The sequence below is a fragment of the Actinotalea soli genome, assembly GCF_017565425.1.
Taxonomy (GTDB): domain Bacteria; phylum Actinomycetota; class Actinomycetes; order Actinomycetales; family Cellulomonadaceae; genus Actinotalea; species Actinotalea soli.
The window spans coordinates 859,737-917,407 of record NZ_JAGEMK010000001.1; the positions used below are offsets into that span (position 1 = coordinate 859,737).

Consider the following 57,671-nt stretch of genomic DNA (forward strand, 5'->3'; position numbering starts at 1 on the left):
GACGGCGAGCCGAGCCGCCGGAGCGGGGACGAGGAGGCGCAGGACGCCACCCGCGAAAGCGACTATTCCCTCGATCGGGCATAAACAGGCCTCACCCTTGTCACGTTCACCCTGACTCGAGGGGTGGCAGCCTTGGCATACGCCCCGCGGGGTGTCATCGTCTGCCAGGACAGCCTGAGACACCGCGGAGGAACACCCATGTCCGTTCGACTCGTCGGAAGCACGGCGGCCCTCGCCCTCGTGGCGACCCTCGCCGTGCCTACGACAGCCATGGGCGCACCTCCCGCCGCGACCGACAGCATCGTGACCTCGCCGAGCGAGGTCACCGTCGAGGAGCTCGACCTCGGGGGCGTGGACGAGGCGAGCCTCGAGGAGATCGTCGAGGAGGCGACCGCACCCGAGTCCGCCCTCCGCAGCCTGCTGGAGGACGACGGGGCTCCCCCCTCCGACGGCGCTGCGCCCACCCCCGAGACCGAGGAGTCGGCGACCGCATCCCCGGCCCCGACCGAGGACGGCACCGAGGTCGAGGGCGCGACCCCCGAGCCCGGCGAGTCTGCCGCCCCCGCGGAGACGTCCGGGCCTACCGGGACGACCGCACCTGAGACCTCGGAGGCCGAGGAGAGCATCCCGACCGAGGGGGACGGCGTCGCCGGGCAGCAGGAGGAGGACCAGACCGCGACCAGCACCCCGGACTCCGGCGAGGCGCCCCCGTCCCCCGAGGGCCAGGAGAACGAGGCCGCCCCGGAGCCCACGCAGACCCCCGACCCCGCTGAGGAGCACGCCGAGGAGGTCGACCCTGATGTCCTGACCGCCGAGCTCGAGGTCGAACCGTTCGCCGTCATGGGCATCACCTGGGACCTCACCGAGGACCTGACCGACGTGGCCGTGCGCTTCCGCGTCCGGATGGAGGGCACCTGGACGGAGTGGGACGAGGTCGCGGTGGACGACGCGGTCCCCGACGCCGACACCGAGGACGGCAGCGCCCCGGTGACCCGCGGGGCGAGCGAGCCCGTGGTCGCCTTCGACGCCGACGGGATCCAGGTGTGGGCCGAGGCCGCGACCGGCACCGTCCAGGGCCTCAAGGTCGTCCTGGTCGACCCGGGTGAGGACCCGACCGGTATCCCCTCGGCCGCCCAGACCGCGGTGGGCAAGCCGGCGATCATCACCCGTGCCCAGTGGGGGGCCGTCGAGTCCCAGGTGACCTGCGACCCCGACTACTCCCGTGACGTGCGCAGCGCCGTCGTGCACCACACGGCCTCGACCAACACCTACGACGCCAACCAGGTGCCGGGCCTCCTGCGGGGCTTCATGGCGTACCACACACGCCCCGAGGCCAGCGGTGGCCGCGGCTGGTGCGACATCGGCTACAACTTCCTCGTCGACAAGTTCGGCCGCATCTTCGAGGGGCGCACCGGTGGGGTCGACAAGCCCGTGGTCGGCGTCCACGTCGGCGGGTTCAACAGCCGCACGATCGGTGTCTCCGCGATCGGCAACTACGACACCGCGCAGGCCCCGGCCGCGCTGACGGAGAGCATCAGCCGGATCATCGCCTGGAAGTTCTCGATCCAGCGGATCAGCGCAGGCACCTCGGTCTCGATGGTCTCGGGCGGTGGTGCGACGAGGTTCCCCGCGGGGACCAGCGTCTCCCTGCCGACGATCTTCGGGCACCGCGACACCCAGTCGACCGCGTGCCCCGGGCGATACCTCTACGCACAGCTCCCCGCGATCCGGTCACGGGTGGCGGCGATCGCCAACGCCACGGTGGCCGCCTCTCCCCTGGGCAACTGGGAGAACGTGTCCGCGACGGGCTCGGGCATCAACGTCAGCGGCTGGGCCCTCGAGGTCGGCAGCACCGCCACGGTCACCCTGCGGGTCTCGGTCGGCGGGCAGAACCACCTCATCGCGGCCAACCGCAACCGGGCCGACGTCGGCCGGGCGCACCCCGCCTCGGGGCCGCTGCACGGCTTCTCCGCCTCCGTGCCGGCCGGGAACGGACGCCACGCGGTGTGCGTGACCGCCATCAACCAGGGTGCCGGCAGCGACACCAACCTCGGGTGCCTCTGGGTGCGCGTGAGCAACGCGACCCCTGTCGGCAAGGTCGACACCATCCGGGCGACCGCCAACGGCGTGAACGTCTCGGGATGGGCCTTCGACCCCGACACGGCCAACCCGATCAACGTGCACATCCGGGTCGGCAGCACGCTCACCTCGATCCGTGCGGACCGCTCGCGACCCGACGTGGGCCGGGCCCACGGCCGGGGGGACAACCACGGCTTCAACGTCACGCTGCCGGCGGCCGAGGGCAGCCACCGTGTGTGCGTCAACGCCATCAACGTGCCCTCGGGCACCAACCCCGCCCTCGGCGCGTGCAAGACGGTCCAGATCGGCAACCCGCCGATCGGGCACCTCGACGCGGTGACCGTCTCCGGGAGCACGGTCAGCGTCCGCGGCTGGGCCCTGGACCCCGACACCACCGCCCCGAGCTCGGTGCACATCCAGGTCGACGGACGCTCGGTCCGCTCGGTCCGCGCCGACTCCCCGCGCGCAGACATCGGTCGGATCTACGGTCTCGGCGACAACCACGGCTTCCGTGGCAGCGTCGAGGTCCCCGACGGTGCGCGGCGCATCTGCGTCTTCGCGATCGACGCGACCGGCGGCCGCACCAACACCCTCCTGGGCTGCCGCAACGTGGTCGTGACGAACGCCGCACCCATCGGGCACGTCGATGCGGTCTCGGGCGGCTCCGGGACGGTCACCGTGCGGGGCTGGGCCCTGGACCCCGACACCACCGCGCCGATCCGCGTGCACGTCTACGTCGACGGCAGGGCGGTGCGCTCGGTCCTGGCCAGCGACCCCCGGGCCGACGTCGGGCGCATCTACGGGATGGGCAACAACCACGGCTACCGCACCACCGTCGCCGCTCCCCCCGGGCCGCGCACGGTCTGCGTCTTCGCGATCAACGCGACGCCCGGACGCAACACGCAGACCGGGTGCCGTCAGGCCACGGTCCGCGGGTGAATTCCGGTGGCCGCCGGCCACCAAAGACGGACAATCCGGGACCGAGCAGACGGCGGCACGGCCCGCGCCCAGGACACGCACGGGCCGTGCCGCCGAGCGCGGTGACCGCCGGGTTACCGTGACCTGACACCGAGGCCCACGCCTCCCGACCCCCTCGAGGACCACAGATGACGTCGCGCCGCCGTGCCCTGGTCGTGGCTGCTGCCGTCGTCGCCGTCCTCGTGATCGGTGGCGTCGCCGCTGCCGTCCTGATCGGCGGGGGGAACGACAGCAGCCCGGTCTCGACCCCGTCACCGAGCGAGAAGCCCGAGGCCTCCCCGACGCCGGACGAGGACGCGAGCCCGACCACCACGCCCACCCCCACGCCGACCGACGAGCCGGAGCCGGAGCCGACGCAGGAGCCGTCCCCGACGCCGACCAGTCCCGCCCCGCCCACCGTCGCCGAGACCAACGTGACGGTCACCATCTCCGGCTGGAACGACTCCCTGGGCGCCGCCGAGGTCGTCGGCTACGCCGACGTCGTCGAGCAGACAGGAACATGCACCCTGACGCTGACCCGTGACGGGGTCACCGCCTCCGCCTCGGGAGCGGCCCTCGCCGACGCGTCGACCACGAGCTGCGGCTCGGTCAGCGTGCCACGGTCCGAGCTGTCCGCAGGGACGTGGACGGCAACCCTGACCTACTCCTCCCCGACGTCCCGCGGCACGTCCGAGCCCGTGCAGATCGAGGTCCCCTGATGCGCACCCGCCCCGTCACCCGCGTGGTCTCCCTGATCCTCACCGTCGCGGTCGCGATGGTCGGAGCCGTCGCCGTCGTCGTCGCCCCGCCCGCGAGCGCCCCGGCCGAGGCCGCCGACCTGCGGCTCTTCGACCCCGGCATGATCATCAGCGACGCCGCATTCTACGACGCCTCGACCATGACTGCGGCGCAGGTCCAGAGCTTCCTCGTGTCCAAGGGGTCGCGCTGCACGAGCACGAGCAGCCTCGTCTGCATCAAGGACTTCCGCCAGACCACCCAGAACAAGCCCGCCACGGCCCAGTGCCAGGGGGCCTACACCGGTGCGGCGAACGAGACCGCGGCACAGATCATCGCGAAGGTCGCGCGGGCCTGCGGCATCAACCCCCAGGTCCTGCTGGTGACCCTGCAGAAGGAGCAGGGCTTCATCACCGCGACGGCCGGCAAGTCCGCTGCCACGTACAACAAGGCCATGGGCTTCGGGTGCCCCGACACCGCCGCGTGCAACACCGAGTACGCCGGGTTCTTCAACCAGGTCTACCGGGCTGCCTACCAGTTCAAGAACTACGCGCTCAACCCCAACAACTTCAACCACCGCGCCGGCATGACCAACAACGTGCGCTTCCACCCCAACGCCGCGTGCGGCAGCTCGCCGGTGTTCATCCGCAACCAGGCCACCGCCGGCCTGTACAACTACACGCCCTACCAGCCGAACCCCGCGGCCCTCGCCGCCGGCTACGGCTCGGGAGACAGCTGCTCGGCCTACGGCAACCGGAACTTCTGGAACTACTTCACGGACTGGTTCGGCTCGACCGACCAGCGCCAGCCGATCGGGACGGTCGACTCCGTCACGAGCACGGCAGGGAGCATCACCGTCCGCGGCTGGGCCCTGGACCCTGACACGACCGCGTCGATCCGGGTGCACGTCTACGTCGACGGCAAGGCGGTGCGCTCGGTCCTCGCGAACGGGACCCGGACGGACATCGGTCGGATCCACGGCAAGGGCGACCAGCACGGGTTCAGCACCTCGGTCCCTGCCGCGGACGGCCGGCGGAACGTGTGCGTCCACGCCATGGACGCCACCGGGGGCAGGGTGAACCCGCAGATCGGGTGCAAGACCGTCACCGTGGCCAACACCCGGCCTATCGGGTCCCTCGACTCGGTGACGGCCTCCGCCGGGTCCGCGACCGTCCGGGGCTGGGCCCTGGACCCCGACACCGACGCGTCGATCCGGGTCCACGTCCACGTCGACGGACGCGCGGTGCGCAGCGTGGTGGCCAACGGAAACCGCCCCGACGTGGGCCGCACCTACGGACGCGGCAACCTGCACGGGTACGCCGTCTCCGTGCCGGTGACCGACGGCCGGCGCACGGTCTGCGCCTTCGCGATCGACTCGACCGGCGGACCGAACCGACAGCTCGGCTGCCGGACCGTGACCGCGACCAACGCCGCTCCGATCGGCTCCCTGGACAGCGTCACCACCAGCATCGGTGGCTCCCTGCGGTTGCGCGGCTGGGCCCTGGACCCCGACACCGACGACTCGATCGACGTCCGGATCACGGTCGACGGGACCGTCATGAGCACGATGACCGCCGCCGCAGCCCGGGCCGACGTCGAGCGCGTGCACGGCCGCGGTCCCCTCCACGGCTTCACCTACGAGCAGGACGCCGCCCCCGGGGACTACCAGGTCTGCGCCGAGGCCCTCGACGCGACCACCAAGGTCGCACGTCAGCTCGGGTGCCGCACCGTCACGGTCAACGGCGCGCCCTTCGGCCACGTGGACTCGGTCACCGGTCTGACAGGCGAGATCCGGGCTCGGGGCTGGGCCATCGACCCGAACACCAACGACCCGATCCGCGTCCACGTCCACATCGACGGCTCGCCCGCACGGTCGGTCCTCGCGAACATCCGGCGCGACGACGTCGAGCGCGCCCACCAGCGAGGCCCCCTGCACGGCTACGACACCCGCGTCCCGGCAGCGCCAGGGTCGCGGAACGTGTGCCTCTACGGGATCGACGTGCAGCGCGAACGCAACACCCTGCTCGGCTGTCGGACGGTGACGGTCACCTGAGGGGTCGGCCGAGGCCGAGCACCCATCGCCTGCGGGTCGCGGAGAGCGCGGGGCAGGGGCCGTGGCGTCAGGCGCGCAGGGCCTGACGGTACGCCGCGACGTGCACGCTCGCGGCGGCGTCCCAGGTGAACTGCTGGGCGCGAGCGACGGCCGCAGCGGCCAGCTCCTCACGTCGTGCCGCGTCGTCGAGCAGCTGCCGCAGAGCGTCACCGATGCTCTGCTCGTCCGTCCCGCAGTAGGCCACCGCCTCACCACCGACCTCGGGGAGCGAGAGCTCACGGGAGGTGAGCACCGCGGCGCCGCAAGCCATCGCCTCGAGCACCGGGAGGCCGAAGCCCTCCCCCAGGCTCGGGTAGGCCACCACCTCGGCCCCCGACATGAGCCCGGCGAGGTCACCGAGCGGCAGATACCCGGTCCGCTGCACGTCGAGCCCGTCAGGGACAGCCTCGATCGCGGGCCCGACCGCGTCGTCCCAGCCTGGTCCCCCCGCCAGGACCAGACGCGGCGGGTCGCTGAGACCCGCGCTGGCGCGGACCCAGCCCCGGATGAGGGCAGGGACGTTCTTGCGGGGCTCGAGCGTCCCCAGGAACGCGACGTACGGCGCCGTCCCGAGGCCGAGAGAGGCGCGCACCCGGGCTTGCTCCTCGGCCGACGTCGGGTGGAAGACCGACCCGTCGACACCGTGGTAGGCGACGTGGAACAGCGGCTCGCCACCGCCCGCGAAGCGGCGGACCTCGTCCCGTGTGGCACGCGAGGGGACCACGACGGCTGCCGAGCGGCGGACGGCCGCACGGGTCGCGGCCCGGAAGAACCTCGCCTTGACCGGCGAGTGGAGCTGCGGGTGGCTGAAGAACGTCGCGTCGTGCAGCGTGGTCACCACGGGCACCGACGAGAAGCGGGGCATCGTGTAGTGCGGGCTGTGCAGGACGTCGGGGCGCAGCCGCCGGACCAGGGCCACGAGTCCGCTCTGCTCCCAGGCGAGTCGTGCCGCACGCCCGGACAGGGCCGCGGGTGCCGTCACGATCTCCGCCGCGGGGACGAGGTCGCTCGTCGCCTCCGCGTCGCGCTCCTGGCAGACGACCGCGAGGGCGACGTCCTGCCGGGCGAGGGCGGGCAGCAGGGCGTCGACGTACCGACCGACGCCACCGCGGTCGGCGGGGATCGCGGTGGCGTCGATCAGCACGCGTGGCGTCATGCGTTCGCGACGTCCTCGATCACGTCGATCTGGCGGAGTGCCTTGGCCTTGACCTGGGGCAGGGAGGCCTCGAGCTGCGAGCGCACCTGCTCCTCCTGGTCGATGAGCAGGCCGATCCGCTCGGCGAAGAGCTCGTCGGTGTAGGCGTCGTGGCCCACGGCCCACTCGGCGAGGCCGAACATGTCCAGGACCTCGCGGTACTTGTGGCTCCAGCCGATGACGAGGGTCGGGACCCCCATCGCCAGCGAGGACACCATCGCGTGGAACCGCGAGGCGACGAACACGTCGCACCGGCCGATGAGGTAGCGCAGGGCCTGCGAGGAGAGCTCCTCGTCGGGGAACAGCACGCGGTCGGGCGAGGAGAGCCCGGCGAAGACCTCGCGGCAGAGCGGGAGGTCGTTGTTGTGGGTCTTGTCCGTGGTGGACCGGGCGCTGTGCGCGACCAGCAGGACCTTCTTGCCCAGGGTGCCCGTCAGGTGGTCGATCATGCGCTGGACCTCGGCGACGTAGTCCTCCCCCGCCGCCTCGGCCGACTTGCGCAGCACCGCGCTGGGAGAGACCCCGACGACGTCGCCGCCCTCGAAGAAGGTCATGTCGACCGCGGCCTGCGCGAGGGCGGCGTCCCGGTCGGTCACCTCGAGGGTGAAGGCCAGGTCAGCACCCTCGTGCAGGTTGTCCAGCCCGAGGCCCGTGAGGTGCTCGTGGGTGACCGCGCCGCGGGAGACGATCGCCGCGACCCGCGGGAGCAGCGTCTTGGCCGCGAAGCGGTTCAGGGGGCTCGTGAAGGGACCCATCGCCTGAGCGCACTTGACCACCGGGGTGCCGACGAGGAGCGCCGGGAGGATGCTCGCCACGTTGTAGATGAGGAACTTGCCCCGACCGTCGACGAAGGTGATGCCACCCTGGTCGAGCAGGACGTCAGCCGTCGCGAGGGCTCCGACCTCCGGGACGGCCCGCTCGATGGTCTTGCGCAGCGGCGGCAGGAGGCGGTGCAGCAAGGCTGCCGAGTTGAGCAGCACCCCGAGCCGCAGAGGGGACGCGTCGAGGACCCGCAGGTTGGGGTACTCGTTCTGCTCGGCGTCCGACCGTGGGTACATGCTGAGCAGGATGAACCGCGTCTGCGCGTCACGGGCCGAGAGCTGCTGGACCCCGCTCTCGAGCATCGCGGCAGCCCCCTTGTTCCCGGAGAATGCCGAACCGATGACTGCGACCTTCATGACGCACTTCCTTCCCTGACGTCGCGGATCTTGAGGGCACCGTAGACGAGGGCCACGACGACGTCCCCGACGGTGCTGTAGAGGCGGGCGAGCAACGAGAGCACGATGGCCTGCTCGACGGGCATGTACCGCGAGGCGAGCAGGACGATCACGGACTCCCGGACGCCCAGGCCGCTGGGTACGAAGACGGCGAGGATACCAACAGCCCCGGCCAGCACGTATGTCGCCGCGAGCGGCAGGTAGGCCGTGGACGGGACGTCGAGGAACGACGCCACGATGAGCACGAACCCGAGCCCGTTCACGAGCCGGGGCAGGAGGAAGGCCAGCTGGTAGCCGATCGAGGCCCGGCCGCCGAGGAAGTACTCCTCGGGGACGTCACGCTTGAGCGCCCGGCGGGCCACCAGGTTGACGCCCCAGCGGAACACCCGACGGTTGGTCACCAGGAGCAGCGGCACGAGGGCGAGCAGGACGGGCAGGAGCATCCCGACGACGTCTGCCGAGTCCCCCACCAGGACGTCGTGCAGGAGCAGGATCACCGCGGTCGGGATGATCGAGCCGAGGAGGAGGAAGACGTTCTCGTAGACGAAGGTGATGACCACCAGGGTCCGCGAGATCCCCCGCTGCTGCGCCCACAGCACCTTGTTGGCCACCGAGCCCACCTGGCCGGGGACGTACTTGAGCAGCCACGAGGCGCACTGCACCCGGATCGCGTCAGCAGCGGTGACCCGCGTCGTCCCCAGATGGGTGACCATCGAGCCCCACAGCAGGCCCGAGACGATCACGGCGGCTCCGAAGAGCACGACCGCTCCGACCGACCAGGCGTTGACCTGGACCTCGATCTCGCGGACCGCGTCCCAGTTCGCGACCAGGGCCCGGCCGAAGAAGAAGACGACCAGGCCCAGGACCGCGACGGTGAGACCGACGCGGAGGAGGCGCCTACGACTCAAGAGAGTTGAAGCTACGCAGGACGTCGAGGTCCTTCTTCTGGGAGAAGGCCACCAGACCCGTGGGGTCCGCGTAGCCCACGGCGATGAGCATGATGACGCGCTCGTAGGGAGCCAGGCCCAGCGTCTTGGCCATCTTGGCCTCGAGGGGCTCGAAGTCCGGCCAGTTGATGACGCTCGAGCTCAGCCCCAGGGTCTCGAGGGCGTACATGAAGCCCATCGAGGCGAGGGCTGCGTCGATGTAGATCACGTGCCGGTCGCGCGGGGAGAAGTAGCTGTCCAGGCGTCCCTTGACCACGATGAGCGTGGGGATCTGGTGGGCGTACCCGGCCGCGCCGAAGGGGATCCCTGCGACCCGCTCGACCATGGCCGGGTCGTCGAAGACGAGGTACTCGTACGGCAGGCGGTTGCAGGCGGTGGGCGACTGACGACCGACCAGGAGGGCCTTGTCGAGCAGCTCGCGCTCGACCGGCTTGTCGAGGAACCAGCGGACCGACCGGCGCTGCATCGACAGTGCTGCGAGCTGCTCGTAGGTCACGTCGCTCTGCGGGATGTCGCCGTGCACGTAGGGCTTGACCGTGCCGTCCGTGGTGGAGTGCTCGAGGGAGGTGAAGACCGCCCTGGCGCGGTCGACCACCGGGTCGGCGACCGTGACCACCGCGAAGTACTCGGCGAGGACGTCGTGGGCCCAAGTCATCTCGCTGGCGTCCATGACCGGGTCCTGGGGGCCGCGGCGCAGGGCCGTGCGGTAGAAGTCGACGGTCTCGAGGATGTAGTCCTTCGCGAAGGCGTCCCGGCGCGGACGCATGAGGATGCCCTTCTCGAGCCGGTGGATGTTGCGCCTCAGCTCGACGTGGCTGCTGCGGCTCCGACGGAGGTTCTCGTAGTAGGCGCGCCGACCCGAGAGGACCGCGAACTGCTCGCGGTTGAAGGTCCCGAAGCCGGGGATCGAGTAGAGGGTCGCGCCGAGGCGCGTGGTCCCTGCCGCCGTGAGCACCCCACGGTTGGCGAGCTCGTAGGCCTTGCGGACTGCGGGGATCGCCAGGAGGTCCTTGGCGATGCGCTTCAGCTTCTTGATCACAGGAGTCCTCAGACGGGGGCGGCGGTGGCCGGACGCGGCACGAGCCCGTTGGTGGTGGTCGACGACCCGGCCCCAGGAGTGTACCCGGCGGGCCCGGGCGGCCGGGCGGGACCACGGGGTGGGACCCGTAGGCTCGCACCGTGAGCACAGCACGGGACGGCCTCGAGGTCACGATGACGGTCGAGCAGCTCTGGCAGCCGGCCCCGGGAGGCTCGGGCACCTACATCGTCGAGCTCGCCCGCGCCCTCGTCGAGGCCGGGGAGGTCGAGCTCACCGGGCTCGCAGCCCGCCGGTCCGGCGCGCCGTCGGCCGATCTCCCGACCGAGATGGCCGTGCACCACGCACCGCTCCCCCGCGCGCTGCTCTACGAGTCGTGGCTGCGGCGCAGGGGCCACGGACGACGCCGCGACGCGGCCTCTGCCGCGGTGCTGCACGCGACCACCTGGGCCGTCCCGCCACGCCGCGGTCCCCTCGTCGTCACGGTCCACGACCTCGCCTTCCTGCGGGACCCCGGGCACTTCACCCCCCGGGGGAACGCCTTCTTCCGCAGGGCCCTCGACGTCGTGCGGGGCGAGGCCGACGTGGTCGTGGTCCCCTCGCAGACCACGGCCGAGGACTGCACCGAGCACGGCATCGAGCCTGAGCGGATCCGGGTCGTGCACCACGGTGTGCGCATCCAGGAGCCGCAGCCCGGGGAGGTCGAGGAGTTCCGCCGCCGGCACCGCCTCGAGCGCCCGTACCTCCTGTGGTGCGGCACCCTCGAGCCGCGCAAGAACCTCGCCGTCCTGCTCGACGCGTACCGGGCGCTGCTCGACCAGGACCCCGACCTCGACCTCGACCTGGTGCTGGTGGGACCGCAGGGCTGGGGCGGCGCCGCGGCCGATCTCGCCCGCCGGTCGGGCACGCTGCCCACGGGTCGGTTGCGGCTCCTGGGACGGCTCGACGAGGCCGACCTGCACCGCGCCTACGCCGGGGCACGGACCTTCTGCTTCCCCTCGACGTGGGAAGGGTTCGGGATGCCTGTCCTGGAGGCGATGGCCCACGGCGTCCCGGTCGTGACCTCCGCCGGCACGTCGATGGCCGAGATCAGCACGCACGGCGCCCTGCTCGTCGACCCGACCTCGCCGACCGACCTCGCGGCCGCCCTCGCCGAGGCCGCCGGCGAGGGGCACTCGAGGCTGGCCGAGGCTGCCCGCACCAACGCCGCGGGCTTCACCTGGGCGCGGAGCGCCCAGCTCCATGTGGAGGCCTACCGTGCCGCAGCCGCCTCGGGCTGACCTGCCAGCAGCCGCGACCCGCCGCGACGGGCGCGCCTAGACTGGTCTGGTCCTCCCGGGCCGACCGGACCCCGACACCGCTCCCGTCCCTGCTCAGATTGGCAGCCGTGCCTCCCTCCGCCCCCCGAGACCAGGACTCCGTCCGGGCCCGCGGGCCCCGGGTCCGCGCGGTGGTCGTGACCTGGAACGGGGCCCACCTGCTCCGTCCGTGCCTGGACTCCCTCGTCGACCAGGACGGGGTCACCGAGGTCGTCGTGGTCGACAACGCCTCCCAGGACGGCACACGCGACCTCCTGCGCGGCGAGTACCCCCAGGTCACCCTCCTCGAGAGCCCGACGAACTCCGGCTTCGCGGGAGGGGCCGAGCTCGCGATGCGCGAGGGGGACGCCGAGCTCGTGCTCCTGCTCAACAACGACGCGACCCTGGACCCGGGCTCGGTGCTCAGCATGATCGAGGTCATGGAGACCCCTGGCAACGAGGACGTCGCCGCCGTCACGGCGAAGATTCTCCTCGCCGGGAGCTTCGTGGCGGCCGAGGCGCAGGCGACCGGGTTCACCCGGGACGGACGGACCTGGGTGCCGGCACCGCCGGGAACCCCTCAGGCGGTACGGCTGGTCAACTCGACGGGCAACCAGGTCACGCGGGCCGGCGCAGGGACCGACCGGGACTGGTTGGCCGTGGACGGCACCGAGTCCCGCGAGACGGACGTCATGGGCTTCTGCGGCGGAGCCGCGCTCCTGCGCAGCTCCGCGGTCCGCGAGGTCGGCGGCTTCGACCCGAGCCTGTTCCTTTACTACGAGGACACGGACCTGTCGTGGCGGCTCCGCGCTGCCGGCTGGAGGGTCCACTACGACGGGAGGGCCGTGGCCCACCACCAGCACGCCGCGAGCTCGGGGACCTCGAGCCCCGTGTTCCGGTACCACAACACCCGGAACTCGCTGGTGGTCTTCGGCCGCCACGCCCCCTGGCCGCTGGTGCTCCGGGCCTACCTCCGCCAGGCCGTGGGCGCCACGCTCGCCACGATCCGGCGGTCCGAGCCACGCGGGACCCTGGCTGCCCGATGGCGTGGGCTGCGCGACGCCGTGATCGCTCTACCGCGGGTGCTCGACACCCGCCGGAAGGTCTGGGATCAGGCTCGGGTCGACCGATCCACCGTGGCCGAGTACCTGAGGTGAGGACTCGGGCCGCCGGTACTGGATGGCCTTGATCCGCTCGAGCTGGTCCTCGAGGAGCACCCGGTTGGTCCGTTGCAGGTCCGAGAGCACCCCGAGTGCGAGGGACAGCAGCGCCGCCACCGCCATGATCGCCCCGTAGATGAGCGACTGGACGTTGCCCGAGGTGTCGCCTCCGGTGAGCCAGATGAACAGGAACCGCACCAGCGGGGCCGCTGCGAGGACGCCGAACAGGAGCGTCAGGGTCGTGAAGATGACGTACGGCTTGAACATCAGGTAGCTGCGGGTGATCGCAGACCCGGACTTCGCCATGTGGTGGAAGATGTTCTTGAACAGCCGCGACTCGCGCGTCTTGGCATTGGTCTCGACCGGCACGCTCTCGATCCGCAGGCGCTTGTTGCCCGCCTGGATGATCGTCTCCATGCAGTAGCTGAACTGCGTCACGACGTTCAGGTGGAACAGCGAGGCCCGGGAGTACGCGCGGAACCCGCTCGCGGCGTCGGGCAGCTCGGTGCTGGCAGCCCGGTTGACGATGTAGCTGCCGAAGCGCTGCATGACCTTCTTGAACGGCGAGAAGTGCTCGATGGTCTGCGTCTGCCGGTCCGCGATGACGATGTCGGCCGTCCCCGCGAGGATCGGCTGGACCAGGTCCCCGATCCGGTTCTGCGGGTACTGGTTGTCGCCGTCGGTGTTGACCACCACGTCGGCGCCGTGGGTGAGGGCGTAGTCGACGCCGTCGCGGAAGGACCGCGCGAGCCCCATGTTCCGGGTGTGGTGCACGAAGTGCCTGACGCCGTGGGCCCGCGCGACCTCGAGGGTCCGGTCGGTCGAGCCGTCGTCGATCACGAGGATCTCGATCTCGTCCACACCGTCGATCTGCGTGGGGATCGACTCGAGGACCGAGGGGAGCGTCTCCTCCTCGTTGAGGCAGGGGATCTGGATGAATACCTTCACTGCGTCGCTTCCTCTCAGCCAGCCCGACCGGTGATGCGGCGGACCCGCCCGGTCATCCTTCGTGCGACCTCGCGCGGGCCGCCCGCGGCGAGGTAGTCGCGGGCCAGGGCGATGTCCGCCCGCAGCCCCTGTCGCGCTCGGTACGGCTGGGCCGTGACCTCGGGCCGGCCCAGGTGGTACTCGAGGTCTGCCGCCCGCCGGGGCAGGCGGCAGAACTCGATCAGCGGCATGAGGGCCCGCGACCAGTGGTACTCCACCGCGAAGCCGCGGACGTTCTCGCGCGCGGCCCCCGCGGCCTCCTCGTCGTACAGCATCTGCTCGAGGGCCTCGACCAGCGCGTCGACGTCCTCGGCCGGGACGGCTCGACCCAGGCCGCGCAGGGCGATGAGGTCGCCGAAGGTGTCTCCCTCGGTCGCGACGATCGGCAACGAGGCCCACAGGTAGTCCAGGATCCGCGTGCGGAAGCTGAAGGCGGTCTCGACGTGCTGGAAGTGCGTCGAGACGCCGACGTCCGCGTCGAGCAGGTAGTCGGCGCGCTCGGCGTAGGGCACCCACCCCTCGTTGAAGAAGACGTGGGTGCCGACCAGGCCGAGCTCCTCGGCGAGCTGCTTGGTCTCCCACCCCATCCGCATGGCGGGCACGCCGGGGTTCGGGTGCTTGAGCCCCAAGAAGTACAGCCGCACGTCGTCGTGCCGCTCGCGCAGGCGGTCCACCGCACGCAGCAGGGTCAACGGGTCGAACCAGTTGTAGATCCCGCCACCCCAGAGGATGACCTTGTCGTCCTTGCCGATGCCCGGCACGGAGTCCCGGATGGCCCGCCGCTTCTGCACGGGCGGCACGTCGGGGATGCCGAACGGCACGACCGCGATCAGCGAGTCGAGACTCTCGTCCTCGTCGTAGACCTTCGGGTTGACCCGTCCCTGGCCGGCCAGCTGGCCGAACCAGAAGTCCCGCTGCTTCTCCGAGGCGCACAGCATGAAGTCGGCCCGGCGGAGCTGCTCGTTGAGCACCCGCGTGGTCTCCCGCACCGCGAGCACGCGCCCCTCGGGGCCCTGGTCGCGGGCCTGCTCGAGCTGCTCGAGGTGCATCGGGTCGTAGATGTCCGCGACGACGATCTTGGCGCTGTCCTTGAGCCAGGGCGCTCCCTCGAGGAGGAAGCCCTGGAAGATGATGACGTCGGCCCAGTCGGTGTGGGCCCTGAGGGCGTGGCCCACCGCGGTCACGACCTCGAAGTCTGCGTGACTCGTCTGCGCCCCGGCGGTCGACAGCAGCCGCACGTCGTGCTCCGAGGAGAGCGCCGTGGCGATCTCCCACGCGCGGATCGCCGGTCCGGCCATCCGGTCGAGCAGCGGCTCCCCCGTCACCACGAGCACCCGGTGCCGCGAGACGAAGTGCTCGGCGATGCCGAAGGCCTCGACGAGGACCGCGTGGGCGTCGAGGTAGCTCTCGATCGCGTAGGCGGGCTCGATCGCGTGCCGGAAGAGCGGGAACAGCTCGCGGTCGCTGCGTCGACGCTTCTCCTGGAGCTCGCGCCGCGACTCGAGGAGGGTCGGCAGCTGCTCGACGAAGTAGTCGATCGCGTAGGGCCCGGTGAGGGCCATCTTCTGCACCTCGATCGTGCCGACGTCGTCCCCGCCCGGTGAGCGCTGCAGGTCCAGGGCGGTCGCGTCGGTCCCGGTGCGGGCCAGCGACCGGCGGACCGCGAGGGCCATGGCGGCCGGGAGCGCCTTGGCGAGGGACTCGTCGTCCAGGTTCTTGTACATCGCGAGGAGGGCGTTGCGCTCGAGCAGGTAGCTCTCGCGGAAGTTCCCGAACTTCTTCATCGTGACGTGGTGGCGGTGGTAGGCGACGGACCGGGGCTCGTACCGCACCCGGTAACCCAGCACGTTGAGCCGCCAGCCGAGGTCGACGTCCTCGTAGAACATGAAGAAGCGCTCGTCGAAGCCCCCCACCTCGCGGTAGAGGTCGGCGCGCATGACCATCGCGGCCCCGGTGCCGAACAGCACGTCCTTGGGGTGGTCGTACTCGGGCGAGTCCGGACGCTCGGCCTCACGCTTGTAGCCCATCCCGAACCAGGTCAGGGAACCGTCGACGTAGTCGACCAGGTTGCCGTCCCAGTCCAGGACCTTGCTCGCCACGCACCCGATCGTGCGGTCCGAGGCGAGGGTGGCGACAGCGGCCGAGACCCAGTCACGACCGGGGCGGGCGTCGTTGTTGATGAAGGCGACGTACTCCCCCGTCGCGTGCTCGACCCCGAGGTTGCACCCCCCGGCGAACCCCGTGTTGGAACCCGCCTGGACGACGACGGCCTGGGGCACCTCGGCCCGGATGCGCTCCTCGCTGCCGTCCCCCGAGTCGTTGTCCACGACCAGGAGCTCGAGCTGCTCGGCCGGCCAGTCGACGTCGGCGAACGACCGCAGGCAGGTGATCGTGTCCTCGGCCCCGCGGTAGTTGACGAGGATCACGGAGACCACGCCCGGACGCGCAGGTCGATCGGCGTTCGTCCGACTCACAGAGTCCTCCAGGAGCAGCAGTCTCGGGGTGGGTGCGCCCCGGCTCTCGCGGGCGCGCGTCGGCCGCCCAGACTACCGGCTGCGCCACGCGGGCCGGCCATCGTCGCGGCGGGGCGGCGTCCCTCGGGACGAGGTCCGGACCGGGGACCCCTCCAGGGTCGGTACTGTGGACCCGCCCGCGCCGGCGAGACCTCCCCCGGCCCGACCGCATGAGAGGCCTCATGTCTGACACCGCCGTGGCCCGGACCGCCGAGCTGGCTCAGCAGCCGATGCGCATCGCCGGACCACGTCCGGGGTTCGCCCGCGGCACGCTCTCCTCGATCCGCGACATCTACCACCAGCGCGAGCTCATGGGCTTCCTGGTCCGTCGCGAGCTGAAGGCCAAGTACAAGGACAGCGCGCTGGGTTTCGTGTGGACGTTGATCCGCCCGCTCGCGATGCTGCTGATCTACTACCTGGCCCTGGGCAAGTTCCTCCAGGCCGAGCGGTCGATCCCGGACTTCGCGGTCTTCATCTACACCGGCCTCACCGCCTGGACGCTGTTCAGCGAGATCATCAACAGCGGCACCTCGTCGATCGTCGGCAACTCGGGCCTGATCAAGAAGGTCTACCTCCCCCGGGAGATCTTCCCCCTGAGCGTGGTCGGCTCGGCGGTCTTCAACTTCCTCATCCAGCTCACCATCCTGGTCGGCGCGACACTGCTCGTGCAGCGCTTCCCGACGGGGCCCCGCTGGGGCTACTTCTTCCTCGCCCTCGCCGTGCTGCTCGTCTTCGGCACGGCGCTGGCGCTGCTGCTCTCGGCCGTCAACGTCTACCTCCGGGACATGCAGTACCTGGTCGACGTCGCCCTCCTGATCTTCTTCTGGGCCTCCCCGATCGTGTACTCGTGGCGCCTGGTGACCAACGGTCTCGGGGACGCCGGGCTCGGCGGGGGCTGGGTCGAGGAGGCCTACCTGGCCAACCCGATGACCCTCGTCATCCTCGGGTTCCAGCAGACCTTCTGGGTCGCCGGCGACGGTGAGCCCGTCCCTGACCATCTCGCCACACGGCTGGGCGTCGCCCTGGTCGTCGGCCTGGTCCTGCTGTGGCTGTGCCAGCGGACCTTCGCCCGGCTGCAGAGCAACTTCGCGCAGGAGCTGTGATGTCCGACCTCGACGTGATCCGGATCGACGGCGTCTCCAAGCGTTTCGTCATCCGCAAGGAGAAGTCCCTCAAGGAACGGATCGTCAACTTCGGGCGGTCCAACCTCCACAAGGACGACTTCTGGGCGCTGCGCGACGTCGACCTGGCGATCTCCGCCGGCTCGACCGTCGGCCTCGTGGGTCCCAACGGCTCGGGCAAGAGCACCCTGCTCAAGCTCATCGGCGGCATCCTGCAGCCGACCGCCGGGACGGTCCACCTGCGCGGCCGCCTCGCGGCCCTGCTCGAGCTGGGCGCGGGGTTCCACCCCGATCTCACCGGCCGGGAGAACGTCTACCTCAACGCATCGATCCTCGGGCTGACCCGCAAGGAGATCGACAGGCACTTCGACGCGATCGTCGACTTCTCGGGCATCGAGAAGTTCATCGACACCCAGGTCAAGTTCTACTCCTCCGGGATGTACGTCCGCCTGGCCTTCGCGGTGGCGGTCCACGTCGACCCCGACATCCTCCTGGTCGACGAGGTCCTCGCCGTCGGCGACGAGGCCTTCCAGCGCAAGTGCCTCGAGCGGATCAGGGCCTTCCAGCACGAGGGCCGCACCATCGTGCTGGTCTCGCACAGCCTCGACCAGGTCGCCGAGTTCTGCGACAGGGCCGTCGTCCTCGAGCACGGCCACGTCGTGACCGACGGCAGCCCCCGGGACGCCCTGCGCACCTTGCGGGCCGACTTCGAGGCCACCCGCAAGGAGGAGCTCGACCGCGCGGAGAGCAAGCTGAGCGCCGACGACCGCCGTGCCAGGGCGAGGTTCATCGGCATCTCCCTGCACGCCGAGGACGGCGAGACCGGGCACCTGACCCTCGCCCCGGGCCAGGGCATGACCGTGCGGATGACGATCGAGGCCGAGGACCGTGTGACCGGGGACTGGATCCTGGGCATGGGCATCACGACCCCGCTCGGCACCGTCCTGCACAGCACGACGAGCCGGCTGCTGGGCACCACGCTGCCCGAGCTGCACGGGACCGCGCAGTACGAGTTCACCCTCGACGGACTGGCCCTCAACGAGGGCGAGTACGCGGTCAAGGCGACCCTCGAGTCCGAGACCGGGGCCGAGATCGACACGGTGCCGGTCGCAGCGCAGTTCTCGGTCGAGACGCCGACGACCTCCCTCGGCCCGCTGCACGTGCCGGCGACCCTCACCGCCCTCTAGCCGGGTTCGCGCCGCCCCGGCAGCTCAGGCCGTCCTCCTGGGGTGCCCCTCTCACGGGGCACCCCGCCCCTCGGCGGTCACCCCCGCCGTGGCCTCCTGAGCAGCGGCACCACCGCCAGGAGCAGCAGGCTGAGGGCGACGGCGCCCGAGATGATCAGCCCGGTGGACATCCCCGGGGCGCGGTACTCGAAGACGACCTCGTGCTGCCCCTCGGGGATGGCGACCGCCGCCATGCCGTGGTCGGCATCCACGAGCTCGGCCTCCTGCCCGTCGACCGACGCGGTCCACCCACCCCCGCGCACCGAGTCAGCCAGGACGAGCCACCCGTCCCCGTCGGCCTCGATCGTGACACGGATGTCGTTGGTGCCCTCCTCGACCGAGGTCACCCGACCGTCGGCGCCCGCCGCACCGATGAGGTCGGCGGCGTCCTCCAGGACCACGGTCTCGGTGGGCAGCTCGCCCGAGCCGAGCAGCTCGACCCGCGTCGTGGGCTCAGGCTCGACGGCCTCCTCGCCTGCCCACCGGATCCGGCTCAGAGCCGTCGTCCGCTCGAGGATGGTCACCCCTCCGGTCTGCACGACCCGGAGCCCGTCGTCCTGGGGTCGGACGACCTCGGCGGCGAGACCGTCACCGCCGTCAGCGGCGAAGACGACAGGTCCGGTCGTGCCGTCGAGCTCGACGACGAGCTCGGTCCGAGCCCCGTCGGGCACGTCGTCCGCCGCGAGGGCGATCCAGAGCTCGCCCTCGGGCAGCGAGCGGCCGAGGGTGTGCACGGTCTCCTCGATCGGCTCCCCGTCGACGACGGGCGTGACGGTCACCGTCCCGCCCGATTCCCCCACGGCCAGCCCCTCGGGGATGCTCAGGATGACGCCGCGCATCGGCCCCTCGAGGTCTGCGGTCGCTGTCCCGTCCTGGCCCACCGTGATCGTCCCGTCCGCAGGGCTGCCGACCTCGCGCGGACCAGGGACGATCATCGCCGGCGGCACCGTGGCGTAGCGCACCCCCATCCTGTCGAGGATCGGCGAGGCGAGCTCAGCCGGCATGTCCTGCCCCGTGAGAGCCGAGTAGGTCGAGGTCCGCATCACCCCGGGGTCGACCGCTCGCAGGAGCTCCTTCCAGGCATTGGTGTGGAAGGCGTGGCCGTTGGCGGCCCGGAGCCCGTAGGCCGTGCTCGTCCCGGGCATCATCGTGTTGCTCACCGAGATGAAGCGGTCGTCCCCCAGGTTCTCGGCGAGGAACTCGTGGCTCGGGGTCTCGGGGTAGAACAGCTCGACAGGCGCCTTGGGCCACCAGGTGTCAGCCACGCTGACCGCCTGGAACGACAGGAGGACCGGTGCGGCCGCGAGGAACGCCATCCGCCAGACCAGCCCGCCGTGCCACAGCACCACGAGGGCCAGCAGGCCGACGACACCGGCGCACACCGCCGCCACGAGGATCCCCCGCTCGACCTCCTCGACCCCGTGGGGCGGGACGTAGCGCGTGACCCGGTGCACCGCGACCACCGCCCCGACCGCTGCGACTGCCGCGACCCCGGTGCGGACCAGCTCGGTGCGGGACAGGCCCAGGCCGCGCCCCCTCGGCGCGGGGTCCGCAGGGGCCGGACCTCCCGTCGACGGCTCCGTCGTCGCCGGGTCGTCGACGGCGGCCTGACCGCGCCGGAGCACCGCGGCGAGGCCGAGGGCCGCCGCCACCGCACCGAAGAACCCGACCAGCACACGCATGCGTCCGATGTAGTTGTTGGAGAAGACCGGCAGGTTCTGGACGAGACCGAGGGGCAACCCGCCCACGTAGACCAGCAGCATGCAGATCGCGAGCGCGGCGAGGATGTAGGACCTCACCCCGCGCGCCCCCGGTAGCGCGGGGGCGATCGCGAAGGCCAGGAGCACCAGCACGACGGCTGCCGCTCCGAGGTAGGAGAAGGTCTCGATCGGGTTCTGGTACGAGGCCCAGTAGGCGCCGATCGGCCCCCCCAGCATCTCGGGGACCACGGCGGTCGTCAGGGCGGTCCACTCGAGATGGATGTCGGGGTTCTGCGCTCGCACCGAGAAGTCGATGACGTTGAGGGACTGGTTGACGAAGGGCAGCAGCTGCCAGGCCGTGAGCCCGACACCGGCGACCACGCCGAGCGCGGCGACCCCCAGCGGACGGACGACCTCGCGCAGGCGCGGGGACTCGCCCAGGACCCGCACGAGGGCGTACGCGGCCGCCGCGTAGAGCCCGTAGGCCGTGACGGCCGGGAACCCCCCCGCGATCAGCGCCGCGACCACCAGGGCCACGGGGACGAGGTCGCGCCAGCGTCGCTCGCAGACAGCACGGTCCACCGCCCAGAACAGCAGGGGGATGAGGGCGCCGACCCGCGTCTGCGCCCAGTTGGTCCAGGCGAACATGAACCCCGAGGCGGCGTAGATCAGCGCCGCCACCGCCCAGGAGGCCGAGGGCAGGCGCAGCCGCCGCAGGAAGAGGCTCATCCCGACCGTGATCACGGCGATCTCGAGGAGCTTGACCGCGCCCGGTGCGTAGGTCGACGGCAGCAGGAACCACGGCAGGGACATCGGCGAGAAGTTGGCGCCGTCGGGCAGAGGGGCGGCGGCGGTGCCTCCGACCGTGTACGGGTTCCACTGCGCGAGGTCCCCCGAGGCGAGCCCCTCCTTGATCAGGAGGGTGCGCGGGGTGACCGCGTCGAGGGTGTCACCGAGCCACTGGTTCTGGAACGCCGGCGGGGCCGGGTCCAGCGCGGCCCACGGTGGGAACGCCTCGAGGGTGTCGACCCCCAGGAAGACGGTGCTGCCGAGGACCGCCGACCCCACGCCGAGCACGGCGAAGGCGAGGAGCGAGAGCCACGAGATCGCGGTGGTCGCCCGCAGGAGCGCGTGCGCCCGCGAGCTGCTCAGCGGGGGGGGCGCCTCGAGGAAGCGGTTCACGACGGGGTCACCTCAGTGTCCTTCAGGTTCGATCGCGGGCAGGTAGGAGTCCCCGGTGTCGACCCGCCACCGGCCGGTGATGAGGTCCACCTCCCACTGGTGCACCTGGGGCACCCTGGTCCGGGACTCGAAGTGGTAGAGCTCGACGTCGGCGAGCCAGAGCAGGCGCCCGCCCTGGTGACGGACCTTGAGCGAGAAGTCCACGTCGTTGAAGTTGACCGGCAGCAGCTCGCACATCCCGCCGACGTCCTCGTAGGTCTCGCGGGTGAACGCGACGCAGGCCGCGGTGAGCCCCGAGGCCTCGCGGTTGACGCAGAGCTCGGAGAACGGGCCGCGGTCCTGCGGGTCCGCCCCCAGGAAGCCGTGGAAGAAGCGGTGCTGGTCGTAGATGTGGCCGCCGTGCTGGACCGTCCCGTCGGCGTACAGCAGACGGGCACCGGTCATCCCCACCCCGGGCTCGGCCAGCGGGGCGACGAGCTGCTCGAGGAAGCCCTCGGTGAGGGCCTCGACGTCGTCGTTGAGCATCACGACGACATCGCCGCTGCTGGCCAGGAAGCCCATGTTGCACTTGGCGCTGAAGTTGAAGGGGCCCTCGAAGAGGACCAGCGTGAGGAAGCGACCGGCCAGCCGCTCGAGCTCGTCCAGCACGTACTGAGGGGTCACGTCGTCGTACACGACGACGATCTCGAGGTTCGGGTGCCCGCCCCGCTCGAGGAGGGACGCCACGGCCTCGACCACGAAGCACCGCGCCTGGCCCCAGACCAGGCCCTGACCGCCCCGCGTCGGGATCACGACGCTGACGAGGACCTCGGGGTCGGCGCGGCGGATGATCCGGTACGTGCCCGGGGCCTTGCCGAGGGATGCCGTCGCGAGGATCCCCGACCTGTCGAGGTGGTCCTGGACCACGGCGCGCCCGGCCCGCCAGGACGCGTCGTCCCGCTCGACGCCGACGGCCTCGTCGCTCGCGACCCGGTCGGGCGAGAACCGGGCCGGGCCCGGGCCGAGGGTCGTGTGCAGCACCTGCGGGACGTGGACCACGTCCCGGGCCCGCTCCCCGACCCGCAGGATCAGGTCGTGCTCGCGCGCCTGCTCGTGCTGCGGGCGGTAACCACCGAGCTCGCGGACCAGCTCGGTCCGCAGGACCACGGGCCTGCCGGTGTAGAGATGGCCGCGCAGCCGCTCGGGGGACCAGACCGGCTTGCAGAAGACCGTCGGGGCGTCGTCCTCGGGACCGGCCCACTCCTCGTCGGCGTACAGGAGGTCCACGTCCCCCGCGAGGTCGTCGCGGAGCGTCGCCAGGGCCGTCGGCACGAGCCGTCCGTCGGGGTCGAGCAGGACCAGGAAGGTCCCGGACGCCTGGGTGATCGCCTCGTTGAGCTGCTCGAGGACCTCGCCGGCAGCCGCAGACGGCCGCCCGGCGACGCGCGGGTCACCCGCACCCAGCGCACGGAGCTCCTCGGCGCTCACCCCGGGAGCACCGACGACCACGAGCTCCCAGTCGTCGTCGCTCTGGGCGCGCACCGACTCCACGGCCCCCCGGAGCGTCTGGGTGCCAGCCGCGCGAGTGGCGTCGAGAAGGACCGTGAACGTGGGGCCCGTCTCGCTCATCGACGCCCCAGGAGCCGGCGCGCGACCGTGACCGGGGCGAGCAGCCGCCGACCCGCGACCCACGTGCGTGACTCCTTGACCTCGGCCAGCTCCTCCATCGCCGTCGCGTACCGCAGGTGGGCCTCCTCGGCCGCCGCCTCGGCAAGCTCGGCGTCGACGCGAGCCTTGTTCACGGCGGCCTCGGCGCCGATCGCGTGGTCACGCGCCGTGAGGACCCGGCGCCGCAGGTCCACCACCTGGGCGAGCTGGGCCTCCACGTCCGCCGGGAGCTGGGCGAGGCTGGACTCCCGCTCGGCTCGTTCCGTGTGGGCGTCGACGACAGGTGGCGGGTCGACCGCCCGGACGAGCTCGACCGGGCGTCCCCGCGTCAGGCTCGGCTGCGCGCGGGCCACGAACTGGTAGTGCAGGGCGTCGGGCTGACGGCGCACCCAGTCCACGACCGCACCGGGAAGGGCCTCGTCGTCGACGGGGACCTCGCTGGCGAGGGGGTCGAGCACGGTCGCCCGCAGGTCGGTGGGCGCGAGCCCCGCGTCGTCGAGGAGCCCGAGGAAGGAGTCGCGCGTGAAGAAGCGCAGGTGGGTACGGTCCAGGAGCCCCGTCTCGGTGTAGATCCACCGGCCCTGCAGCAGGGCGAGGCGCAGCGAGCCGTGGGCGACGTTCGGCACCGAGATCACGACGGACCCGCCCGGGGCGAGGAGCTCGGTCGCGGCGCGCAGGGTGGCGGCCGGGTCTCGGAGGTGCTCGAGGACGTCGGCCAGCACGACGACGTCGAACTGCTGCCCCGCGAGGAGCTCGGTGAGGGAGCCTCCCTCGATGTCGGCCACGAGGACCTCGTCCAGCACCTCACGGGCACGCCCGGCGGCGTCGGCATCCTGCTCGACGCCGACGACCCGGCAGCCGCGTCTGCGCAGCTCTGCACCGAGGTAGCCGGTCGAGCACCCGACGTCCAGGACGCTGCCGACCGTGCCGACGAGGTCCAGGACCACGGCGTGGGAGGTGTTCGGCTCGGTCGGGTCGACGGAGTCGAGATGGTATTGCGACACGCGAGGGATCTCCTTGGGGCGGGCGCCTTGACGTCACGGGATGCCGACGTCAGTCCGCGGGCGAGGTCGGTTGCACAGTACCGGAGAGCGTCACGGTTCCTCTGACTGCGCCCGGCACGGCTGCGGCCCTCGGACGACCGCACGCGGCCCCGCCGCGGGTCAGGGGGAGACGTGCCGCCGGCGACGTCGTGCGAGCACGACCGGGAGGACGGTCAGCAGCACGACCCCGAGCGTGGCCACGGCAGAGGTCGCGAGACCGACCATCGTGCCCGGGGCCTCGTAGAACAGTCGCACCTCGTGCCGCCCCTCGGGTACCCCCACGGCCCCCGTCGCGTGGTCGGCCGGCACCAGCTCGGCCCGCTCGCCGTCGATCGTGGCGTGCCACCCTCCCGCGCGCACCGAGTCCGCGACGACGAGCCACCCGGCGTCCTCGGCGTCGACGGTGACCTCGATCGTGTCGGTGCCGTCCTCGACGACCGTGATCCGGGCGGCCTCCCCCGTGGCGCCTCGCGCGTCTTCGGGAGCCTCGAGGACCACGGTGCTCGCGGGCAGCTCGCCGGAGTGCAGGAGGGCCACCCGAGCGGCAGGGTCGGCCTCGACGGCCTCCTCGGTCGCCGCGCCGTCCTCAGCTCGCGGCCGGCCGGTGCCGGCCGATCCGCCAGCACAGTACCGGAGCCCGACGAGCCCGTTCCCCCGCCCCCGGACCTCGGTGCTCGGCCCCGCGCCCGCTCACGACAGGTGGCCGGCGGCGCTAGCATGGCGTGCCCACCCATCCCTGCTTCGGAGGTTCTCCGTGCGTCTTCTCGTGACCGGCGGAGCCGGCTTCATCGGCTCGAACTTCGTTCACCTGACCGTGCGTGAGCGACCCGACGTCGAGGTCACGGTCCTCGACGCGCTGACCTATGCCGGGGACCGCGCGAGCCTCGCCCCCGTCGCCGACCGCATCACCTTCGTCGAGGGCGACATCGCCGACGCCGAGCTCGTCGACCGGCTGGTCGGCGCGGCCGACCTGGTCATCCACTTCGCGGCCGAGTCGCACAACGACAACTCGCTGTCGAACCCGTGGCCCTTCGTCCAGACCAACGTGGTGGGGACCTACACGCTGCTCGAGGCCGTGCGTCGGCACGGGGTGCGCTACCACCACATCTCGACCGACGAGGTCTACGGCGACCTGGAGCTGGACGACCCGGCCAAGTTCACCCCGGAGACGCCCTACAACCCCTCGAGCCCGTACTCCTCGACCAAGGCGGCCTCGGACCTCCTCGTCCGCGCGTGGGTGCGGTCCTTCGGGGTGCAGGCCACCCTGTCGAACTGCTCGAACAACTACGGCCCGTACCAGCACGTCGAGAAGTTCATCCCGCGGCAGGTCACCAACGTGATCGACGGGGTGCGCCCCAAGCTGTACGGCACCGGCGAGAACGTCCGGGACTGGATCCACGTCGAGGACCACAACACCGCCGTGTGGGCGATCGTCGAGCGCGGGCAGATCGGTGAGACGTACCTGATCGGCGCCGAGGGCGAGGAGAACAACCGCTCGGTGGTCGAGCTGATCCTCGAGCTCACGGGCCAGTCCTCCGACGCCTACGACCTGGTCAGCGACCGCCCCGGGCACGACATGCGCTACGCGATCGACGCGACCCGCCTGCGCACCGAGCTCGGTTGGGAGCCGCGCTACTCGAGCTTCCGCGACGGCCTCGCCGCGACGATCGACTGGTACCGCGCCAACGAGGCCTGGTGGCGCCCCCAGAAGGACGCGACCGAGGCCAAGTACGCCCAGCTCGGGCGCTGAGGCCGCCGCGGGCCAGGGCCACGGGCGACGTCGCCCGTCGCCCTGGCCCGCGCGATCCTCCACGACTCCTCCACGACGCAACCGGGTGAGGTCCACCAAACTGGGCCACGGCCCGCCCTATGCTCGGTCCCTGTGACCCCCCGCCACGCCTCCTCAGGGCGCGCCCGCGCCGTGCGCCACGCCCGTGGCACGCGCCGCCACCCGTTGCGGTTCGCCCTCGCCCTCGCCCTGGTGGGCGTGATGTCCTTCGCCGGGACCGGTGCCGCGACGGCCTACCTGCGCCTGCAGGGCAACATCGACTCGGCGGACGTCGACGACCTCCTCGGTGAGGACCGGCCCGAGGCCGCCCCCGCGGACCCGAACGACCCCGCCCAGGGCACCGCGCTCAACATCCTCGTGATGGGGACCGACACCCGCGACGGCATCGAGGAGATGGAGGGCGACGGGGAGTCCGGTCAGCGCTCGGACACCACCATCGTGGTCCACGTCTCGGCCGACCGGCAGCGCGTCGAGCTGGTCTCGATCCCCCGCGACTCGCTCGTCGAGATCCCCTCCTGCACACGCTCGGACGGCTCGACCTCCTACGCCCAGTCCAACGCCATGTTCAACTCGGCCTTCGTGATCGGCAGCCAGTCCGGGGAGACCACCGACGCGGCCGCCTGCACGATCCGCACGGTCGAGCAGAACACCGGGGTACGCATCGACGAGTTCGTCGTGGTCGACATGGCCGGGTTCATCGACATGGTCGACGCCCTGGGCGGCGTCCCGATCTGCCTCCCTGAGCCGATCAACTCCCCCAAGGCCAACAACCTGGTGCTCGAGGCCGGCCAGCAGACCCTCGACGGGAACACCGCCCTCAACTACGCCCGGGCTCGCACGGGCGTCGGCCTGGACGGCTCGGACACCGGACGGATCAACCGGCAGCAGCGCCTCATCGCCGCCACGGCCAACAGCGTGCTGTCGAAGAACCTGCTGACCGACGTGCCCGAGCTCGTCCGCTTCCTCAACGCCGTGACCCGCTCGTTGACCGTGAGCGAGGGGATCTCCTCGATCCCGGACCTCACCGGCCTGGCGTTCAGCCTCCGGAACGTCCCGAGTGGCAACATCACCTTCATGACGATCCCCTTCGGCGCGGCGCCCTCGGACCCGAACCGCGTGGTGTGGACCCCCGAGGCCGCCGACGTGTGGGCCCGCATCGCCGAGGACCGGCCTCTGCAGGACGAGGAGCCCGCAGCCCCCGAGCCCACGGAGGACCAAGGGGGCGCCGGCACCGACGACGGCACCGCCCCGCCTGCGGACACCCCGGCCCCCGAGCAGACGGAGGAGCCCGAGGAGACCGTCGACGTCGAGGATCGAGACCTGTTCAACGCGGCGGACCTCGAGACGGTCTGCGGCTGACCCCGATGAGCGACGACGAGCGTCCCCGCCCGCACCGACGCAGCACCCGGGGCTCGGGCGACGACCGCGGGGCCCCGCAGCAGGTCCCTCCCACCTTCGAGCCGAGCGGCCGCTCCCGGCCGGCGCCCCCCCGCCGTCACGGCGGTCCCGACCCGATCGTCGTCGGCGGGGCGGGTCGCGCGCCGGCCGCCCCCACCCACCCACCCGCACCGCGCCAGCCCTCCCGTCAGGCACCACGGCAGGCTCCCCCCGCGATCCCGCGGGCTCAGGGCGGGGCCGCACCGCCGGCCCGGACCTCCGCCCGGTCCGGCGATCTGCCGGGCGCCCCCCGCCCGCGCCGTCGCCGCCCTCGCGCGGTGGTCGTCGCAGCCCTGGTGCTCGTGCTCCTGCTCGCCTGGCCCCTCGGCCTGGTGCTGTGGGCCGACGGCCGTCTCGAGCACGTCGAGGCCACCTCGGGAGCAGCACCGACGCCCGGCACGACGTACCTGCTCGCGGGCTCCGACTCGCGCGATGACGGCGTCATCGAGGACAGCGAGACCACGGGGGCCCGCACCGACACGATCATGGTGCTGCACGTCCCCGAGAGCGGGCCGGCAGCACTCATCAGCCTGCCCCGCGACACCTATACCGAGATCCCCGGCCACGGGGCCGCGAAGATCAACGCGTCCTTCAGCTACGGCGGGGCGCCGCTCCTGGTCAGCACCGTCGAGGGCCTCACCGGGATGACGATCGACCACTACGTCGAGGTGGGCTTCGGTGGCATCACCGAGGTGGTCGACGCCCTGGGCGGGGTCGAGCTGTGCCTCGACCAGGACGTGAACGAGCCTCTCAGCGGGTTGATCTGGACCTCGGGCTGCCACGTCTCCGACGGCACCACGGCGCTCGCCTTCGCGCGGATGCGCTATGCCGACGCCCAGGGGGACATCGGGCGCGCCCAGCGCCAGCAGCAGCTCATCGCGGCGATCAGCGGCGAGGCCGCCTCACCCGCCCTCCTGGACCCGCGGCGGCAGGTCTCCCTGATCCGCGCCGGGACGGGAGCCCTCGCGGTCAGCGACGACACCTCGGTGGTCGACCTCGGACGGCTCGCCCTCGCCTTCCGTCGCGCCACCGGCCCCGACGGCATCACCGGGACCCCGCCCATCTCCTCGATGGACTACCAGCCCGGCGGGGTCGGCTCGACGGTGCTCCTGGACCCCGAGCTCACGCCGGCGTTCTTCGCCGACATCCGCGACGGCTCACTGCCCCCCGGGCCCGTCGGCGGCCTCGACTGACCGTCGACGCGGCAGCCGGTCGGCGACCCTGGTCAGGCCGCGCTCGACGCCGCGGCGCATCGGCTTGTTGACCTTCTTCTCGATCCCGTGGTGGATGAGCAGGGCGAGCAGGATCGACACCGCGAAGGCCGCAGCCAGGACCACGTAGGTCGGGAGGTACGGCTCGAGCCGGTCGATGACCCACCAGCCCCAGAACTCGTGGATCAGGTACAGCGGGTAGGTGATGGCACCGAGCCCGATGAAGATCTCGACCTTGACCCGCGCCACCCGCGTCAGGCTCAGCACGGCGACCAGCACGAAGCACCCGACGACGATCGCGCCGATGAGCCACGGGTTCGGCGGGAAGATCGTGTTGGCGCTCAGCGACCGCATCTGCTCGGGCACGATGTGGTGCACCGACAGCGCGACGTTCATCGTGACGAGCCCCCAGAGGAGCCGCGAGTGGCCGTCACGGAAGATGAGGAACAGGAGCATCCCCCCGGCGAAGAGCGGGGCGTAGGTGCCGATGAGCAGCATGTCGGCGATGCGCCAGCCGGCTTCGTGCACGGCCCACGCGACCAACGGCCACAGGGTCGCGAAGACGATGATGCGTCGTCTCGTCAGCCCGATCGCCACGAGCAGGACGATGAGCAGGTAGAACCGCAGCTCCGTCCACAACGTCCAGTACACGCCGTCGACGTGCCGTACCCCCCACGCGGACTGGGTCAGGGTGAGGTTCACGGCGACCTCGGACAGGGAGATCTGCTTGCCGTCCCGCCAGATCACCATCAGCAGGAAGCTCGTCATCAGCACCGCTGCCCAGTACGAGGGGTAGAGCCGCGCGAGGCGCGACCCCACCACCTGAGGGACCGAGCGGCCCCACGCCGTCCACAGGATGACGAAGCCGCTGATGACGAAGAAGAGCTCGGGGGCCAGCGCGAAGTACGTCGACACGTGACCCAGCACGGGGAACCGCTCCCCCGGGTCCTCCCCCCAGCCGCCGTGCCATCGTGCGGTGAAGTGGTGGAGCAGCACGCCGATCGCGGCCGCGAAGCGCAGGCCGTCCAAGGTGTAGAGACGCGCCGGGTGCTCGCGGGCCGATGCCTCGGGGCGGGTTCCCCGTCGGGGGGCGTCGCCCGAGGGCGACGGGCCAGAGCCGCCGCGGGCGTCCGGGGGCAAGACGGCCTCAGGCGTCCCCGTCGGGGTCGTCGTTACCATTCCGTGACCCTACGGCGTCACGACGAAGATCGCCCGCCGACCGGGCGCGGTGGTCGCGTCAGCGGCCGAAGCCGGTCCGCCCCTCGCCCGCCCGGCGCGAGCGCAGCCGCTCCCCCTTGGCCCGCGCCTGGTCGCGGAGACTCTCCTGGAAGGTCCTCATCCGCTCCCGGAGCGCCGCAGCGGCCTCGCCCTCGCCCGCCGCCAGCATCCGTACCGCGAGCAGCCCGGCGTTGCGCGCCCCGCCGACCGAGACGGTCGCGACCGGGACCCCCGCAGGCATCTGCACGATCGACAGCAACGAGTCCATGCCGTCCAGGTGCGCGAGCGGGACCGGGACCCCGACCACGGGCAACGGCGTGACCGCCGCGAGCATCCCAGGCAGGTGGGCAGCGCCTCCCGCCCCGGCGATGACGACCCGCAGACCGCGGTCGGCCGCCGACCGCCCGTAGTCGATCATCTCCTGGGGCATCCGGTGCGCCGAGACGACGTCGACCTCGCAGGGCACCTCGAACTCGGCCAGGGCCTGGGCCGCGGCCTCCATGACGGGCCAGTCCGAGTCCGACCCCATGACGACACCGACCAGCGGCGTCCCTGTGCTCTCAGCCATGGGTCGAGTCTCCCCTGACGACCGCTGCCGCGGCCAGCGCCCGCTCGCGCACGGCACCGAGGTCCTCGCCGCAGACCGTGACGTGGCCGAGCTTGCGCCCGGGCCGCACGTCCTTGCCGTAGAGGTGGACCTTGGCCGCGGGGTCCAGGGCGGCGACCTCGGGCAGGGCCTCGGTGAGCTCACGACGCTCGGCACCCAGGACGTTGGCCATCACCGACCACCGCGCCGTCGGCGTCGTGTCCCCGAGGGGGAGGTCGAGGACTGCTCGTAGGTGCTGCTCGAACTGGCTCGTGACCGCGCCGTCGAGGGTCCAGTGGCCGGAGTTGTGCGGCCGCATCGCGAGCTCGTTGACGAGCACCCGCGCCCCGGCCTCCCCCGCCGGACCGACCGACCGGCCCGCCACCTCGAAGAGCTCGACCGCGAGCACCCCGGTCACGTCGAGGCCCTCGGCGACCCGGGTGGCCGCGTCGAGGGCCGCGGCCTCGACCGCCGGGTCGAGGTCCGGCGCGGGGGCCAGGACCACCGAGCACACGCCGTCGGCCTGCACGGTCTCGACCACGGGCCACGTCCGGATCTCGCCCGAGGGTCGTCGGGCGAGCAGGACGGCGAGCTCCCGCACGAAGGGCACCTTCGCCTCGGCGAGCAGGGCCGGCCCGCCGATCCCCGCGGCCGCGAACCACTCGACCACCTCGCTCGTCGAGCGGACCACCCGCACGCCCTTGCCGTCATAGCCGCCGCGAGCAGTCTTGACGACGGCCTCACCGCCGTGGTCCTCGAGGAACCGGGACAGGGCCGCAGCATCCGGCAGCTCCGCCCAGTCCGGGCACGGCACACCGATCTCGGTGAGGCGGCGCCGCATCGCGATCTTGTCCTGCGCGTGGATCAGGGCGGCAGCGCTGGGCCGCACCGGCACCCCCGAGGCGAGGACCTCGGCGAGGACCTCCCCCGGCACGTGCTCGTGCTCGAAGGTCAGGACGTCGGCCCGGGGACGCTCGCCGTCGCCCTCGACCAGGGCCTGGACCGCCCCGCGGTCCTTGGGGAGGCCGACCGGGGCGTCCACGACGACCTGGGCCGCCGAGGTCGTCGGGTTCTCGACCAGCACCCGTAGCCCCAGGCCCAGGGCGGTCGCCGCCGGAGTCATCATCCGGGCGAGCTGGCCGCCGCCCACCACTGCCACCACAGGTCCCGTCACGACGGGCGAGCCTAACAAGGTCGGCAGGAGGACCGGCGCCGTGTCCAGATACCCTGCCGCCATGCGGACCCGGCTCACCGAGCTCCTCAGGTTCGGCTCCGTCGGGGCCGTGGCCTTCGTCGTCGACGCCGGGACCTTCAACCTCCTGCTGCACGGTCCCGGCCCGCTGCTCGGCGACCGCCCCCTGACCGCCAAGGTCCTCGCGGTCACCGTCGCGATGCTGGTCTCCTGGGTGGGGAACCGCTACTGGGCCTTCGCCGCGCGCCGCACCGGGGCCCACGCCCGCGAGCTCGCGGTCTTCGCCGCGGTCAACGTCGGCGGCATGGCCATCGCGGTCGGCTGCCTGGCGGTCTCGCGCTACGCGCTCGGGCTGACCTCCCCGCTGGCGGACAACCTCGCGGCCAACGTGGTCGGGCTCGGCCTCGGCACGGCCTTCCGGTACCTCGCCTACCGGCGCTTCGTCTTCACCGGCGGCTCGGTCGTCGAGGGGGTCCCCGCCTCAGCGCCGCGGCCCCCGGATGCGGCGACGACGGCCGCGCAGGGACAGGGTGGCCCCGCGCGGCAGCACGAGGTCGGGGTCCAGCGTCCGGGGCACCCCGGAGAGGAAGATCGCGAAGACCGGGGGCCGACGCTGCGCGAGCTCGAGGCGTCCGCCGTCGGCCGCGACGAGGTCCCGGGCCAGCGCGAGCCCGAGGCCGGTCCCCGCGCCTGAGGTCACCTCACGCTCGAAGATCCGCGGGGCGAGGTCGTCCGGGACCCCGGGCCCCTCGTCGGTCACCTCGATGACCATGGCCGCGCCGGGGCCCGAGCCCCGCGAGCGGATCGTCGTGGTCCCGCCGCCGTGGCGCAGCGAGTTCTCGATGAGGGTCGCGAGCACCTGGGCCAGGGCCCCGGGGGTGGCCAGGACGGCGACGTCGTCGGGCACCTCGACCTCGAGGGTCCGCCCGGCGGAACGGTAGGACGGGAGCCACTCCTCCTCCTGCTGGTGCACCACGTCGAGCAGGTGCACGGCCTCCGTGGTGCCCCCCGAGGCGCGCCGCGACCGGGTCAGGAGGTCGTCGACGACCGTGACCAGACGCTCGACCTGCTCGAGGGAGATCCGCGCCTCCTCCCGGACCTCGTCCTTGTCGGTCGCGAGGCTGATCTCCTCGAGCCGCATCGACAAGGCGGTGAGCGGGGTACGGAGCTGGTGCGAGGCGTCGGCGGCGAACTGGCGCTCGGCGGCGAGACGACCAGCCATGCGGTCGGCGCTGCGGGCGAGCTCGGCGGCGACCAGGTCGATCTCCTCGACCCCCGAGGGCTCGAGCCGTGGCCGGACCTGCCCCGAGCCGAGCTGCTCCGCGCTCGCCGCGAGGTACACGAGAGGCGCGGCGAGGCGCCGTGCCTGCCACAACGCCATGGCCACCCCCGCGAGCACCGCTCCCAGGGAGGTCACGAGCACGAGCAGCACGGCCTGCGTGGTACGCCAGACGACGTCCCAGTAGGAGATCGAGACCAGGACCACCGCCCCGGAGTCGGTGCGCACGACCGCGGGGTAGGCACGGCCCTCGATGGGCTCCCCGGCACGCACCCGGGTGCCGTCGGCGGTGACCACCGAGACCGAGGCCGGCAGGCTGCCGTCGTCCCCGCCCAGGTAGAGCTCGAGCAGCTCCTCGGTGACCTCCCGGTCGCTCGAGATCCTGGACTCGACCTGACGCGCGAGGTTCGCGGCGCGGTCGTCCCGGTTGCGCAGCTCGGCGTCCCGGATGAGCTGGGAGCTGAAGATCGCGAGGGGGATGCCGAGCAGCAGGACCGCGACCGTCACCGCGGCGACGGTCGCCTGGAGGACGCGGCGCCGCACCTCAGCCCACCGCGCTCAGGAGGCGCCGGTCTCGAACCGGAAGCCCATGCCCCGGACCGTCGAGATGTAGCGCGGGTCGTTCGCGTCGTCGCCGAGCTTGCGACGCAGCCACGAGACGTGCATGTCGAGGGTCTTGGTCGAGCCGGTCGGGTCGCTGTCCCAGACCTGGCGCATGAGCTGCTCGCGCGGGACCACGGACCCGGCCTCCCGCACCAGGACGCGCAGCAGCTCGAACTCCTTGGCCGTCAGGTGCAGCTCCCGCTCCCCCTGGAAGGCGCGGTGCGCGGCGAGGTCCATGCGCACGTTCTGGGCGTGGACCTCGTCCTCCTCGAGACCGTCGGCGTGGGTGCGACGCAGCAGGGCCCGCACCCGCGCGAGCAGCTCGGCGAGGCGGAAGGGCTTGGTCACGTAGTCGTCCGCCCCGGCGTCGAGCCCGACGACGAGGTCGACCTCGTCGGCCCGGGCGGTCAGCACGAGCACCGGGGTGCTGAGCCCCTGGCCGCGGATCCAGCGCGCGACGTCGAGGCCGTCCATGTCCGGCAGGCCGAGGTCGAGGATCACCATGTCGGCCGCCGGGGCGGCCTCGATGGCCCCTTGACCGGTGCCTTGCACGACCACGTCGTAGCCCTCGCGACCGAGGGCCCGGGCCAAGGGCTCGGCAATGGCTGGGTCATCCTCGGCCAAGAGAACGTGCGTCATGCGGACATGCTAGCCACACGAGCCGCCCGGACGGTGCAACCCGCGCGGTGCACAGGCGTCACGAGCACGACCCGCGCGTGGCGTACACCCCCAGGGGGACCGCCGCTCCGCCCGTGGGCCGACGTGGCAGGCCCCGTGCCGCCCCTAGGCTGGCGGCGTGCGGTGGTGGGAGCGCGTGAGCGCCTGGGACGAGAAGCACCGCTTCGTCATGGACGCCGTCGCGGCAGGGCTCACCGCCCTGCTCGTGGTGCCGAGCGCGTCGAGCTTCTCGGTCACGGAGAACAGCTGGATCGGGCTCGCCTCCCTCGCCCAGGTGGTCCCGCTGGCCTGGCGCAGGGTCCGGCCGACTGCCTCGGCCGTGGCGGTGTTCTCCGTGGCGCTGGTGCACTTCCTCGCCGGCGAGCTGCTCATCGTCCCGGTCGACTTCCTCGTGCTCGTGGCCCTCTACTCGGTCACCGTGCACGGCCCCGTCTGGGCCTACCGCACAGCGATCATCGGCGCCCTGACAGGGTCGGCCATGTTCGGCGGCGCGGCGGTGCTGGAGTCCGGGTCCCTCGTGACGGGCGGGGTCTTCGCCGTGGCCCTGGCCCTCCTGGCGCTGAGCACCTTCGCCTTCGGGCTGGTGCGCCGCGCGCGCCGCGAGTCGATCGACTCCCTGGTCGACCGCGCGCTGCGCCTCGAGGTCGAGCGCGACCAGCAGGCCCAGATCGCGACCGCTGCCGAGCGGGCCCGCATCGCGCGCGAGATGCACGACATCGTCGCCCACTCCCTCTCGGTGATCATCGCCCAGGCCGACGGCGGCCGGTACGCCGCCGAGAACGACCCTGCCGCCGCGACCCGCTCCCTGACCACCATCGCCGAGACCGGACGCGCTGCCCTCACCGACATGAGGCGGCTGCTCGGGGTGCTCCGGCCGTCGACCGACGACGCCACCGGGGGCCTCTCGGCGGGCGCAGCGGTCGAGACCGGTGCATCGACGAGGCCAGCCCCCCACGACACGGAGACCGGCGCCCCCGCCCTCGCCCCGCAGCCGGCCGTGGGTGACATCGACCAGCTCGTCGAGCAGGTGCGGGGAAGCGGGGTCGACGTCTCCGTGGTGCGCATGGGCACGGCCCGCCGGCTGCCCCCGGGGATCGACCTCACCGTCTACCGGATCTGCCAGGAGTCCCTGACGAACATCCTCAAGCACGCCGGCCCCTCCCCCTCGGCCACCGTCATGCTGCAGTGGAAGCCCGAGGCCCTGGTCCTGCAGGTGAGCGACGACGGGCGTGGCGCGGCCGCCGAGACCGACGGTGTCGGCCAAGGTGTGCTCGGCATGCGCGAGCGGGCGGCCATGCTGGGCGGCACGCTCACGGTCGGGCCCCGCCCGGGCGGTGGGTACCGCGTCCGCGCCGAGATCCCGATCCCCCCGCACGAGGAGCACCGATGACCACGACCGACGCCGCCCACCCCCCCGTGCGTGTCGCCCTCGTCGACGACCAGCAGCTGGTGCGCGCAGGCTTCCGCATGGTGATCGACTCCCAGCCCGACCTCGAGGTCGTCCTCGAGGCCGGAGACGGCGCCGAGGCCCTGCGCCGGCTCGCGGTGGTCGAGGTCGACGTCGTGCTCATGGACGTCCGCATGCCGACCCTCGACGGCCTGGCCGCGACCGCCCGGCTCACCGCGCCGTCGTCGGGCACGCTGCAGGGCTCCTCGGGCCCCTCGGACACGACTGGCGCGGCGGGCGCGGGGCCTGCCGGGCGTCCCGTGCCCCGGGTGATCGTTCTGACCACCTTCGACCTCGACGAGTACGTGCTCGCCGCGATCCGTGCCGGGGCCAGCGGCTTCCTGCTCAAGGACGCGCCGCCCGAGGAGATGCTCGCGGCCATCCGCACCGTCCACGCCGGGGACGCGGTGATCGCCCCCTCCTCGACCCGCCGCCTGCTCGAGCACCTCGTCACGGCCCTGCCCGAGGCCGAGGACCCCTCGACCGCCCACCCGGGGCTGGGAGAGCTGACCGACCGCGAGCGCGAGGTCCTCGTCCTGATGACCCGCGGCCGGTCGAACACCGAGATCGCCGGGGACCTCTTCGTGGCCGAGGCCACCGTCAAGACCCACGTGGGACGGATCCTGAGCAAGCTCGGTGCCCGCGACCGCGTGCAGGCCGTCGTCACGGCCTACGAGGGCGGGCTGGTGCGCCCGGGCAGCTGAGGTCGCGGCGGGCGCTGGTCGCACGACCACGTCCCGCCCAGGGGGGCCCACCGCCGCCGCCGGGTCCGACCACGGGATGACCCGAGGCGGACGAGGACCATGCCGGGGCGCGACGCCCCGGGGGCCGGCGGCTCCGTAGCGTCGAGGCACACGACGACACCCAAGGAGAACCACCCGTGCCCAGCACACCGATCACCAGCACCACCGCGGTCAGCGCACGTCGCCTGACCAAGGTCTACGGCCAGGGCGAGGCAGCCGTCCACGCCCTGGCCGGGGTCGACGTCGACTTCCAGGCCGGGGCCTTCACGGCGATCATGGGCCCGTCGGGCTCCGGCAAGTCCACGCTCATGCACCTGCTCGCGGGGCTCGACGTCGCGAGCGGCGGGCAGGCCTTCCTCGGCACCACCGAGATCACCGGTCTCGACGACAACGCCCTGACCCGGCTGCGGCGCGACCGCGTGGGCTTCGTGTTCCAGTCCTTCAACCTGCTGCCCATGTTCACGGCCCGGCAGAACATCCTGCTGCCCCTCGAGCTCGCCGGTGCACCGGTCGACGAGGCGTGGCTCGGCACGCTCACCGCGACCCTGGGACTCGACGACCGCCTGACGCACCGGCCGAGCGAGCTCTCGGGCGGGCAGCAGCAGCGCGTGGCGATCGCCCGCGCCCTGATCGCCAAGCCCGAGGTGATCTTCGCCGACGAGCCCACCGGCAACCTCGACTCGAGGGCCGGGGCCCAGGTGCTCAGCTTCCTGCGCCGCTCGGTCCGCGAGCTCGGTCGCACCATCATCATGGTCACCCACGACCCGTCGGCCGCGGCCTACGCCGACCGTGTCGTGCTCCTGGCAGACGGCCGCATCGCCGGGGACATCAGCGACCCGACCCCCGAGTCGGTGCTCGCGGGCCTCGACGCCCTGCGCTCCCTCGACGAGCCGGCGGTGCGCTGATGCTGCGCCTGACCCTGGCGCAGATGCGCCGCAGCCTGGGGCGGCTGACCGCCGCCGGGATCGCCATCGTCCTGGGCACGGCCTTCGTCGCCGCGACCCTGCTCGCGGGCAACGCGATCACCCGCACCACCTACGACGCCGTGACGAGCTCCTACGCCGAGGCCGACCTGGTCATCGACGGGGTGGAGCTCGACGACGCCATGCTCGCCGCGGCCCGCGAGGTACCGGGCGTCGACGTGATCGACCCCCAGTGGCGGACGTACGTCGAGGTCGTCGGCCGTGACGGACGCCTCTACACCGTGGTCAAGGCCAAGGCCACGCACCCGGGGCTCGAGGCCGAGACCCTGAGCGAGGGCGCGCTGCCGTCGGGGGCCGAGGAGGTGGCGCTCCCGGCGAGCCTCGCCGAGCTGGTCGGGGTCGAGGTCGGCGACACGGTCACCATGCAGCTCGAGATCTGGACCCCGGACCCTGACGACGCCGAGGGCGGGTCGGTCAGCACGACGAGCGAGGACCTCGAGGTCACGGGCCTGCTCGACGACGGGGTCTCCGCGTTCATCGGCACCGGTGGCGCCGCCGTCGCCGACGAGGGCCTGGTGCGCTCCTGGATGGAGGCGCTCGACACCGAGGAGATGGGGGTGACGGCTGCCCAGGCGCTCGTCGCCCTCGCCCCCGGGGCTGACCTGCGCTCGACCCAGGAGGCCCTGCGCGCGTCCGTGGACGGCGCCACCGTCCAGACCGTCGACGAGGCTGCCGAGCAGATCACTGCCGAGCTGACCGGCAGCTCGATGGTCTTCACCGCCATCGTGCTCGGCTTCGCCGCTGTCGCGCTGCTGGTCGCCGGGCTGGTCATCACCAACACCTTCCAGGTGCTCGTGGCCCAGCGCACCCGCACCCTGGCGCTGCTGCGCTGCGTGGGCGCCGGCCGCAAGCAGCTCCGCCGGTCGGTGCTCATCGAGGCCAGCCTCCTGGGCGTCGCCGCCTCGACGATCGGGCTGGTGCTCGGGGCCGCGGTGGTCCAGGGCGCCCTGAGCGTCCTGGGACGGACGGCGGCCGACGTGCCGCTGCCCGAGACGGTGACCATCACCCCCGTGGTCGTGCTCGTCCCGCTGCTGGTCGGCACCGCGGTGACCCTGGTCGCGGCGCTGAGCCCGGCCCGGGCCGCGACCCGGGTCTCGGCCCTCGCCGCGCTGCGCCCGGCCGAGAACCCGCAGGTCTCGACCCGGAGCGGCCGCCTGCGTGCCTGGTTCTCCGGCCTGCTCGTGGTGGGCGGTTTCGGGCTCCTGGCCCTCGGCATGGTGCTGGCCACGAACGTCGACCTCCTGCTCGGCCTGGCCGCGGGGGTGCTGGGGGGTGCGGCCTCCTTCGTCGGGTTCATGGTCGCGGCGGTGTTCTGGGTCCCGTGGCTCATCCGCGGGCTCGCCCGGCTCCTCTCGCGGGGCGGACCTGCGGCGACCCTCGCCGGGGCCAACAGCATCCGGAACCCGCGACGCACGGCCTCCACGAGCAGCGCCCTCCTGGTGGGCGTGACCCTGGTCGCGATGATGTCGACGGGGGCGGCCAGCACCCGGCACTCCCTCAACGAGGCCCTCGACGAGCAGTACCCCGTCGACGTCCAGGTCGAGACCGTCGGCAACGGGATGAGCTACCCGGCTCTGCCCGCCGCCGTCACCAGCGAGGTCAGGGAGGTCGAGGAGGTGCGGGCCATCGCTGAGACCACCAGGACGATGGTCGCCGTGGTCGACGACCTCGACGGCGCGACGACCACGCTCGAGACCTTCGAGGCGACCGCGATCGACCCCTCCCTCGCGAGGGAGGTGCTGCGCACCCCGGACTACGTGGCAGAGCTGGACGACGCGAGCGTGGTCGTCGCGGCCTCCCTCGCCATGAACCTCGGGATCGAGGAGGGTCAGGAGCTCACCCTGACCCCGGCGGCGGACGAGGAGGGCGCCTCCTCGGGGGCGGAGGTGACCCTCACCGTGGCGACGACCGAGATGCCGAGCTGGGGGGTCATGGTCACCGACCAGACCATGGCGCTGCTGGACCCGGCCGCGCCGGTCAGCGGGTTGTGGCTCGGGGTCACCGACCTCGACGACGCGAGCGCGGTGGTCAGCGCGGTCGACGTCGCGGCGGCTGCCTCCGACGTGGGGCTGAGCACGACCGGGGCGGCGATCGAGCGCGGCTTCTACCAGCAGGTGATCGACACGCTCCTGGCGGTCGTGGTGGGGCTGCTCGCGGTCGCGGTGGTCATCGCGCTGGTCGGGGTGGCCAACACCCTGTCGTTGTCCGTGATCGAGCGGCGACGGGAGTCGGCGACGCTGCGCGCCCTGGGCCTGTCCCGGCGTCAGCTGCGCGCGACCCTGGCCATGGAGGGCCTGCTCGTCGCGGCCGTCGGGGCGCTCGTCGGGTCCCTGCTGGGGGTCGTGTACGGCTGGGCCGGGTCTCAGACCCTGCTCGGCGAGATCAGCGCGGTGGGGCTGACCGTGCCCTGGCGTGACCTGGGGCTGGTGCTCCTCGTGGCCCTGGCCGCCGGTCTGCTGGCCTCGGTCCTGCCCGGCCGCAACGCGGCTCGCACCCCTCCGGTGCAGGCCCTGGGCGTCGAGTAGCTCGACACCCGCCGCGCCGGCGCGAGCAGTCCACAGCACCACGGGCCGTCCCAGCCTCCCCAGGCAGGGCGGCCCGTGGTGTGTCCCGAGAGCCCCCTCGGGCTTCGCTCAGGGGATGCGCTTCTCCCTCGCCTCGGTCGACCTCGAGGTCCCCCGCGGCCTGTCGCTGCACGACGCACGGCACGCCGCCGCGCGGCTCACGGGAGACCCCCGGGTGACGGCCCAGGCGTGGTGGGTCGAGGGCCGCAGGCTCGACGAGGACCACGTGGCGGGGGTCGTGCCGTGGGTCCACGGCGCGCAGGTCGACCTCGGCGTCCCCGGCCCCGACCCGGTCGTGCTCGCGCACCGGGCCGGCTGGCACCTGGCCGTCGTCGACGGACCCGGGGCCGGGGAGCTCGGGGTGCCGGGGCAGGGCGCGCGCCTCGCCGTCGGGCGCGGGCTCCACGAGAGGACCGTCCCGGGGCGGCTCGGGCTCGACGACACCGGGGTCTCGCGCGAGCACGCCCTGGTGCGGCGTCGAGGCCGACGGCGGCCACGCTGGACCGTCCAGGACCTCGGGTCGGCCAACGGCACCCTCCTGCGCCGCGCCGGAGGGCGGCGCGAGCGCACCGTCGGACGCCGACCCGCACGGGTGCGCCCCGGGGACGACGTCGTGGTGGGAGAGAGCGTGCTGCGGCTGCGGTCGGCCCGGTCCGTCCCCGAGCGCGCACCCGGGGGGTCCGTGCCGCGGGGCGGGACCGGACGGGCGCTCGGCAGCGGGCAGGACACGGGCCCCGGAGATCTGGGCCACCGGTCCCCACGTCCGGTCAGCACGGCGTCCTGGCTGGTGCCCGCCCTGACCTCGATCGCCCTGGCCGCAGCGATGCGCAACCCCGTCTTCCTGCTCCTCGGCCTGGTGGGACCCCTGACCGTGCTGCTCCCCACCACCCTGCACCGCGTGAGCCGACGGCGTCGCCCTGCCGGCACGAGCCCGCCCCTGGGGTCCGACGCCCCGGGGCTGCTGGTGCACCTGGCCGGCGGGGACGGCGCCGGTGGGCACGAGCCGCTGCCTGCTCCGTGGACCGCGATGGCCCGGGAGGGCCTGGCCGTCGTGGGGCCCCCCGACCGGACGCGGGCCGTGGGACGGGCTCTCGTCGCGGGCGCCCTGGCCGCCGGGCCCACCGAGCTCACCCTGCTGCACCCTGCCACCGCCGATCCGCACTGGGCCTGGGCGCGGTGGCTCGCCCCGAGGCTCGGCGGCTCGGGCGACGACTCCCCCGGACCGGACGGCGTCCGCGTGGCCCGGACACCGACCGAGGCCGCGGCGGTCCTCCAGCGGGACGTCCCCAGCCCGCACCTCGTGGTGGCCGACCAGTCCCCACGAGCTCGGCCCGCCCTGCACCGGTGGTGGCTCGACCGGCACCGGGCGCAGGACTCGGTGCTCCTGCTCGCCGAGCATCCCGAGCAGGTGCCGGGCTGGTGCCGGTGGGTCCTGCAGGTCGACGGACCCGGCCGGGGACGGCTCGCGGGCCCCGTCTCGGAGACGGCCGTGGACCTGGTCGCCGGGACGGCGACGTGGGCCGAGCGGGTCGCACGCCGCCTCGCCGTGCGTGGGGACGAGCAGGAGGGGACGGCGAGCGGCCGCGGGACCGACCTGCCGACGCGCGTGGGCCTGGTCGACCTCGACCTGCCGGACCGCCCCGAGGGGATCGCGGCGCGGTGGGCCACGCCGCGCGCCGGGCTCGTCGCACCGCTGGGAACCGGTGCCACCGGTCAGGTGACCGTGGACCTCGTCACCGACGGTCCGCACGCCCTCGTCGCCGGGACCACGGGGGCCGGCAAGTCCGAGCTCCTGCAGTCCCTCGTCCTCGGGCTCGCGCTCAGCCACCCGCCCGACCGGCTCTCGATCGTCCTGGTGGACTACAAGGGCGGCACAGGGCTGGGCCCGTGCCCGGACCTGCCCCACGTCGTCGGCCGGGTGACGGACCTCGACGCGACCGAGGCCGCCCGGGCCCTCGACGGCCTGCGGATCGAGCTCGGCCGCCGCAAGGCGGTGCTCGCGGCGGCCGGGGCCGCCACCCTCGAGGACCTCGACCCGCAGGACGCACCGCCCCGTCTGCTGGTGGTGGTCGACGAGCTGCGCGCGATGACCGAGGACCTGCCCGACTTCGTGCCCGGCCTGGTGCACCTCGCGGCCCAGGGACGGTCCCTGGGCATCCACCTGGTGCTCGCGACCCAGCGGCCCGCCGGGGTGGTCGACGCGCAGATGCGGGCCAACGTCTCGCTCCGGGTCGCCCTCCGGGTCGCCGACCCTGCCGACTCGACCGACCTGCTCGACGTGCCGGATGCGGCGCACCTGCCCGCCGACCGGCCGGGACGGGCGCTCCTGCGCCGTGGCCCGGCTCGACCCGAGCTCGTCCAGACGGCCTGGGCGGCGCTGGACCGGGCCGATCACGACCGCCCCCACCTCGCCGCACCCTGGTCCGCCTCCGGACCGAGGCTCCGTCCGCCCGAGGGTCGAGCGCCCCGGGACCACGCCACCTCGCTCGTCGAGGCCTGCCGGGCGGCCGCCGAGGCGACAGGCCACCGCCCCGGTCCCGCTCCCTGGCTCCCGGCCCTGCCGCAGCGGGTCGGCCTCGAGGAGCTCACCGGCCGCACCGACGACGCGTCCTGCGACGGACTCGTCCTGGGTCTGGCCGACCGACCTGCGTGGCGGAGCCGCGAGGTGGCCCGGTGGCGCGGGGACGGCGTGCTGATCGTCGCGGGACGCACCCGCTCGGGGCGCAGCACCACGCTCGCGACGCTCGCGCGCGGCGCCCTCGACGGCGGCATCACCGTGCACGCGGTCCACGGGTCCCCCGCCCCGGGCCTCCTGGGAGCGCAGCTCGCCGAGGACGCGCACCCGCTCGCGGGCACCGTGGTGGGAGCCGGGGACCCGCGCCGGGTCGCCCGGCTGCTGGCCCTGCTCCTGACGGAACCGCCGACGAGCACGTCGTCGACGGGCGAGAGCACCGCGGGAGCCGGGACGCCTCCGGACAGGCTGCTGGTGATCGACGACCTCGGCGAGGTCCAGCGCGGGCTCGAGCTGCTGCCGCGCGGGGCAGGGCTCGAGCTGCTGGACCGGGTGCTGCGCGGCGCGCGCCGGCACGGCACCGCTGTGGTGGTGGGCTGCCTCCCCCACGAGGCGACCCGGCTGGTGCCGCACGCGACGGCTCGTCTCGTCCTGCCGGTCGACGACCCCCACGACGCGGCCCTGCTCGGTGTCCCGACCGGATCCGCCGGGGCGTCCGGCACGACCTCGACGGGCCGACCAGCCCTCGGGGGCCGCGGCAGGACGGACGCCCCACCCGGGCGCGGCGTGCTGCTCGACGCGGGGGACGCCGTCGAGTGCCAGGTCGCGGTGGCTGGTCCGCCGCCCGCCCGACACCCGCCGCTTCCCGGGGGGCCCGCGCCGGTACGGCTGGCGCCCCTGCCCCTGCTGGTCCGGCTCGAGGACGTCGGTGGCCCCGACGGCGCGACGAGGTGCGCGCCGGCAGGTGAGCACGGGTCGGTGCTCCGGCGCGACCCGGCGCCCCTCGAGGTCGTCCTCGGCCTCGGGGGCGACCGCGCGACCCCCGTCCTGCTGCCGCTGCAGGACGGGGTGCTCGTCGTCGGACCTCCGGGCTCGGGGCGCACCACGGCCCTGGAGACCCTCGTCCACGGGGTCCGGGCCCTGGGCTGGGCGGTCCAGGTCGGCCCGCCGCCCGCTCTCCCCGCGCCGGCCGACGCCGGGCACCTCGGGACCGGTCTCGGGTCGCGCACGGCCTACCTGCTGGACGACCTCGACGTCGACCTCCGGACGGACCAGCGCCTCGCCGACCACCTCGCGGCGGTGCTCAGCGGGCCACGACCACCGGTGCTGCTCGCCTCGTGCCGGACGGGAACCGCCGCGAGCGCCTTCCGCGGCCCTCTCGCCCTGCTGCGGGAGAGCTGCGTGGTGGTGCTGAGCCCCTCGAGTCCCGGCAGCGGTGAGGTCGCCGGCACGGACCTGGCGCTGGTGACGGACCCGATGCTGACCGACCACCCGGGTCGGGGAGCCGTCGCGCACCGTGGACGCACGCTGCCCGTGCAGGTGGCCCGGCAGCGACCGGGCGGGGCCGCGGGGGCTGGCGGGACCCTCGGCCCGGGCAGGCACCCGTGACGGGTGGGTCAGACGGGCTCGGGGTCCGCGACGACCTCGTGGGTGGTGTGCGCGACGACGGGCCGCGTCATGAGCAGCACGAGGATGGCCGCGGCGAGGGCCAGCAGGGGCCAGCCCCACGCGATCCCGCCCTGCAGCAGGGTCACCGCCGTGGCTCCCTGGAGCAGCTGCCACGTGATCACCGGGCCCCGTGCTCGGCGGCTGCCGGCCAGGAGGGCGCGGGCGGCGGCCACGAGCACGGCGGCGACCCCCAGCCCGAAGAGCAGCAGGAACAGCGCGACGGCCAGGACCCGGGACCCCTCGCCCACGAGCACCACGAGCCACCACAGCGAGAGGGCGGTCAGCACGGCGGCCTCGAGGAGCACGAGGACGAGCGCCACCCGCAGCACGACGGGGGCCACGGGGCGACGGGGCGCAGCGGACACATGCCGAGCCTACGGCGTGGTCGAAGCGATGTGACAAAGACCTCATCGTTATCGGCTCGAAATCTTGACGTAACCCCTTGTGCACCTCTGGGACGCGTGTGAGGCTTGTTCTCAGACGTAGGACGACCGCACGAACCCCCCACTGTCAGCCCAGTCCCCCACCGGGGGCGGGCTCGACGCGTGCCCAGAGGAGATACAGATGGATTGGCGTCACCGCGCTTCCTGCCTGGACGAGGACCCGGAGCTGTTCTTCCCCATCGGCAACACCGGCCCCGCTCTGCTCCAGATCGAGGAGGCGAAGGCTGTGTGCCGTCGCTGCCCCGTCACCGAGACCTGCCTCAAGTGGGCCCTCGAGTCCGGTCAGGACGCCGGGGTCTGGGGTGGCCTCTCCGAGGACGAGCGCCGCGCGCTCAAGCGCCGCACCGCCCGCGCCCGCCGCGCGAGCTGAGCAGGCAGCCCCTCAGCCAGCACTCCCCGACGCCCCCGGCGCCGCCCGCACAGGACGGTGCCGGGGGCGTCGTCGTGCTCAGGGCCATGGTCGGGCTCGGTCGTGCGACCCCCGACCGGGACGGGCGGCCTGCGGCTCAGACGACCGCGCGGCGCTCACGCATGTCGAGGTCCAGCAGGACCCGCGTCCCGCCCCCCTCGCGGGCCGACCAGCCGATCGAGCCCCCCAGCTCGTTGCGGACCAAGGTCTCGACGATCTGCGTGCCGAGCCCTGTCATGGGCCCGCTCGCCCCGTCGGCCAGCCCCACGCCGTCGTCGTCGATGACCACGTGCAGGTGCTGACCGCTGCGCTCGGCGACGATCTCGACGGTCCCGACCTCGCGTCCGACGAAGCCGTGCTCGACGGCGTTCGTCACCAGCTCGGTGAGGATCAGCGCCAGCGCCGTCGCCCCCTCGGCCGGGACCATGCCGAAGGTCCCCGTCCGCACCGTGCGCACCGAGGCCCCCGCCGAGGCGACGTCGGCCACGAGCCGCAGGCTGCGGTCCACGAGGCTGTCGAAGTCCACGGTCTCGTCGAGGGTCTGCGAGAGCGTCTCGTGCACCAGGGCGATGGTCGTCACGCGGCGCATCGCCTCGTCCAGGGCGTCCTTGGCCTCGGGGGAGGTCATCCGCCGACCCTGCAGGCGCAGCAGGGCCGCGACCGTCTGCAGGTTGTTCTTCACCCGGTGGTGGATCTCCCGGATGGTCGCGTCCTTGGTGATGAGCTCACGCTCGCGGCGCCGCAGCTCGGACACGTCACGGCACAGGAGCACCGCACCGATGCGCTGCCCGTCCTCGGTCATGGGCACCGCTCGCAGCGACAGGCACACCCCGCGGGCCTCGAGGTCGGTCCGCCACGGGGCCCTGCCCATGACCACCAGGGGCAGGGACTCGTCCATCGCGGTGCTGTCCTCGAGCAGGTCGGTCGTGACCTCGGCGAGGGACCTGCCCACGAGCGAGCCGAGCACGCCGAAGCGGTGGAAGCAGCTGAGGGCGTTGGGGCTCGCGTAGAGCACCTCGCCCTCGGAGTTGAGCCGGATCAACCCGTCGCCGACCCGAGGCGCCCCGCGGCGCGGTCCGGTCGGCGCGTTGGGGGCGGGGAACTCACCCCGGGAGATCATCGCGACCAGGTCGTCGGCGGCCTCGACGTAGTTGAGCTCGAGCCGGCTCGGGGTGCGGGCCCCGCCCAGGTTCGTCTGCCGGGCGACCACCGCGATGGGGCGGCCGGCGTGGACGACGGGGACGGCCTCCTCGCGCACCGCGTAGGTGCCGAACCAGCGGGGCTCGCGCGATCGCTGGATCGACACCTCGGCCAGGGCACGCTCGAGCTGGGGCCGCTGGCCCTCGGGGGCGCTGCTGCCGACGATGTCGTCGTAGTGGACGGTCGCCCCCGTCGAGGGCCGGGCCTGGGAGACCGCGACGAAGTCCCCCGAGCGGGTCGGCAGCCACAGCACGAGGTCGGCGAAGGCCAGGTCGGAGATCAGCTGCCAGTCGCCGACCAGGAGATGGAGCCACTCGACGTCGGCAGGGGCGAGGTCGGCGTGACGGGAGACCAGATCGCTCAGGGTGGACACCCTGCGAGCCTAGGCGCAGGACGCGCGCCCGACCGCCCCGCCGACGACGCAGCGCACCGCCCCACCGCTTGTTAACCTCGACCTACCTTTCCCACCCTCGGAGGCTCCGGTGCACGTGTCCGTCCAGACCACCTACGACGCCGGCATCGACGACGTGGCCGCGATGCTCGCCGACGAGGAGTTCGTGGCCACCAAGGTCCGGGCCACCGGGGCGACGTCGCAGCAGGTCGACGTCGTGGGCACCAGCGCCGAGGCCTTCACCGTGACCACCCGCCGGCACATGCCCTCGACCGACATCCCCGCGCAGTTCCGCTCCGTGGTCGGGGCGAGCGTCGAGGTCCGACAGGTCGAGGCGTGGGAAGGCCCCGAGCAGGGGGCCCGCCGCGGCACCGTGGTGGTGGAGATCACCGGGGCGCCGGTGCGGCTCTCCGGGACCATGCGCCTGGTCGGCGAGCCCGACGGCAGCACGACCCACCACGTCGAGGGCGAGCTCAAGGCCTCGGTGCCGCTCTTCGCCTCGGCCGTCGAGCAGGCGACCGCCGGGGGCATCCGTGAGGCCTTCGCGGCCGAGGGTCGCGCCGGGGCCACCTGGCTCGCGCGCTGACCCGGTGAGCCAGGTCGAGCGCCCCGGTCGTCACGCGCCCACCCTCGAGGAGGTCGCCGAGCACGCCGGGGTCTCGCGCTCGACGGCCTCGCGCGCGATCAACGGCGGGCTGAGGGTGAGCCCCGAGGCCCAGAGCGCCGTCGACCGTGCGATCGTCGCCCTCGGGTACTCGCCGAACCGTGCCGCGCGCAGCCTCGTCACCCGCCGCACCGACTCGATCGCCCTCGTGGTGCCCGAGCCCGACGAGCGCGTGCTCTCCGACCCGTACTTCGCCCGGACCCTGCAGGGGCTCAGCGCGGCCCTGACCGACACCGAGATCCAGCTCGTCCTGATCATCGCGCGGCGCGACGACGGTACCCAGCGCACCGCCCGCTACCTGCGCAACCAGCACGTCGACGGCGCCGTGGTCGTCTCCCACCACCGGGACGACTCCCTCGAGGAGGTGCTCGCCGGCTCCCGCCTGCCGTGCGTCTTCGTCGGGCGGCCGTGGCAGTCCCCCGAGACCATCCAGTACGTCGACGTCGACAACGTCCTGGGTGGGCGCCGGGCCACCGAGTACCTCGTGCAGGTCGGGTGCCGCCGGGTCGGCACCATCGCCGGGCCGCTCGACATGGCCGCCGGGGTCGACCGGCTCGCCGGCTGGCGCGAGGCCCTCGCGGCGGCCGGCCTCCCGGACCACGCCGTGGCCCGCGGGGACTTCACCTCCTCGGGCGGGGCCGCCGCGATGGAGCAGCTGCTGCGCGAGCACCCCGACGTCGACGGGGTCTTCGCCGCCTCGGACCTCATGGCGGCGGGGGCCCTCGAGGTGCTCCGGGCCCACGGCCGCGCGGTCCCCGAGGACGTGCGGCTGATCGGATTCGACGACCTGGGCGTCGCGGCCTCGACGGCTCCCCCGCTGACGACGATGAGCAACCCGGTGGTCGAGATGAGCCGGGTCGCGGCCGAGGTGCTGCTCGACCAGGTCGCCGGCCGGGCGACCTCGCACGCGCCGCGCATCTTCGGGGCCGAGGTCGTGGTGCGCGCCTCGGCCTGAACGCCCCGGGAGGGCCGGTCAGCGCACGAGCCGGACCGCGCGGATCTCCTCCTGGTGCAGGTCGGCGGCGATGAGGCGGGCCCAGTCCTCGATCTGTGGCCACGGCCGGTAGTCCCCCTCCTCGGCGCGGACCAGCGCCACCACCGCGCGCTCGGCGATCCCGAGCCCCCCCAGGTCGAGCCGACCGGCGAAGGTCCGGTGCCCCCGGGCCCCGAGCCGGGCCATCACCGAGGCGATCTCCTCCGGATCGCCCTGCGGCGCGAGCGGCGCCCCCACCGGGCCCGAGGAGAACAGCCAGACCGGCCGACGAGACAGGCCGTGCGCGAGCCGGTCCACCAGCGCGCGGGCCGAGGCGGCCCAGCGTCCGACGTACACGGCCGAGCCCAGGACCACGGCATCCACCCCCTCGAGGCTCTCGACGTCCTCCGGGTCCGCGATCTCGACCACGTGCCCCGCACGGCGGAGCACCTCGGCGATCGCGTCGCCGACCTCCCTGGTCGCGCCGTGCCGCGAGGCCACCGTCACGAGAACTCTCATCTCCGTACCCCCGCACCAGACCGTCCCCACGACCACCGCGGTCCGGGGTGACGGGTCGCTCGTCACCGGCGACCCCTCCAGACTCAGGCACCGGGAGCACGAGCGCCTGGGCCGCAGGTCCCGCACACTGGGCCGATGAGCACCGCGATCCCCACCATCGACCTGCGCTCCCCCACGGGGCCCGTGACCATCCCGCTCCTCGGCCTGGGCACGTGGCAGTCCGAGGGCGACGACTGCTACCGCGCCGTGCGGCACGCCCTCGACGCCGGCTACCGGCACATCGACACCGCGACGGGGTACCAGAACGAGGACCAGGTCGGTCGCGGCCTGGCGGAGGCATCGGTCCCACGGGCCGACGTCTTCGTGACCACGAAGCTGCCGCCCGACGCCGCGGGTCGCGAGCGCGAGACCCTCGCCCAGAGCCTGCGCCTGCTCGGTACCGACCACGTCGATCTCTGGCTCGTGCACTGGCCACCGAACAAGCAGGCCACGCCGAGCACCTGGGAGGCCTTCCGCGAGCTCCGCGACGAGGGCCTGGCACGCGCGATCGGCGTGAGCAACTACTCGATCGCCCAGATCGACGAGCTGATCGAGGCCACCGGGGAGGCCCCCGCGATCAACCAGATCCCGTGGAGCCCGAGCGACTTCGACGCCGACCTGCTGGCCGCTCATCGCGAGCGCGGGATCGCCGTCGAGGGGTACAGCCCGTTCAAGCGGACCGACGCCGAGAGCCCGGTGCTCACCGAGATCGCCCGGGCCCACGGCCGGACCGTCCAGCAGGTGGTCCTGCAGTGGCACCTGGCGCACGAGGTCGTGGTGATCCCCAAGTCGGTCACCCCCGAGCGCATCGACGCGAACCTCGACGCTCTCGTCGACCTGACCGACGAGGAGCTCGCACGGATCGACGCCCTCGGTTCGTGAACCGCGCGCTCTCGTGGGGCGGTCGTCGTCGCCTCCTGATCCTCGCCGCCGCCGTGGCTCTGGCCGTCCTGGTCGGGGTCGTGGCGGCGGTGCAGGTTCGCGCCTCCCAGGCCGAGAACCGGACCGAGGCCGTGGCCACGACCCCGACGACCACCCCTCAGGTCACCTCGACCGAGGACGCCGAGGCGGAGGCCGCACGGCTCGCGGCCCTCGAGGAGGCTCGGGCCGAGGCCGAGGCCGCAGCGGCTGCCGAGGCGGAGGCGGCCGCTGCGGCTGAGCGAGCCGCCGCCGAGGAGGCCGCGCAGGAGGCGGCCGCCCAGGCCGAGGCCGAGGAGGCCGCACAGGCCGAGGCGGCCGCTGCCGCCCAAGCCCACGCCGAGGCCCAGGCCCAGGCCGCCGCCGGCCACGCGTCGACCTGGCCCGCCGAGGGGGCAGCCCCGGACTGCGGGGGCCCCGAGTCCTACGAGCCGCCCCAGGACGACGGCACGGCCTTCTTCACCTCGACCCCGACCGAGGCCGGCGACGGCTCGAACGGCAACATCCCGCGTGCGCAGATGGCCGCGCTCTCCTGGTGCACCGACTCCCGCGGCAACCACCAGTGGTTGCGCAGCGACGCGGCGGCCGCGGCGACCAGGCTCAACGAGGCCTACCGGGCGACCTTCGGCGAGAACATGGCGATCGACCTGAGCTATCGCTCGTACGCCGACCAGGTCGCGATCCGGGAGCACTACGGCACGATCGCCGCCCTGCCCGGCACCTCGAACCACGGCTGGGGCACCGCCTTCGACCTGTGGGAGTGGGAGGCTCACGGCTTCGGCTCGGCGCGCTACACCTGGCTCGTGGAGAACGCCCCGGCCTACGGCTGGGTCGCCCCCGGGTGGGCCCGTCAGAACGGCTCGAACCCCGAGTACTGGCACTTCGAGTACGTCGGCTGACCTGCTGGCACGCCACCACGGTCGCTGCCTCGACCGGGGCTCCCACGACCGCGCTGGCGCGTCCCCGGGCCGGTCCACGACAGGGGTGACACAGTGGGCTCGGGTCCGACGGCGTCCCCGGCGGATCTCGGCACCCCTTGGCCCACCCGTCACCAGGAGAGCGCACCGATGACCGACCACACCTCCGTCGCGGACGTCGTCCCGGACGTCGCCCCCGCAGACCTCGCCGTGCCCACCCGCGACGGCCCTCTCGCGACCGCGCAGGCCCAGCTCGCGAACGCCGTCGAGCGGTTGGGGTACGACCCCGGGATGCACGCGATGCTCGGGACCTCACGGCGTGAGATCAACGTCGCGATCCCGTTGCGCCGCGACGACGGCTCGACCGAGCTGTTCCACGGCTTCCGGGTGCAGCACAACGTCTCGCGAGGGCCCGGCAAGGGCGGGCTGCGCTTCCACCCCTCGGTCGACGTCGACGAGGTCCGGGCCCTGGCGATGTGGATGACCTGGAAGTGCGCCGTGGTCGAGCTCCCGTACGGGGGCGCCAAGGGTGGGGTGGCTATCGACCCCCGGCACTACTCCCAGGGCGAGCTGGAGCGGGTCACCCGCCGCTACACCAGCGAGATCATGCCCATGATCGGCCCCGAGCGGGACATCATGGCCCCGGACGTCGGCACCGACGCGCAGACCATGGCCTGGGTCATGGACACCTACTCGGTCAACAAGGGCTACACGATCCCGGGGGTCGTGACCGGCAAGCCCCTCGAGGTGGGCGGGTCGCTCGGCCGGGCGACCGCGACCTCCCGCGGGGTGGTGCACTGCGTGGTCGCCGCCCTCGCCGAGCACGGCAAGACCCTCGACGACGTGAGCGCCGCGGTCCAGGGCTTCGGCAAGGTCGGGTCGCACGCCGCGGTCTTCCTCGCGGAGGGCGGGGCACGGGTCGAGGCCGTGAGCGACCAGTACGGCGGGGTGCACCGGTCCGGGGGTCTGGACCTGCCCCGGCTGATGGCCCACGTCGAGCGGACCGGCTCGGTGGTCGACTTCGACGGCGGCGAACCGATCGACAACACAGCCCTGCTGGCCCTCGACGTCGACGTCCTGGTGCCGGCCGCGGTCGAGGGCGTGCTCGACGCCGAGACCGCAGGCCAGGTGCAGGCCCGGTGGGTCGTCGAGGGCGCCAACGGCCCGACCACCCCCGACGGCGACCGGGTGCTGGCCGACCGGGGCGTGGTCGTGGTGCCGGACATCCTGGCCAACGCCGGGGGCGTGGTCGTCTCCTACTTCGAGTGGGTGCAGGCCCAGCAGGCCTACTGGTGGACCGAGACCGAGATCGAGCAGCGGCTCGCCGAGCGCATGGCGATGGCCTTCGAGAGCGTCGGCAAGACCGCGCGGCACCGGGACCTCTCCCTGCGCGACGCCGCCCTCCTGCTCAGCGTGCAGCGCGTCGCCACCGCCCACCAGACCCGGGGCCTGTACCCCTGACCCACGAGGTGCGGAACGGGGGCGCGGGGGTGAGGGTGGTCACATGGACCTCACGGGCGCAGCGCGCCACCCCCTCTGGGCGGACACGGCACCGGCCGGGCACGCCACCCCGCACCGCCCGCTCGACGGCGACCTGACCTGCGAGGTCGCCGTGGTCGGCGCCGGCATCGTCGGGCTGACCCTCGCGGTCGAGCTCGCCCGGGCCGGTCGCCGGGTGGTCGTGCTCGAGGCGCGGCACGTCGGCGCGGGGACCACCGGAGGATCCTCGGCGAAGGTGAGCCTGGCCCAGGGCACCCGGTTCAGCGAGCTCGGCCGCCACCACGGGACCGACGTCCTGACCCGGTACGCCCAGGCGAACCTCGCCGGGCAGCGCTGGGTCCGCGCCCACGCCGAGGCCACCGGTGTCGAGCACGCCGTGCGTGACGGCATCACCTACGCGACCAGCCCCGAGGGCCGCTCCACCCTGGAGGGGGAGGTCGCCGCGATGCGCTCGGCGGGCCTCGAGGTCGAGCTCCTCGAGGACGCCGGTCTGCCCTTCGCCACGACCGGGGCGCTCCGGGTCGCCGGCCAGCTGCAGATCGACCCGCAGGCCTACCTCCACACCGTCCTCGGTCATGCCCTCGCGGCCGGGGTGCGGGTGCACGCCGGGACCCGGGTCGACGGCGTGAGCACCGGCTCGCCCCGTGAGGTGCGCTGCTCGACGGCGACCGGACGGGCCAGGGTCCGGGCCGACCACGTCGTGATCGCGGCCGGCTCGCCCCTGCTGGACCGGTCGGGCTTCTTCGCCCGGCTGGAGGCGGAGCGCTCGCACTGCATCGCGGTCCGCGTGGCAGGTCCACGGCCCGAGGGCATGTACCTCTCGGTCGACTCCCCCAGCCGGACCGTGCGCCAGGCCGGGCAGGACCTCCTCGTGGTCGGCGGCAACGGCCACCCCACCGGCCGCGCGCAGGACGTCGGGTCGCGGGTCGAGGACCTTGAGCGCTGGGCCGTCGAGCACCTCGGGGCGGTGCAGACGACCCACCGCTGGGCGGCCCAGGACTACCGGACCACCGACGGGCTGCCCTTCGTCGGGCGCTACGAGCCGTGGTCGACCGACCTGTGGGTCGCCACGGGCTTCGCCAAGTGGGGCATGACCGCGGGGACCGCGGCAGCCCTCGCCCTGCACGCGCAGCTCGAGGGCCGGACCGAGGACTGGGCCCAGGACTGGGACCCGTGGCGCACCGACGTGGCCGCCCAGGCCCCTCGCGCGGCATCGATCAACGGTCTCGTCGCCCGCGAGCTGACGGTCGGCTGGGCCCAGGCCATGAGCTCCCCCGCCCCGGACCCCGCCGAGGTCGGCGAGGGTCAGGGCGCCGTCGGCCGCGAGGGGCTCCGCCCCGTGGCCGTGTCCCGGGTCGACGGCGAGGTGCGCACCGTGAGCGCCATCTGCCCGCACCTGGGCGGGGTGCTCGCCTGGAACGACGGCGAGCGCAGCTGGGACTGCCCGTTGCACGGCTCTCGGTTCGGGGCCGACGGCAGCCGCCTGGAGGGGCCTGCCCGCTGCGGCCTCGCGCGGCTCGACCCTCGATGACGGGGGTGAGGGCGTCGACCCCCATCACGCGACGCGCACCCTAGGCTGACCTCCATGACCGAGACCGCGCCCCGCCGGACCACCTACGTGCTCGTCGACGGGGAGAACATCGACGCGACCCTGGGCGGGTCGATCCTGGGGGCCCGCCCGGCCCCCGAGGAGCGCCCCCGGTGGGAGCGGGTGCTCGAGTTCGCCCGCACGGTGTGGGACGCCGACGAGGTCAAGGGACTCTTCTTCCTCAACGCGTCGAACGGCTCGATGCCGATGCCCTTCGTGCAGGCCCTCGTCGCGATCGGCTTCCAGCCGATCCCGCTGTCCGGCGCCTCGTACGAGAAGGTCGTCGACATCGGCATCCAGCGCACCCTCGACGTCCTCGCGGACCGGGGGGAGGACAGCGGGGACGTGCTGCTGGCCAGCCACGACGGCGACTTCACCCCGCACATGGCCGCCCTCCTGGGGCCCTCCCGCCGCGTCGGCCTGCTCGGCTTCACCGAGCTCGTCAGCAGCTCGCTGCAGCACCTCGCCGAGGGCGGTCTCGAGATCTACGACCTCGAGACCGACGTGCACGCCTTCAACGTGCAGCTGCCGCGCCTGCGGATCATCTCCCTCGCCGAGTTCGACCCCGCGCGCTACCTCTGAGCGGCCACCCCGGGACGGACCGCAGCCGCCGGCCCTCCTAGCGCCGTCGTACCCGCGCGTGCACGGTCGCCACCAGCACGACGGCCGCGGCCACCCCGGCGGCGACGGCGGCCACGGTCGACTCGAGCTCCCCCGTGGCGCGGGCGATCGCGATCCACGCCAGGCCCCAGGTCATCGCCGCACCGATCGCGAGGCGCCCCCGGGTCGCGACCGCGAGCCCGACGCCGACCGCCGCGGCCACCGCCAGCACGAGGACCGTCCAGACCTCGGGCCCGAGCACCAGCTCGGTGTACCCGGCCGAGGTGAGCACCGCCGCGACGTTCGCCACGGTCGCGACCGAGACCCAGCCGAGGTAGAGGCCCATGGTCCCGTCGGTGACGACGGTGTCGACCAGGCCGCGCGCCGGCACCCTCTCGAGCCGCAGGAGGAGCGCGACGAGGGTCACCAGCAGCAGCACGATCACCGGGACGCTCAGGCCGAGCAGGCCGAGCTGCACCACCGTGATCCAGGCTGCGTTGAGCAGCATCGAGAGCAGCACCAGCCACCCGATCCGGCGCTGCCGGGCATCGGCCCGCTGCGCGGGCAGGGCCTGCCAGACCGCGTAGGCCAGCAGCCCGGTGTAGATCACCGACCAGATCGAGAAGGCGGGCCCGCCCGGGGCGACGAGGGTCGCGTCCGCCGCGAGGGCGCCGTCGCCCACCGAGGTCTGGTCCTCGCCCCCCGTGGCCCCCGAGCCCACGAAGGCCGCGGCGATCGCGACCAGGGAGCCGATCAGCACGACCACCTGCCTCACGAGGTCGGTGCCGGTCGCAGACTGCGTCTGGGTGCTCATCCCCCCATGATCGCCGCGGTCGACGTCGCGCGCACGGCGGGCGACCGCGCCGAGGCAGGGTTGATGTGATGCACGTAACATCGGATACTGACTCCACCGGATGCGCACCGCTCCGGCCAGGGTTAATTTTCTTCCACTCCTGAAGCCGTCGCGAGAGCGGCGGCCGGCCTCCGGGCCGACGGCGACCGCCACACCCTGTGCGGGTGAGACGGCGCCCTCCGCCCCCGCTCGCCTCGCTGCGAGCGGGGGCGCAACATGTCCGGCGAGGACCACCGCAGGAGGACACGATGGCAGCGGGCCAGGACGAGGCAGCGGCCGGCCCGACGCTCGACGGTCGGCACGAGTCGCCGATCGAACGTCTCGACCGGCACTGGTCGGAGATCCTCCACGAGCTGCGCGTCGCCCGGACCGGGATCGACGACGACGGGGCCGGGTGGTTCGTGCTGCCTGCGGTGCTCGGGCGGCGGGCTCAGGCCGGTGTGGACCGTTCCGAGGCCGAGAACACCGGCGCAGGTCGACCCAGCAGGTAGCCCTGGACCATCTCGCAGCCCGCCTCACGCAGGAGGGCGAGCTGGGCGGGCTCCTCGACACCCTCGGCGATCACCTCGATGCCGAGCTCGCGCGCGAGCGCCACGACACCCCGGACCAGCGCCAGCGAGGCTGCGTGGTCGGGCAGGCCCGCGATGAAGCTCCGATCGATCTTGATCTGGTCCACCGGCAGGGACTGCAGCCAGGCGAGGGTCGAGAACCCCGTGCCGAAGTCGTCCAGGGAGATCCGGACGCCGATCTGACGCAGCTCGACCAGACGCTCGATCACGCCGGGCAGGTCGGACAATGACCGGCTCTCGACGACCTCGAGGTGCAGACGGTCCGAGGTGAGCCCGTTGCGGCTCAGCGCCTGCCGCACGGTCGGGACCAGGCGAGGGTCCACGAGGGTGGCTCCCGCCAGGTTCACCGCGACCCGCAGCGGCTCTACCGGCAGCGCCTCTGCCGCGGGCTCGCCCGCCCCTGCGCGCGACCACCCGGCCAGGGCCTCGCAGGCCGCTCCCACCGCCCACAGGTCGAGCTCGGTGACCAGTCCCGCCTCCTCGGCCAGGGGCAGGAAGGCCGCCGGGGCCAGCAGCCCGAGACGGGGGTGAGCCCACCGGATCAGGGCCTCCGCACCCACCACGGCGTCTCCGGTCCCGGGCGAGACGTCGACGACCGGCTGGAAGAACAGACGAAGCTGCCCGGCCTCGACCGCCTGGCTGAGCTCGGCCTCGAGGGACGGGGCACCCCGGCGCGGGTCCAGCTCACCGGCCAGGAGCACCTGGTTGCGACCGCGCTGCTTGGCCTCGTACATCGCTGCGTCCGCGGCAGCCAGCAGCCGGTCCCCTCGCCCGTCGGCCCCCACGTGGACGGCGACACCGACGCTCGCCGTCGTCCTGACCTCGTGCCCGTCGACCCGGAACGGGTGGTCCAGGCCCGCCACGAGGCGCGCCGCGACGGTCAGGGCGTGCTCGTCGTCGTCGACCCCGTGCAGCAGGACCGCGAACTCGTCGCCGCTGAGACGGCCCACGACGTCACCCGGGCGCAGCTCCCCGCGCAGACGAGCGGCGACCTGCCGGAGCAGCTCGTCCCCGGCGGCGTGACCGTGCTGGTCGTTCACGTGCTTGAAGTTGTCCAGGTCGCAGAAGAGCACCGCGGTGCCTTGACCGGGTTCTGCCCGGCGCAGGGACTCGTCCAGGCTCCGGCTGAACAGGACGCGGTTGGGCACGCCCGTCAGCGCGTCGTGCAGGGCCTGGTGGCTGACCCGCGAGAGCAGGCGCGCGTTCTGGAGGGCGGTCGCCGTCTGGTCCCCGACCCCGGAGATGCGGGCCATCGCCTCGGCCCCGACCGCGAGCCGGTCGGCGGGCGTCGCCCAGCTGGCGATCGCCACCCCCATGAAGCTGTCCCCGGCGACGAGGGGGGCCACCACGACGCTGCGTGAGCCGACCCGGTCCAGCAGCGCGCCGAGGCGAGGGCTGGCGTCCTGCGCGTCGATCACGAGGAGGTCGTGCCGGGTGAGGATGTCGGTGAGCTCGGGGGTGTCGTCCGGACGCAGCCGGGTGCCCATGATCTCCAGGGCCTCGTGCTCCTCGTGCCCCGTGGTCGCCGCCGCGCGCAGGATCCCCTCGGAGGGCTCCCACATCCACACCCCGCCGGACTGGCACCCGACGATCCCGGGCATGGCGTCGGTGACCACGCGCGCCACGGCATCGGCGTCGGTCGCGGCGGCGAGCTGATGGGCGAGGTCCAGGAGCGCGGTGGCCCGGCTCGCCTCGCGACGGCTGCCGTCCAGCGCCGTCAGCAGGTCCAGCGCGGCGGCGGCGTGCCGGGCGTAGGCCTCGAGCAGGTGCTCGTCCGCGGCGAGCGGGCGGTGGCCCTCGGAGTAGATGGCGGCGAGCCGCCCGTGGTGCCGGCGCGTGGAGGTCACGTCGACCACGACGGCTGCCTGCCCGAGGGACTCGCCACGGCTCAGCGCTGCGGCGAGCTCCTCGGCCCGCTCGGGGCTCAGGCCGCGGGCGTGGACCACGGGCCCCGCCCCGGTGGCCGGGTCCCCGTGGGCGACGAGCAGGTAGGAGGGGGCCAGGACGGCTGTCGCCGCGCGGTCCACGATGCGCTCGAGCACG

The 57,671-nt window shown here is 73.3% G+C and carries 45 protein-coding genes and 1 pseudogene (2 of these 46 cut by a window edge); 26 read left to right on the top strand and 20 right to left on the bottom strand.

Annotated elements, in window-relative coordinates:
• From J4G33_RS03940 to J4G33_RS03955, 4 genes are all read left to right on the top strand, one after another.
• Positions 1-84: the 3' end of a phospholipid carrier-dependent glycosyltransferase gene (locus tag J4G33_RS03940; protein WP_208054549.1), read on the top strand. 1,692 nt of this gene lie to the left of the window's left edge; 84 of the gene's 1,776 nt are visible here — the last part of the coding sequence; its start codon lies beyond the left edge, outside the window; it ends in the stop codon at positions 82-84.
• Between the two features lie 114 nt (positions 85-198).
• Complete coding sequence (locus J4G33_RS03945) at positions 199-3,018, top strand: N-acetylmuramoyl-L-alanine amidase (RefSeq protein WP_208054550.1); 2,820 nt, start codon at positions 199-201, stop codon at positions 3,016-3,018.
• A 167-nt stretch (positions 3,019-3,185) separates the two neighbouring features.
• Positions 3,186-3,755: a hypothetical protein gene (locus J4G33_RS03950; protein ID WP_208054551.1), complete on the top strand. Its 570-nt coding sequence runs from the start codon at positions 3,186-3,188 to the stop codon at positions 3,753-3,755.
• A complete protein-coding gene (locus tag J4G33_RS03955; RefSeq protein WP_208054552.1) occupies positions 3,755-5,824 on the top strand; it encodes a hypothetical protein in 2,070 nt (689 codons plus the stop codon). The genes J4G33_RS03950 and J4G33_RS03955 overlap by 1 nt, the downstream gene beginning before the upstream one ends.
• A gap of 67 nt (positions 5,825-5,891) precedes the next feature.
• Here J4G33_RS03955 and J4G33_RS03960 read toward each other — a convergent pair whose 3' ends face one another.
• From J4G33_RS03960 to J4G33_RS03975, 4 genes are read right to left on the bottom strand one after another with little or no spacing between them, the layout of a single operon-like run.
• The gene (locus J4G33_RS03960) at positions 5,892-7,019 is read right to left on the bottom strand and encodes a glycosyltransferase family 4 protein (RefSeq protein ID WP_243758384.1); all 1,128 of its coding nucleotides are present in this window, start codon (positions 7,017-7,019) and stop codon (positions 5,892-5,894) included.
• Positions 7,016-8,236, bottom strand: coding sequence for a polysaccharide pyruvyl transferase family protein (locus J4G33_RS03965; RefSeq protein WP_208054553.1), 1,221 nt, complete (start codon positions 8,234-8,236; stop codon positions 7,016-7,018). The genes J4G33_RS03960 and J4G33_RS03965 overlap by 4 nt, the downstream gene beginning before the upstream one ends.
• Positions 8,233-9,183: a lysylphosphatidylglycerol synthase domain-containing protein gene (locus J4G33_RS03970; RefSeq protein WP_208054554.1), complete on the bottom strand. Its 951-nt coding sequence runs from the start codon at positions 9,181-9,183 to the stop codon at positions 8,233-8,235. Before J4G33_RS03970 ends, J4G33_RS03965 begins: the two co-directional genes overlap by 4 nt.
• Positions 9,173-10,261, bottom strand: coding sequence for a nitroreductase family protein (locus J4G33_RS03975; protein ID WP_208054555.1), 1,089 nt, complete (start codon positions 10,259-10,261; stop codon positions 9,173-9,175). The genes J4G33_RS03970 and J4G33_RS03975 overlap by 11 nt, the downstream gene beginning before the upstream one ends.
• Positions 10,262-10,401: 140 nt before the next feature.
• Between J4G33_RS03975 and J4G33_RS03980 the strand changes: the two genes are divergently transcribed.
• Together J4G33_RS03980 and J4G33_RS03985 are read left to right on the top strand one after the other, a co-directional pair.
• Positions 10,402-11,538: a glycosyltransferase family 4 protein gene (locus J4G33_RS03980; RefSeq protein WP_307793725.1), complete on the top strand. Its 1,137-nt coding sequence runs from the start codon at positions 10,402-10,404 to the stop codon at positions 11,536-11,538.
• A 107-nt stretch (positions 11,539-11,645) separates the two neighbouring features.
• On the top strand, positions 11,646-12,713 hold the full coding sequence (locus J4G33_RS03985; protein ID WP_208054556.1) for a glycosyltransferase family 2 protein: 1,068 nt from the start codon (positions 11,646-11,648) through the stop codon (positions 12,711-12,713).
• Here J4G33_RS03985 and J4G33_RS03990 read toward each other — a convergent pair.
• Both J4G33_RS03990 and J4G33_RS03995 read right to left on the bottom strand, forming a co-directional pair.
• Positions 12,630-13,664: a glycosyltransferase family 2 protein gene (locus tag J4G33_RS03990; protein ID WP_208054557.1), complete on the bottom strand. Its 1,035-nt coding sequence runs from the start codon at positions 13,662-13,664 to the stop codon at positions 12,630-12,632. The genes J4G33_RS03985 and J4G33_RS03990 overlap by 84 nt on opposite strands.
• 14 nt (positions 13,665-13,678) lie before the next feature.
• Complete coding sequence (locus J4G33_RS03995) at positions 13,679-16,138, bottom strand: glycosyltransferase (protein ID WP_307793726.1); 2,460 nt, start codon at positions 16,136-16,138, stop codon at positions 13,679-13,681.
• Positions 16,139-16,398: 260 nt separating this feature from the next.
• Between J4G33_RS03995 and J4G33_RS04000 the strand changes: the two genes are divergently transcribed.
• Together J4G33_RS04000 and J4G33_RS04005 are read left to right on the top strand one after the other, a co-directional pair.
• Positions 16,399-17,319 carry an ABC transporter permease gene (locus J4G33_RS04000; protein ID WP_208054559.1) on the top strand — a complete coding sequence of 307 codons (921 nt, stop codon included), beginning with the start codon at positions 16,399-16,401 and terminating at the stop codon, positions 17,317-17,319.
• Positions 17,319-18,524, top strand: a complete 1,206-nt coding sequence (locus J4G33_RS04005) for an ABC transporter ATP-binding protein (RefSeq protein WP_208054560.1) — start codon at positions 17,319-17,321, stop codon at positions 18,522-18,524. The genes J4G33_RS04000 and J4G33_RS04005 overlap by 1 nt, the downstream gene beginning before the upstream one ends.
• A gap of 77 nt (positions 18,525-18,601) precedes the next feature.
• Here the strand turns inward: J4G33_RS04005 and J4G33_RS17710 are convergent, their stop codons facing one another.
• From J4G33_RS17710 to J4G33_RS04025, 4 genes are all read right to left on the bottom strand, one after another.
• Complete coding sequence (locus J4G33_RS17710; RefSeq protein WP_208054561.1) at positions 18,602-21,445, bottom strand: YfhO family protein; 2,844 nt, start codon at positions 21,443-21,445, stop codon at positions 18,602-18,604.
• Between the two features lie 12 nt (positions 21,446-21,457).
• Positions 21,458-23,053 carry a glycosyltransferase family 2 protein gene (locus J4G33_RS04015; RefSeq protein ID WP_208054562.1) on the bottom strand — a complete coding sequence of 532 codons (1,596 nt, stop codon included), beginning with the start codon at positions 23,051-23,053 and terminating at the stop codon, positions 21,458-21,460.
• Entirely contained in the window at positions 23,050-24,096 is a 1,047-nt protein-coding gene (locus J4G33_RS04020; RefSeq protein ID WP_208054563.1) for a class I SAM-dependent methyltransferase, read from the bottom strand. The genes J4G33_RS04015 and J4G33_RS04020 overlap by 4 nt, the downstream gene beginning before the upstream one ends.
• Positions 24,097-24,255: 159 nt before the next feature.
• Positions 24,256-24,672, bottom strand: a complete 417-nt coding sequence (locus J4G33_RS04025) for a hypothetical protein (RefSeq protein ID WP_208054564.1) — start codon at positions 24,670-24,672, stop codon at positions 24,256-24,258.
• A 217-nt stretch (positions 24,673-24,889) separates the two neighbouring features.
• Between J4G33_RS04025 and rfbB the strand changes: the two genes are divergently transcribed.
• The 3 genes from rfbB to J4G33_RS04040 all read left to right on the top strand — a co-directional run bounded on the left by rfbB (position 24,890) and on the right by J4G33_RS04040 (position 28,554).
• Positions 24,890-25,885, top strand: coding sequence for a dTDP-glucose 4,6-dehydratase (rfbB, locus tag J4G33_RS04030; protein WP_208054565.1), 996 nt, complete (start codon positions 24,890-24,892; stop codon positions 25,883-25,885).
• Positions 25,886-26,017: 132 nt separating this feature from the next.
• Positions 26,018-27,283, top strand: coding sequence for an LCP family protein (locus tag J4G33_RS04035; RefSeq protein ID WP_307793727.1), 1,266 nt, complete (start codon positions 26,018-26,020; stop codon positions 27,281-27,283).
• A 356-nt stretch (positions 27,284-27,639) separates the two neighbouring features.
• Complete coding sequence (locus J4G33_RS04040; protein ID WP_307793728.1) at positions 27,640-28,554, top strand: LCP family protein; 915 nt, start codon at positions 27,640-27,642, stop codon at positions 28,552-28,554.
• On the opposite strand, the gene J4G33_RS04045 is transcribed toward J4G33_RS04040, so the two are convergent.
• Genes J4G33_RS04045 through J4G33_RS04055 form a run of 3 tightly spaced genes read right to left on the bottom strand, consistent with a single transcriptional unit; the run spans position 28,519 to position 31,550 of the window.
• Positions 28,519-29,751, bottom strand: coding sequence for an acyltransferase family protein (locus J4G33_RS04045; RefSeq protein WP_208054567.1), 1,233 nt, complete (start codon positions 29,749-29,751; stop codon positions 28,519-28,521). The genes J4G33_RS04040 and J4G33_RS04045 overlap by 36 nt on opposite strands.
• 58 nt (positions 29,752-29,809) lie before the next feature.
• On the bottom strand, positions 29,810-30,358 hold the full coding sequence (purE, locus tag J4G33_RS04050; RefSeq protein ID WP_208054568.1) for a 5-(carboxyamino)imidazole ribonucleotide mutase: 549 nt from the start codon (positions 30,356-30,358) through the stop codon (positions 29,810-29,812).
• Entirely contained in the window at positions 30,351-31,550 is a 1,200-nt protein-coding gene (locus J4G33_RS04055; RefSeq protein ID WP_307793730.1) for a 5-(carboxyamino)imidazole ribonucleotide synthase, read from the bottom strand. Before J4G33_RS04055 ends, purE begins: the two co-directional genes overlap by 8 nt.
• A 61-nt stretch (positions 31,551-31,611) precedes the next feature.
• Here J4G33_RS04055 and J4G33_RS04060 point away from each other — a divergent pair.
• Positions 31,612-31,956: pseudogene (locus J4G33_RS04060) on the top strand (GtrA family protein); the annotation flags it as partial.
• 93 nt (positions 31,957-32,049) lie between these two features.
• On the opposite strand, the gene J4G33_RS04065 reads toward J4G33_RS04060, so the two are convergent.
• Together J4G33_RS04065 and J4G33_RS04070 are read right to left on the bottom strand one after the other, a co-directional pair.
• Positions 32,050-33,390 (bottom strand): sensor histidine kinase, encoded by a 1,341-nt coding sequence (locus J4G33_RS04065; RefSeq protein ID WP_208054570.1) that lies wholly within the window; start codon positions 33,388-33,390, stop codon positions 32,050-32,052.
• A 15-nt stretch (positions 33,391-33,405) separates the two neighbouring features.
• Entirely contained in the window at positions 33,406-34,089 is a 684-nt protein-coding gene (locus J4G33_RS04070) for a response regulator transcription factor (protein WP_208054571.1), read from the bottom strand.
• Between the two features lie 157 nt (positions 34,090-34,246).
• Here J4G33_RS04070 and J4G33_RS04075 point away from each other — a divergent pair, with 157 nt between their 5' ends.
• The 5 genes from J4G33_RS04075 to J4G33_RS04095 all read left to right on the top strand — a co-directional run bounded on the left by J4G33_RS04075 (position 34,247) and on the right by J4G33_RS04095 (position 43,985).
• Positions 34,247-35,518 carry a sensor histidine kinase gene (locus J4G33_RS04075; protein WP_208054572.1) on the top strand — a complete coding sequence of 424 codons (1,272 nt, stop codon included), beginning with the start codon at positions 34,247-34,249 and terminating at the stop codon, positions 35,516-35,518.
• On the top strand, positions 35,515-36,279 hold the full coding sequence (locus J4G33_RS04080; RefSeq protein WP_208054573.1) for a response regulator: 765 nt from the start codon (positions 35,515-35,517) through the stop codon (positions 36,277-36,279). The genes J4G33_RS04075 and J4G33_RS04080 overlap by 4 nt, the downstream gene beginning before the upstream one ends.
• 176 nt (positions 36,280-36,455) lie before the next feature.
• The gene (locus J4G33_RS04085; RefSeq protein ID WP_208054574.1) at positions 36,456-37,223 is read left to right on the top strand and encodes an ABC transporter ATP-binding protein; all 768 of its coding nucleotides are present in this window, start codon (positions 36,456-36,458) and stop codon (positions 37,221-37,223) included.
• Positions 37,223-39,826: an ABC transporter permease gene (locus tag J4G33_RS04090; RefSeq protein WP_208054575.1), complete on the top strand. Its 2,604-nt coding sequence runs from the start codon at positions 37,223-37,225 to the stop codon at positions 39,824-39,826. Before J4G33_RS04085 ends, J4G33_RS04090 begins: the two co-directional genes overlap by 1 nt.
• A gap of 115 nt (positions 39,827-39,941) precedes the next feature.
• The gene (locus J4G33_RS04095) at positions 39,942-43,985 is read left to right on the top strand and encodes an FtsK/SpoIIIE domain-containing protein (RefSeq protein WP_208054576.1); all 4,044 of its coding nucleotides are present in this window, start codon (positions 39,942-39,944) and stop codon (positions 43,983-43,985) included.
• A gap of 8 nt (positions 43,986-43,993) precedes the next feature.
• Here J4G33_RS04095 and J4G33_RS04100 read toward each other — a convergent pair whose 3' ends face one another.
• Positions 43,994-44,410 carry a hypothetical protein gene (locus J4G33_RS04100; protein ID WP_208054577.1) on the bottom strand — a complete coding sequence of 139 codons (417 nt, stop codon included), beginning with the start codon at positions 44,408-44,410 and terminating at the stop codon, positions 43,994-43,996.
• Positions 44,411-44,609: 199 nt separating this feature from the next.
• On the opposite strand from J4G33_RS04100, the gene J4G33_RS04105 reads away from it, so the two are divergent.
• Positions 44,610-44,858, top strand: a complete 249-nt coding sequence (locus J4G33_RS04105) for a WhiB family transcriptional regulator (protein WP_208054578.1) — start codon at positions 44,610-44,612, stop codon at positions 44,856-44,858.
• 136 nt (positions 44,859-44,994) lie between these two features.
• On the opposite strand, the gene J4G33_RS04110 is transcribed toward J4G33_RS04105, so the two are convergent.
• Positions 44,995-46,470, bottom strand: a complete 1,476-nt coding sequence (locus tag J4G33_RS04110) for a sensor histidine kinase (RefSeq protein WP_307793731.1) — start codon at positions 46,468-46,470, stop codon at positions 44,995-44,997.
• A 115-nt stretch (positions 46,471-46,585) separates the two neighbouring features.
• Between J4G33_RS04110 and J4G33_RS04115 the strand changes: the two genes are divergently transcribed.
• On the top strand, positions 46,586-47,074 hold the full coding sequence (locus J4G33_RS04115) for a DUF2505 domain-containing protein (protein ID WP_307793732.1): 489 nt from the start codon (positions 46,586-46,588) through the stop codon (positions 47,072-47,074).
• Between the two features lie 4 nt (positions 47,075-47,078).
• Positions 47,079-48,107, top strand: coding sequence for a LacI family DNA-binding transcriptional regulator (locus J4G33_RS04120; protein WP_208054580.1), 1,029 nt, complete (start codon positions 47,079-47,081; stop codon positions 48,105-48,107).
• Positions 48,108-48,125: 18 nt separating this feature from the next.
• On the opposite strand, the gene J4G33_RS04125 is transcribed toward J4G33_RS04120, so the two are convergent.
• A complete protein-coding gene (locus J4G33_RS04125) occupies positions 48,126-48,644 on the bottom strand; it encodes a flavodoxin domain-containing protein (RefSeq protein ID WP_208054581.1) in 519 nt (172 codons plus the stop codon).
• Between the two features lie 135 nt (positions 48,645-48,779).
• Between J4G33_RS04125 and J4G33_RS04130 the strand changes: the two genes are divergently transcribed.
• The 5 genes from J4G33_RS04130 (at position 48,780) to J4G33_RS04150 (ending at position 54,188) form a co-directional block, all read left to right on the top strand.
• On the top strand, positions 48,780-49,565 hold the full coding sequence (locus J4G33_RS04130; RefSeq protein ID WP_208054582.1) for an aldo/keto reductase: 786 nt from the start codon (positions 48,780-48,782) through the stop codon (positions 49,563-49,565).
• On the top strand, positions 49,562-50,500 hold the full coding sequence (locus tag J4G33_RS17715) for a M15 family metallopeptidase (protein WP_208054583.1): 939 nt from the start codon (positions 49,562-49,564) through the stop codon (positions 50,498-50,500). Before J4G33_RS04130 ends, J4G33_RS17715 begins: the two co-directional genes overlap by 4 nt.
• A gap of 168 nt (positions 50,501-50,668) precedes the next feature.
• Entirely contained in the window at positions 50,669-51,979 is a 1,311-nt protein-coding gene (locus tag J4G33_RS04140) for a Glu/Leu/Phe/Val family dehydrogenase (RefSeq protein ID WP_208054584.1), read from the top strand.
• 43 nt (positions 51,980-52,022) lie between these two features.
• A complete protein-coding gene (locus J4G33_RS04145; protein ID WP_208054585.1) occupies positions 52,023-53,549 on the top strand; it encodes an FAD-dependent oxidoreductase in 1,527 nt (508 codons plus the stop codon).
• 54 nt (positions 53,550-53,603) lie between these two features.
• Positions 53,604-54,188: an NYN domain-containing protein gene (locus tag J4G33_RS04150; RefSeq protein ID WP_208054586.1), complete on the top strand. Its 585-nt coding sequence runs from the start codon at positions 53,604-53,606 to the stop codon at positions 54,186-54,188.
• A 37-nt stretch (positions 54,189-54,225) separates the two neighbouring features.
• Here the strand turns inward: J4G33_RS04150 and J4G33_RS04155 are convergent, their stop codons facing one another.
• Positions 54,226-55,020, bottom strand: coding sequence for a TspO-related membrane protein (locus J4G33_RS04155; RefSeq protein ID WP_208054587.1), 795 nt, complete (start codon positions 55,018-55,020; stop codon positions 54,226-54,228).
• A gap of 287 nt (positions 55,021-55,307) precedes the next feature.
• On the opposite strand from J4G33_RS04155, the gene J4G33_RS04160 reads away from it, so the two are divergent.
• Positions 55,308-55,550 (top strand): DUF6328 family protein, encoded by a 243-nt coding sequence (locus J4G33_RS04160; RefSeq protein WP_208054588.1) that lies wholly within the window; start codon positions 55,308-55,310, stop codon positions 55,548-55,550.
• On the opposite strand, the gene J4G33_RS04165 is transcribed toward J4G33_RS04160, so the two are convergent.
• Positions 55,490-57,671 carry the 3' portion of an EAL domain-containing protein gene (locus J4G33_RS04165; protein WP_208054589.1) on the bottom strand. Its footprint extends 701 nt past the window's final position, so only the last 2,182 of its 2,883 coding nucleotides appear in the window; the start codon falls outside the window, past its right edge; its stop codon occupies positions 55,490-55,492. The genes J4G33_RS04160 and J4G33_RS04165 overlap by 61 nt on opposite strands.

Excerpts from the sequence above, each read along its gene's own strand:
- J4G33_RS03955 (WP_208054552.1), top strand. The coding sequence starts at position 3,755 with ATGCGCACCCGCCCCGTCACCCGCGTGGTCTCCCTGATCCTCACCGTC.
- J4G33_RS04150 (WP_208054586.1), top strand. The coding sequence starts at position 53,604 with ATGACCGAGACCGCGCCCCGCCGGACCACCTACGTGCTCGTCGACGGG.
- J4G33_RS04105 (WP_208054578.1), top strand. The coding sequence starts at position 44,610 with ATGGATTGGCGTCACCGCGCTTCCTGCCTGGACGAGGACCCGGAGCTG.
- J4G33_RS03965 (WP_208054553.1), bottom strand. The coding sequence starts at position 8,236 with ATGAAGGTCGCAGTCATCGGTTCGGCATTCTCCGGGAACAAGGGGGCT.
- J4G33_RS04160 (WP_208054588.1), top strand. The coding sequence starts at position 55,308 with ATGGCAGCGGGCCAGGACGAGGCAGCGGCCGGCCCGACGCTCGACGGT.
- J4G33_RS04005 (WP_208054560.1), top strand. The coding sequence starts at position 17,319 with ATGTCCGACCTCGACGTGATCCGGATCGACGGCGTCTCCAAGCGTTTC.
- J4G33_RS04095 (WP_208054576.1), top strand. The coding sequence starts at position 39,942 with ATGCGCTTCTCCCTCGCCTCGGTCGACCTCGAGGTCCCCCGCGGCCTG.
- J4G33_RS04015 (WP_208054562.1), bottom strand. The coding sequence starts at position 23,053 with ATGAGCGAGACGGGCCCCACGTTCACGGTCCTTCTCGACGCCACTCGC.
- J4G33_RS04070 (WP_208054571.1), bottom strand. The coding sequence starts at position 34,089 with ATGACGCACGTTCTCTTGGCCGAGGATGACCCAGCCATTGCCGAGCCC.
- J4G33_RS04140 (WP_208054584.1), top strand. The coding sequence starts at position 50,669 with ATGACCGACCACACCTCCGTCGCGGACGTCGTCCCGGACGTCGCCCCC.
- J4G33_RS04125 (WP_208054581.1), bottom strand. The coding sequence starts at position 48,644 with ATGAGAGTTCTCGTGACGGTGGCCTCGCGGCACGGCGCGACCAGGGAG.
- J4G33_RS04080 (WP_208054573.1), top strand. The coding sequence starts at position 35,515 with ATGACCACGACCGACGCCGCCCACCCCCCCGTGCGTGTCGCCCTCGTC.
- J4G33_RS03945 (WP_208054550.1), top strand. The coding sequence starts at position 199 with ATGTCCGTTCGACTCGTCGGAAGCACGGCGGCCCTCGCCCTCGTGGCG.
- J4G33_RS03960 (WP_243758384.1), bottom strand. The coding sequence starts at position 7,019 with ATGACGCCACGCGTGCTGATCGACGCCACCGCGATCCCCGCCGACCGC.
- J4G33_RS04000 (WP_208054559.1), top strand. The coding sequence starts at position 16,399 with ATGTCTGACACCGCCGTGGCCCGGACCGCCGAGCTGGCTCAGCAGCCG.
- J4G33_RS04090 (WP_208054575.1), top strand. The coding sequence starts at position 37,223 with ATGCTGCGCCTGACCCTGGCGCAGATGCGCCGCAGCCTGGGGCGGCTG.
- J4G33_RS04130 (WP_208054582.1), top strand. The coding sequence starts at position 48,780 with ATGAGCACCGCGATCCCCACCATCGACCTGCGCTCCCCCACGGGGCCC.
- purE (WP_208054568.1), bottom strand. The coding sequence starts at position 30,358 with ATGGCTGAGAGCACAGGGACGCCGCTGGTCGGTGTCGTCATGGGGTCG.
- J4G33_RS04045 (WP_208054567.1), bottom strand. The coding sequence starts at position 29,751 with ATGGTAACGACGACCCCGACGGGGACGCCTGAGGCCGTCTTGCCCCCG.
- J4G33_RS03950 (WP_208054551.1), top strand. The coding sequence starts at position 3,186 with ATGACGTCGCGCCGCCGTGCCCTGGTCGTGGCTGCTGCCGTCGTCGCC.
- J4G33_RS04145 (WP_208054585.1), top strand. The coding sequence starts at position 52,023 with ATGGACCTCACGGGCGCAGCGCGCCACCCCCTCTGGGCGGACACGGCA.
- J4G33_RS04155 (WP_208054587.1), bottom strand. The coding sequence starts at position 55,020 with ATGAGCACCCAGACGCAGTCTGCGACCGGCACCGACCTCGTGAGGCAG.